54 protein-coding genes and 2 pseudogenes (1 of these 56 running past the window's edge) are annotated in these 55652 nt (G+C 70.5%); 25 read left to right on the top strand and 31 right to left on the bottom strand.

Going from position 1 to position 55652, the window contains the following annotated elements; translation table 11 throughout:
* The 3 genes in view from ACIRA5_RS32200 to ACIRA5_RS32190 are tightly spaced (at most 35 nt apart) and all read left to right on the top strand, a layout consistent with a single transcriptional unit that may run on beyond the window.
* On the top strand, positions 1 to 1319 hold the 3' end of the coding sequence (locus tag ACIRA5_RS32200; RefSeq protein ID WP_403696688.1) for a hypothetical protein. Its footprint begins 1882 nt before the window's first position; only the last 1319 of its 3201 coding nucleotides appear in the window; the start codon falls outside the window, past its left edge; it ends in the stop codon at positions 1317 to 1319.
* A gap of 35 nt (positions 1320 to 1354) precedes the next feature.
* Entirely contained in the window at positions 1355 to 3241 is a 1887-nt protein-coding gene (locus ACIRA5_RS32195) for a tetratricopeptide repeat protein (RefSeq protein ID WP_403696686.1), read from the top strand.
* Between the two features lie 5 nt (positions 3242 to 3246).
* Entirely contained in the window at positions 3247 to 4557 is a 1311-nt protein-coding gene (locus ACIRA5_RS32190) for a hypothetical protein (protein WP_403696685.1), read from the top strand.
* 148 nt (positions 4558 to 4705) lie between these two features.
* Here ACIRA5_RS32190 and ACIRA5_RS32185 read toward each other — a convergent pair whose 3' ends face one another.
* Together ACIRA5_RS32185 and mca are read right to left on the bottom strand one after the other, a co-directional pair.
* Positions 4706 to 4981 carry a hypothetical protein gene (locus ACIRA5_RS32185; protein ID WP_403696683.1) on the bottom strand — a complete coding sequence of 92 codons (276 nt, stop codon included), beginning with the start codon at positions 4979 to 4981 and terminating at the stop codon, positions 4706 to 4708.
* Positions 4974 to 5834 (bottom strand): mycothiol conjugate amidase Mca, encoded by an 861-nt coding sequence (mca, locus tag ACIRA5_RS32180; protein WP_403697218.1) that lies wholly within the window; start codon positions 5832 to 5834, stop codon positions 4974 to 4976. Before mca ends, ACIRA5_RS32185 begins: the two co-directional genes overlap by 8 nt.
* A gap of 159 nt (positions 5835 to 5993) precedes the next feature.
* Here mca and ACIRA5_RS32175 point away from each other — a divergent pair, with 159 nt between their 5' ends.
* From ACIRA5_RS32175 to ACIRA5_RS32165, 3 genes are all read left to right on the top strand, one after another.
* Positions 5994 to 6395: a DUF4307 domain-containing protein gene (locus tag ACIRA5_RS32175; RefSeq protein WP_382122294.1), complete on the top strand. Its 402-nt coding sequence runs from the start codon at positions 5994 to 5996 to the stop codon at positions 6393 to 6395.
* Positions 6396 to 6605: 210 nt separating this feature from the next.
* Positions 6606 to 7103, top strand: coding sequence for a transcription elongation factor GreA (gene greA / locus ACIRA5_RS32170; RefSeq protein ID WP_054234773.1), 498 nt, complete (start codon positions 6606 to 6608; stop codon positions 7101 to 7103).
* Positions 7104 to 7536: 433 nt separating this feature from the next.
* Positions 7537 to 8214 carry a GAP family protein gene (locus ACIRA5_RS32165; protein ID WP_403696678.1) on the top strand — a complete coding sequence of 226 codons (678 nt, stop codon included), beginning with the start codon at positions 7537 to 7539 and terminating at the stop codon, positions 8212 to 8214.
* A 109-nt stretch (positions 8215 to 8323) separates the two neighbouring features.
* Here the strand turns inward: ACIRA5_RS32165 and ACIRA5_RS32160 are convergent, their stop codons facing one another.
* From ACIRA5_RS32160 to ilvA, 3 genes and pseudogenes are all read right to left on the bottom strand, one after another.
* Entirely contained in the window at positions 8324 to 9178 is an 855-nt protein-coding gene (locus ACIRA5_RS32160) for an ABC transporter permease (RefSeq protein WP_352049817.1), read from the bottom strand.
* A gap of 86 nt (positions 9179 to 9264) precedes the next feature.
* Positions 9265 to 10272, bottom strand: a pseudogene (locus tag ACIRA5_RS32155) (ATP-binding cassette domain-containing protein); the annotation flags it as partial.
* Between the two features lie 207 nt (positions 10273 to 10479).
* Positions 10480 to 11709: a threonine ammonia-lyase gene (ilvA, locus tag ACIRA5_RS32150; RefSeq protein ID WP_403696676.1), complete on the bottom strand. Its 1230-nt coding sequence runs from the start codon at positions 11707 to 11709 to the stop codon at positions 10480 to 10482.
* 165 nt (positions 11710 to 11874) lie between these two features.
* Between ilvA and ACIRA5_RS32145 the strand changes: the two genes are divergently transcribed.
* The 3 genes from ACIRA5_RS32145 (at position 11875) to ACIRA5_RS32135 (ending at position 13424) form a co-directional block, all read left to right on the top strand.
* Entirely contained in the window at positions 11875 to 12378 is a 504-nt protein-coding gene (locus ACIRA5_RS32145) for a MarR family winged helix-turn-helix transcriptional regulator (protein WP_403697215.1), read from the top strand.
* 187 nt (positions 12379 to 12565) lie between these two features.
* A complete protein-coding gene (locus tag ACIRA5_RS32140; protein ID WP_403696673.1) occupies positions 12566 to 13096 on the top strand; it encodes a sigma factor-like helix-turn-helix DNA-binding protein in 531 nt (176 codons plus the stop codon).
* Between the two features lie 79 nt (positions 13097 to 13175).
* Positions 13176 to 13424, top strand: a complete 249-nt coding sequence (locus tag ACIRA5_RS32135) for a hypothetical protein (protein ID WP_067368077.1) — start codon at positions 13176 to 13178, stop codon at positions 13422 to 13424.
* A 22-nt stretch (positions 13425 to 13446) separates the two neighbouring features.
* On the opposite strand, the gene ACIRA5_RS32130 is transcribed toward ACIRA5_RS32135, so the two are convergent.
* The gene (locus tag ACIRA5_RS32130; protein ID WP_403696669.1) at positions 13447 to 14601 is read right to left on the bottom strand and encodes a cystathionine gamma-synthase; all 1155 of its coding nucleotides are present in this window, start codon (positions 14599 to 14601) and stop codon (positions 13447 to 13449) included.
* Positions 14602 to 14733: 132 nt separating this feature from the next.
* On the opposite strand from ACIRA5_RS32130, the gene ACIRA5_RS32125 reads away from it, so the two are divergent.
* From ACIRA5_RS32125 to ACIRA5_RS32115, 3 genes are all read left to right on the top strand, one after another.
* Positions 14734 to 15852 (top strand): hypothetical protein, encoded by a 1119-nt coding sequence (locus tag ACIRA5_RS32125; RefSeq protein ID WP_352049813.1) that lies wholly within the window; start codon positions 14734 to 14736, stop codon positions 15850 to 15852.
* Positions 15853 to 15943: 91 nt separating this feature from the next.
* Positions 15944 to 16660 (top strand): peptide-methionine (S)-S-oxide reductase MsrA, encoded by a 717-nt coding sequence (msrA, locus tag ACIRA5_RS32120; protein WP_403696665.1) that lies wholly within the window; start codon positions 15944 to 15946, stop codon positions 16658 to 16660.
* 104 nt (positions 16661 to 16764) lie between these two features.
* Positions 16765 to 19212: a SpoIIE family protein phosphatase gene (locus ACIRA5_RS32115; RefSeq protein ID WP_403696664.1), complete on the top strand. Its 2448-nt coding sequence runs from the start codon at positions 16765 to 16767 to the stop codon at positions 19210 to 19212.
* A 12-nt stretch (positions 19213 to 19224) separates the two neighbouring features.
* Here the strand turns inward: ACIRA5_RS32115 and ACIRA5_RS32110 are convergent, their stop codons facing one another.
* Positions 19225 to 19389: a hypothetical protein gene (locus ACIRA5_RS32110; protein WP_403696662.1), complete on the bottom strand. Its 165-nt coding sequence runs from the start codon at positions 19387 to 19389 to the stop codon at positions 19225 to 19227.
* A gap of 450 nt (positions 19390 to 19839) precedes the next feature.
* Here ACIRA5_RS32110 and ACIRA5_RS32105 point away from each other — a divergent pair, with 450 nt between their 5' ends.
* Both ACIRA5_RS32105 and ACIRA5_RS32100 read left to right on the top strand, forming a co-directional pair.
* A complete protein-coding gene (locus tag ACIRA5_RS32105) occupies positions 19840 to 20124 on the top strand; it encodes a hypothetical protein (protein WP_403696659.1) in 285 nt (94 codons plus the stop codon).
* Positions 20125 to 20442: 318 nt separating this feature from the next.
* Positions 20443 to 20907, top strand: a complete 465-nt coding sequence (locus tag ACIRA5_RS32100; RefSeq protein WP_403696656.1) for a GNAT family N-acetyltransferase — start codon at positions 20443 to 20445, stop codon at positions 20905 to 20907.
* A gap of 63 nt (positions 20908 to 20970) precedes the next feature.
* On the opposite strand, the pseudogene ACIRA5_RS32095 reads toward ACIRA5_RS32100, so the two are convergent.
* From ACIRA5_RS32095 to ACIRA5_RS32070, 6 genes and pseudogenes are all read right to left on the bottom strand, one after another.
* Positions 20971 to 21108, bottom strand: a pseudogene (locus ACIRA5_RS32095) (2Fe-2S iron-sulfur cluster-binding protein); the annotation flags it as partial.
* 163 nt (positions 21109 to 21271) lie between these two features.
* Positions 21272 to 22114 carry a YhjD/YihY/BrkB family envelope integrity protein gene (locus ACIRA5_RS32090; protein ID WP_403696654.1) on the bottom strand — a complete coding sequence of 281 codons (843 nt, stop codon included), beginning with the start codon at positions 22112 to 22114 and terminating at the stop codon, positions 21272 to 21274.
* A 224-nt stretch (positions 22115 to 22338) separates the two neighbouring features.
* Entirely contained in the window at positions 22339 to 23553 is a 1215-nt protein-coding gene (locus tag ACIRA5_RS32085; RefSeq protein ID WP_403696651.1) for a cytochrome P450, read from the bottom strand.
* A gap of 46 nt (positions 23554 to 23599) precedes the next feature.
* On the bottom strand, positions 23600 to 24991 hold the full coding sequence (locus ACIRA5_RS32080) for an NAD(P)/FAD-dependent oxidoreductase (protein ID WP_403696649.1): 1392 nt from the start codon (positions 24989 to 24991) through the stop codon (positions 23600 to 23602).
* Complete coding sequence (locus ACIRA5_RS32075) at positions 24988 to 25215, bottom strand: ferredoxin (RefSeq protein WP_403696646.1); 228 nt, start codon at positions 25213 to 25215, stop codon at positions 24988 to 24990. The genes ACIRA5_RS32080 and ACIRA5_RS32075 overlap by 4 nt, the downstream gene beginning before the upstream one ends.
* A 262-nt stretch (positions 25216 to 25477) precedes the next feature.
* Positions 25478 to 26008: a hypothetical protein gene (locus tag ACIRA5_RS32070; protein ID WP_403696643.1), complete on the bottom strand. Its 531-nt coding sequence runs from the start codon at positions 26006 to 26008 to the stop codon at positions 25478 to 25480.
* A 194-nt stretch (positions 26009 to 26202) separates the two neighbouring features.
* On the opposite strand from ACIRA5_RS32070, the gene ACIRA5_RS32065 reads away from it, so the two are divergent.
* Positions 26203 to 26337 (top strand): hypothetical protein, encoded by a 135-nt coding sequence (locus ACIRA5_RS32065; protein ID WP_403696640.1) that lies wholly within the window; start codon positions 26203 to 26205, stop codon positions 26335 to 26337.
* A 45-nt stretch (positions 26338 to 26382) separates the two neighbouring features.
* Here the strand turns inward: ACIRA5_RS32065 and ACIRA5_RS32060 are convergent, their stop codons facing one another.
* On the bottom strand, positions 26383 to 28020 hold the full coding sequence (locus ACIRA5_RS32060) for a multicopper oxidase family protein (protein ID WP_403696637.1): 1638 nt from the start codon (positions 28018 to 28020) through the stop codon (positions 26383 to 26385).
* A 28-nt stretch (positions 28021 to 28048) separates the two neighbouring features.
* Between ACIRA5_RS32060 and ACIRA5_RS32055 the strand changes: the two genes are divergently transcribed.
* On the top strand, positions 28049 to 28579 hold the full coding sequence (locus ACIRA5_RS32055) for an iron chelate uptake ABC transporter family permease subunit (protein WP_403696634.1): 531 nt from the start codon (positions 28049 to 28051) through the stop codon (positions 28577 to 28579).
* Here ACIRA5_RS32055 and ACIRA5_RS32050 read toward each other — a convergent pair.
* The gene (locus ACIRA5_RS32050; RefSeq protein ID WP_403696631.1) at positions 28506 to 29546 is read right to left on the bottom strand and encodes an NAD(P)-dependent alcohol dehydrogenase; all 1041 of its coding nucleotides are present in this window, start codon (positions 29544 to 29546) and stop codon (positions 28506 to 28508) included. The two genes, ACIRA5_RS32055 and ACIRA5_RS32050, sit on opposite strands and share 74 nt — an antisense overlap.
* A gap of 175 nt (positions 29547 to 29721) precedes the next feature.
* Between ACIRA5_RS32050 and ACIRA5_RS32045 the strand changes: the two genes are divergently transcribed.
* On the top strand, positions 29722 to 30612 hold the full coding sequence (locus tag ACIRA5_RS32045) for a helix-turn-helix domain-containing protein (protein ID WP_403696629.1): 891 nt from the start codon (positions 29722 to 29724) through the stop codon (positions 30610 to 30612).
* A gap of 135 nt (positions 30613 to 30747) precedes the next feature.
* Here ACIRA5_RS32045 and ACIRA5_RS32040 read toward each other — a convergent pair whose 3' ends face one another.
* The 7 genes from ACIRA5_RS32040 to ACIRA5_RS32010 form a co-directional block, all read right to left on the bottom strand.
* Positions 30748 to 31518, bottom strand: coding sequence for a group II truncated hemoglobin (locus ACIRA5_RS32040; RefSeq protein WP_403696627.1), 771 nt, complete (start codon positions 31516 to 31518; stop codon positions 30748 to 30750).
* A gap of 50 nt (positions 31519 to 31568) precedes the next feature.
* Positions 31569 to 31811 carry a DUF397 domain-containing protein gene (locus ACIRA5_RS32035; RefSeq protein ID WP_403696624.1) on the bottom strand — a complete coding sequence of 81 codons (243 nt, stop codon included), beginning with the start codon at positions 31809 to 31811 and terminating at the stop codon, positions 31569 to 31571.
* 162 nt (positions 31812 to 31973) lie between these two features.
* Positions 31974 to 35276, bottom strand: coding sequence for a S8 family peptidase (locus ACIRA5_RS32030; RefSeq protein ID WP_403696621.1), 3303 nt, complete (start codon positions 35274 to 35276; stop codon positions 31974 to 31976).
* Between the two features lie 203 nt (positions 35277 to 35479).
* Positions 35480 to 36163: an ABC transporter ATP-binding protein gene (locus ACIRA5_RS32025; protein ID WP_075032373.1), complete on the bottom strand. Its 684-nt coding sequence runs from the start codon at positions 36161 to 36163 to the stop codon at positions 35480 to 35482.
* A gap of 29 nt (positions 36164 to 36192) precedes the next feature.
* Positions 36193 to 37662, bottom strand: a complete 1470-nt coding sequence (locus tag ACIRA5_RS32020; protein ID WP_403696618.1) for an ABC transporter permease — start codon at positions 37660 to 37662, stop codon at positions 36193 to 36195.
* Between the two features lie 308 nt (positions 37663 to 37970).
* A complete protein-coding gene (locus ACIRA5_RS32015; protein ID WP_403696615.1) occupies positions 37971 to 39236 on the bottom strand; it encodes an Ig-like domain-containing protein in 1266 nt (421 codons plus the stop codon).
* A gap of 265 nt (positions 39237 to 39501) precedes the next feature.
* Positions 39502 to 39849 (bottom strand): hypothetical protein, encoded by a 348-nt coding sequence (locus tag ACIRA5_RS32010; protein ID WP_054234746.1) that lies wholly within the window; start codon positions 39847 to 39849, stop codon positions 39502 to 39504.
* A 110-nt stretch (positions 39850 to 39959) separates the two neighbouring features.
* Here ACIRA5_RS32010 and ACIRA5_RS32005 point away from each other — a divergent pair, with 110 nt between their 5' ends.
* Positions 39960 to 40340: a cell wall protein gene (locus tag ACIRA5_RS32005; RefSeq protein WP_403696612.1), complete on the top strand. Its 381-nt coding sequence runs from the start codon at positions 39960 to 39962 to the stop codon at positions 40338 to 40340.
* A gap of 35 nt (positions 40341 to 40375) precedes the next feature.
* Positions 40376 to 41113 (top strand): DUF2625 family protein, encoded by a 738-nt coding sequence (locus ACIRA5_RS32000; RefSeq protein ID WP_403696609.1) that lies wholly within the window; start codon positions 40376 to 40378, stop codon positions 41111 to 41113.
* A 102-nt stretch (positions 41114 to 41215) separates the two neighbouring features.
* On the opposite strand, the gene ACIRA5_RS31995 is transcribed toward ACIRA5_RS32000, so the two are convergent.
* The 5 genes from ACIRA5_RS31995 to ACIRA5_RS31975 form a co-directional block, all read right to left on the bottom strand.
* On the bottom strand, positions 41216 to 42853 hold the full coding sequence (locus tag ACIRA5_RS31995) for a DEAD/DEAH box helicase (RefSeq protein ID WP_403696606.1): 1638 nt from the start codon (positions 42851 to 42853) through the stop codon (positions 41216 to 41218).
* A gap of 135 nt (positions 42854 to 42988) precedes the next feature.
* Positions 42989 to 43192, bottom strand: a complete 204-nt coding sequence (locus ACIRA5_RS31990; RefSeq protein ID WP_028803001.1) for a cold-shock protein — start codon at positions 43190 to 43192, stop codon at positions 42989 to 42991.
* 193 nt (positions 43193 to 43385) lie between these two features.
* A complete protein-coding gene (gene hutH, locus ACIRA5_RS31985; protein WP_403697212.1) occupies positions 43386 to 44924 on the bottom strand; it encodes a histidine ammonia-lyase in 1539 nt (512 codons plus the stop codon).
* Between the two features lie 99 nt (positions 44925 to 45023).
* On the bottom strand, positions 45024 to 46178 hold the full coding sequence (locus ACIRA5_RS31980) for a diguanylate cyclase domain-containing protein (RefSeq protein ID WP_403696603.1): 1155 nt from the start codon (positions 46176 to 46178) through the stop codon (positions 45024 to 45026).
* Positions 46179 to 46277: 99 nt separating this feature from the next.
* Positions 46278 to 47084 (bottom strand): enoyl-CoA hydratase/isomerase family protein, encoded by an 807-nt coding sequence (locus tag ACIRA5_RS31975; protein WP_097286015.1) that lies wholly within the window; start codon positions 47082 to 47084, stop codon positions 46278 to 46280.
* Positions 47085 to 47303: 219 nt separating this feature from the next.
* Here ACIRA5_RS31975 and ACIRA5_RS31970 point away from each other — a divergent pair, with 219 nt between their 5' ends.
* Positions 47304 to 48140, top strand: a complete 837-nt coding sequence (locus ACIRA5_RS31970) for a hypothetical protein (protein ID WP_403696599.1) — start codon at positions 47304 to 47306, stop codon at positions 48138 to 48140.
* Between the two features lie 12 nt (positions 48141 to 48152).
* On the opposite strand, the gene ACIRA5_RS31965 is transcribed toward ACIRA5_RS31970, so the two are convergent.
* Both ACIRA5_RS31965 and ACIRA5_RS31960 read right to left on the bottom strand, forming a co-directional pair.
* A complete protein-coding gene (locus tag ACIRA5_RS31965; protein ID WP_403696596.1) occupies positions 48153 to 49469 on the bottom strand; it encodes an adenylate/guanylate cyclase domain-containing protein in 1317 nt (438 codons plus the stop codon).
* 160 nt (positions 49470 to 49629) lie between these two features.
* On the bottom strand, positions 49630 to 50496 hold the full coding sequence (locus ACIRA5_RS31960; protein ID WP_403696593.1) for a biotin--[acetyl-CoA-carboxylase] ligase: 867 nt from the start codon (positions 50494 to 50496) through the stop codon (positions 49630 to 49632).
* 131 nt (positions 50497 to 50627) lie between these two features.
* Here ACIRA5_RS31960 and ACIRA5_RS31955 point away from each other — a divergent pair, with 131 nt between their 5' ends.
* Both ACIRA5_RS31955 and ACIRA5_RS31950 read left to right on the top strand, forming a co-directional pair.
* Positions 50628 to 52220 carry an acyl-CoA carboxylase subunit beta gene (locus ACIRA5_RS31955; RefSeq protein WP_352049762.1) on the top strand — a complete coding sequence of 531 codons (1593 nt, stop codon included), beginning with the start codon at positions 50628 to 50630 and terminating at the stop codon, positions 52218 to 52220.
* Between the two features lie 24 nt (positions 52221 to 52244).
* Entirely contained in the window at positions 52245 to 52451 is a 207-nt protein-coding gene (locus ACIRA5_RS31950) for an acyl-CoA carboxylase subunit epsilon (RefSeq protein ID WP_403696590.1), read from the top strand.
* Here the strand turns inward: ACIRA5_RS31950 and ACIRA5_RS31945 are convergent.
* Entirely contained in the window at positions 52448 to 53578 is a 1131-nt protein-coding gene (locus tag ACIRA5_RS31945; protein ID WP_403696587.1) for an SGNH/GDSL hydrolase family protein, read from the bottom strand. The two genes, ACIRA5_RS31950 and ACIRA5_RS31945, sit on opposite strands and share 4 nt — an antisense overlap.
* 164 nt (positions 53579 to 53742) lie before the next feature.
* Here ACIRA5_RS31945 and mmpB point away from each other — a divergent pair, with 164 nt between their 5' ends.
* Together mmpB and ACIRA5_RS31935 are read left to right on the top strand one after the other, a co-directional pair.
* Entirely contained in the window at positions 53743 to 53871 is a 129-nt protein-coding gene (mmpB, locus tag ACIRA5_RS31940) for a morphogenic membrane protein MmpB (protein WP_096239832.1), read from the top strand.
* A 60-nt stretch (positions 53872 to 53931) separates the two neighbouring features.
* Positions 53932 to 54552 carry a Maf family protein gene (locus ACIRA5_RS31935; RefSeq protein ID WP_403696584.1) on the top strand — a complete coding sequence of 207 codons (621 nt, stop codon included), beginning with the start codon at positions 53932 to 53934 and terminating at the stop codon, positions 54550 to 54552.
* On the opposite strand, the gene ACIRA5_RS31930 is transcribed toward ACIRA5_RS31935, so the two are convergent.
* Positions 54553 to 55086, bottom strand: a complete 534-nt coding sequence (locus ACIRA5_RS31930; protein ID WP_403696581.1) for a hypothetical protein — start codon at positions 55084 to 55086, stop codon at positions 54553 to 54555.
* Between the two features lie 355 nt (positions 55087 to 55441).
* On the opposite strand from ACIRA5_RS31930, the gene ACIRA5_RS31925 reads away from it, so the two are divergent.
* The coding region (locus ACIRA5_RS31925) for a biotin carboxylase N-terminal domain-containing protein (protein ID WP_351655348.1) at positions 55442 to 55652 on the top strand (211 nt) is incomplete at its 3' end.

Below are 55652 nucleotides of genomic sequence, written 5' to 3'. Positions count from 1 at the left end.
TCTACCGCCTGGGCGAGATCAGCGAGTTGACGCAGGCCGTCGACCAGGGCCTGCTGGTGCGCTCGGTGCAGTGGCGCACCGGTATCGCGGCCCGCCAGCTCGGCGAGCTGGACAAGGCCCACACCACCCTGTCGTCCGTGGTGAACCTCTACTTCGAGGCGCACCACGACGCGGGCGCGGCCCGGGCCCTGGGCTCCCTCGGCATCACCCTCCACCACCAGGGCAACCTCACCGAGGCGGCCGCCAAGCTCCAGGAGGCCATGGACCTACAGGCCTCCCCCGAGCTGGCGACGGACCGCGCGTGGACGATGCACGCGCTGGCCGCCGTGGAGCGCGACCGGGGCCATCTCGCCCTCGCCCTGAACCTGCTCACCGAGGCCCTTGTCCTGCACCGCGCGGGCGAGTCCGTGCACGGCGAGGCGTGGGCCCACTTCCAGCTCGGCCAGCTGGGCCTGCGGATGGGCGACGTTCCCCGCGCCGAACGGGAGTTGCGTGACGCCCTCGACCTGTACGGCCGTACGCGCGACGCCCGCGGCGAGGCCTGGGCCCTGACCCAGCTGGCCCGCGCCCGCCTCGTCGACGGCGACCCGTCGACCGCGGCCGAGGGACTGCGCCAGGCGGCCTCCCGGCACCGGGAGAACGAGGACGCGCGCGGCGAGGCATGGACGATCTACTACCTGGGCCAGTCCCTGGAGGAGACCGGCAACCTGGACCAGGCGGTCCGTGAACTGGAACGCTCCCGCACGATGTTCTCGCGGATACGGGACGTGTACGGGCTCGCCTGCGCCCGCCACCACTCGGCGCGCGTCACCCGCGACCAACGGGCCGCCCAGACCGGCTCCCTGCGCAACTCGGGCTTCGCCCGCCAACTCCTGGTGGACGCGCGCGCCGACTTCCAGCGCATCGGCGTGGCCCACGGCGAGGCGTGGACCTGCCTGGAGCTGGCGGTGGTCGACGCCGGGAACGCCCGTACGCCGGGGGCCCTCGCCCTGTGCGACGAGGCGGCCGGCCTGTTCGCCTCGTACGGGGACCGGCGCGGGGAGGACTGGGCCAGGTTCCTGAGGTGCACCCTTCTGCCGTACGGCTCCCCGGGCGGCCTCGAAGTGGGCAGCGCCGTCGCCCAGGAGGAACTGGCGCAGCTCTCCCGCACCGGCCACCCACTGCGCGACGGAAAGCTCGACGACTACGTGGAGGCCTACCAACTCTTGCTGGAACGGGGGGTCGACCTGGACGCGGGATGGCAGGCTTGGCGCCTGGGAATGGTGCCGAGCCGGCACGCCCGGGAGGTCATGGGGGTGGCGGTGACCACGGCGCGCTAGCTCGGTGGGGATGTTCGGGTACGAGGGGGACTTCCGTGTCGTTCGTCGGGCACACACGCGACCTCGCCGCGGCACGGCGGGAGTTGAAGAGCAGACGGCTCCTGGTGGTGAGCGGCGCACCCGACCCGGACCGGTCCGCGTTTCTCGACGCGGTGGCACGAGAGGTCGCGGACGAGGCGGAACTTCCGGTGTACTGCTTACGGGTGGCGGACGCCGGGGAGCGGTCGGGGCAGGCCGGGCGGACGCCGGGCGAGGCGGCGGACGCGGTCGTCGAGGCCTGCCGGGGCGGGTTCGTCGTACATCCCTGCGTCGTGGTGGTGGACGGGGTCCCCGCGGGAGCGGCGGACGGGTCCCTTCTCGCCGATCTGGTCAGTGCCTTCGCCGGGTCGGGGTCCTTCCTTCTGGTGGGCTCGACCCTTCTGGTGGGCTCGGCGGACGCCCGGGACGACGCCGCTCCACCGACGCCCCGCGCCCCCGACGACCACACGGTCCTCCTCGAACGGGCTGTCACCGCTCACCGCAGGGGCCACCTCGGCGAGGCCGAGCAGCACCTCTCCGCCCTCCCCTCCGACCGGCGCGCCGACGGCTGGGCGCTGCTCACCCGGGCGGCCGTCCACTGCGACCGGGGTGATCCGCGAGCGGCCGGACCGCTGCTGAGGCGGGCCGTGGAGGCCCACCAGGTCGCGGGCGACCGGCGCGGCGAGGCGTGGGCGGTCTTCCTGTACGGGCGGATGTGCCGATTACGCGGCCGGGCCGAGGACGCGCGGACGCTGCTGCATGCCGCGCGGGAGACGTTCCGGGCGGTCGGTGAGACGCCGGGCGAGGCGTGGGCGGGCGGCGAACTCGCGCGGCTGGCCACTCGGTCGGGCGCCCCGGACCCGGACGCCCTCGCCGAGGCGCGTCGGCTGCACGAGCGCGCGGGCGACCGGCGCGGCGCCGCGTGGGCACACCTGTGGTGGACCGTGGCACGGGCGGACGAGCCCGGCTTTCCCTGGCAGAAGGAGTTCACGGACGTCCAGGGCAGCTTCCATGAGGTCTCCGACCGGCTCGGGACGGCATGGACACTGCACCACCACGCGTTGACCCTGGCCCGCACGGACGGGACGGACGGCGTGGACGGGACGGGCGGGACGGGCGGGACTGGCAGGACGGACGAGCGTCGGCGCGAGGCTGACCGGTTGTTCGAGGGGGCCTTGGCGCTCTTCGAGGAGGCGGACTGCCCGCACGGGCGGGCCTGGACCATGCTCGAGTACGCGCTCCGCTCGCCCGCCCACCGCTTCCTGAACGGCGAGTGGGCGGCCGAGATCCGCCATGTGTTCCATGGGATCGGCGACGAGGCGGGCGAGGCCTGGGTGGACCTCGCCGAAGCCGGACCGCCCCCGGACGGCGAGCCGCCGTACGAACTGGCCTGCCGCTACCCCACCGCCCTGCTGGACACGCTCGGGTGGACCGAGGCCGGCGAACCGCTGATCCCGCGCGCCGCCCGCGACACCCAGCCCGAACCGCGTCCCGGCTTCCCACGCCCGGGTGACCGCGACCGCCCCGACGAGTCCACGGCCCACGTCCGGCTGACGCTTCTCGACGACATACCCGTCCCGGACGTGCCCGCCCGTATCGCCCTCGAAGTCGTACCCGGGCCCGGGCACCCGTGGTCCACCGCCCCGCTCCCCCCGCTCACGGCCCGCGCGACCTCCCTCGGCCACGCGGAGATCGACCCCGCGCACGGCGTCCCCGCCGACGGGGCGGAGTTCCGCTTCACCCCGCACCGCCCCGGCTCGCACCGGCTGCGTTTCACCGTCGAGGACCCCGCCACCGGGACGGTCCTCCAGCAGGTCGAGGCCGAGATCGATGTCGTCCCGTCCGATCCGGGGCCGCACCGGCCCACCGCGCCCGCGCCCCGCCCGTCCGCGCGGAGGGCCTGAGCCCGATGGCCCGCGAACTTCTCAGCCAGGTCGTCCAGGACCCCAGCCGCGGCTTCACCCGCCGCCCGGCCCCCACCGTCCGTCACCCGGACCTGGTCCTCGCCCTCGACGCCCACGCCGACGACCACATCCGGGCCCGGATGTACGGCCCGGCCGCGCCCCCGTCCGCGACCGAGCACGCGCTGCGGCTGAATGTGAAGCCGGCCGCCGTCACCGCCGCCGCGGCGCAGCTGCGAGCGCTGTGGAAACGAGAGCTGGTCGACTTCCAGCCCGTCGACGCGGGCGGGATCCCGGTCGGGGGCCGCCCCCACTTCCCGTACGCCACCTGCCCGGATCTCACCGCCGAGCCCCGGCAGGAACTGTGCGGGATCCTCGACGAGCTCGCCCGCCAGGGCTCCCATCTGCTGTACGGGGAGCTGCTCGGCGACGGCGGCCGGGGCACCCGGCGCTTCGGCGAGATCCTGACCGACGCGCTGAGCCGCGAGGAGCCGTTGCGCATCCGCGTCGACTCCGACCTGTTCCTGCCCTGGCCGATGCTCGCGCTGCCCGAGGACACCGCGAACGGGCCCGGCGGCCCCAGCGGCGACGCCTTCCGGCGTTTCCTCGGCTACCGGCACCAGATCGAGCAGACCGGCGGCCACCACCCGCGCTTCCCGGTCCCCGCCGGTGACGAGCACGACGCCCCGCTGCCGCCCTTGTTACCGGTGGTGAGCCTGAATCACGACAAGGGCATCGACCCGCAGGGCGTCACCCGGGCCGCCGAGGTCCACAGCGCCCTCGCCACCGGCACCGTCCGCGTCGAACGCGCCCTGCGCGACGAACTGGTGCGCGCCCTGCGCTCCGGCGGGCTCGACGAGCAGCTCATGTATTTCTGGTGCCACGGGCACTTCAGACCCGTCGCCGACGACAGCGCCCCGCTTTTCGTCCTTCGGCTGAGCGACGGCAAGGACATCGATGTCCGTACGGTCCTCACCGAGCGCGACTGCGCCGGCCCCCTGTTCACGCAGCGCCCCTTGGTGTTCCTCAACGCCGGTTACGCCGGGCTGCCCGCCACCGCCGAGCCGGCACGCCTGGGCGGATCGCTCATCGAGGCGGGCGCGGGCGGGGTGCTGGGGCCGCAGATCGAGATGCCGCAGCTGTTCGCCGCCGAGTACGCCCACGCGTACGTCACCCGCTATCTCGGCGGCCGGGAGACCGCGGGCGAGATCGTCCACGGACTCGCCCGTCACTTCGCCGACGCGTGGAGCAACCCGCTCGGCTTCGCGTACGCCCTGCAGTGCGGCATGGACAACAGGCGGGAGCGGGTCACGCTGTGACCGCGGCGAGTCACGGTACGACCACGCCGACGGCCGCCCCCGCGCACACAGGCCCCTTCGTACGGAGGGACCCCTTCGTACGAGAGGACGGTGCCGAGGGTGAGGATGCGCACTCCGGCCACCCGCGGCCGGAGTGCGCACACCAGGCTCAGCCCTTCGCGGGCGAGGCCTTCCCGCCGGGACCGGCACCGGAGCCGCTCCCCTTGCCGGAGGCCACGGCGCCCTTCTCGGACTTCTCCGGGTCCTCCTCGAAGGTGACCTTCCCCATGTGCCGGTTCATGGACTTCATCAGGCCCCACACCGCCAGGGCCAACGCCGCGAAGACGATGAAACCGAGGACGCCGGGGGTGACCTTGTTCTCGTCGACCTCCTTGGCGAGGGGAACGAGGTGCGTCAGTGCCAGGCTTGCGCTCATATCAGGCATTGTCGCGGATGCCCGCGAAGAGGTCGTCCTCGGGGAGGGATGTGTCGACCAAAGAGGTGGCGAGCTCGTACTCCTCGGTCGGCCAGACCTCCTTCTGGATCTCCATCGGGACCTTGAACCAGCCGCCGTCGGGGTCGATCTGCGTGGCGTGCGCGATCAGCGCCTTGTCACGGATCTCGAAGAAGTCCGCGCACGGAACGTGCGTGGTCAGCGTGCGCTCGGCCCGCTCGAACTCGCTCCACCGCTTCAGCCAGTCCCCGTACGGCGACTCCAGACCGCGCTCAAGGAGGGCGTGGTGCAGCGCCTCGGTGCGCGGGCGGTTGAAGCCCTGGTTGTAGTAGAGCTTCTGCGGCTGGAACGCCGGGCCGTACTCGGACTCCGGGTACTTCTCGGTGTCCGTCGCCCCCTCGAACGCCACCATCGAGATCTTGTGGGTCATGATGTGGTCGGGGTGCGGATAACCACCGTTCTCGTCGTACGTGGTGATCACCTGCGGGCGGAACGAGCGGATCTGCCGGACCAGCTCCCCGGCCGCCTTGTCCACGTCCTCGAGCGCGAAGCAGCCCTCGGGGAGCGGCGGCAGCGGGTCACCCTCCGGAAGGCCGGAGTCCACGAATCCGAGCCACTCCTGCTTGATGCCGAGGATCTCGCGGGCCTCGTCCATCTCCTTCTTGCGTACCTCGTGGATGTGCTCCTCGATGTACCGGTCGCCCTGGAGCTTCGGGTTGAGGATGGAGCCGCGCTCCCCGCCCGTGCAGGTCACGACCAGCACGTCCACCCCCTCGGACACGTACTTCGCCATGGTGGCCGCGCCCTTGCTCGACTCGTCGTCGGGGTGGGCGTGCACGGCCATCAGTCGCAGCTGGTCAGTCAAGACTCGATCCTCAGTAAGTCGGCCGGTGAGGCCAGTCGGCAAGTCGGCGCCCGGCGTGTTTCGGCGTCATGGGCGGCTTCTATAGTGACGGAATCGGGGGACGAATAATTCCGGGACCCCGTCCCCGAGAGGACGATCATGAGCACGGCGAGCACACAGCTGCCCGAGGGCCGGTACGGCCGCTCCGAGGACGAGCGCGCGGACCGGAAACTCAAGGTCATCGGCAGTGTGCTGGGCGTGGCCCTGCTCGCCCTGATGGGCTGGTTCGCGTACTACTACGTCTTCTCGAACAAGATCAGCGCCGAGGTGATCACCTTCAAGGCCGTCTCGGACAACGCGGTCGAGGTGCACCTGGAGGTGCGCAAGGACGCGGGCGCCCACGGCTACTGCACGCTGCGCTCGCAGGCCGACGACGGCAGCGAGGTGGGCCGCGCGGACTTCCGTTTCGACCAGGACTCCTCCCGTGTCGACAAGGTCGTCACGCTCCGTACCACCTCCCGCGGCGGCACGGCGGAGCTGCTCGGCTGCCACGCCGACTGACACCACCCGCCGTCGCCCCCTCACACCGCCTGCCCCCTCCGGCATCACCCGTGGCACCTACGCGCTGACCTGCGTTGACGTAATTCTGATGTCTTATGTCCTCCCCCTTCTGCCCGGGAATTGTTAGGCTCGTGGTTTCGCCCACCCGTGAAAGCACATTCTTCTGGGTAGGGCGATGCTTTGTATTCCCAGTACCTACGAGGAGCACCTGTGACCCAGACCAGCGAGAACGTCACCTGGCTGACCCAGGAGGCGTACAACCAGCTCAGGGCCGAGCTGGACTACCTGTCTGGTCCTGCGCGCACGGAGATCGCCGCCAAGATCGCGGCCGCGCGCGAGGAGGGCGACCTGCGCGAGAACGGCGGGTACCACGCGGCCAAGGAAGAGCAGGGCAAGCAGGAGCTCCGTGTGCGCCAGCTGACCCAGCTCCTGGAGAACGCCAAGGTGGGCGAGGCCCCCGCGGCGGACGGCATGGTCGCCCCCGGCATGGTCGTCACCATCGCCTTCGACGGCGACGAGGACGACACACTGGACTTCCTGCTCGCCTCGCGCGAGTACGCCAGCGCCGACATCGAGACCTACTCGCCCCAGTCCCCCCTGGGCTCCGGCGTGAACGGCAAGAAGATCGGCGAGGACGCCCAGTACGAGCTGCCCAACGGCAAGCTCGCCTCGGTGAAGATCCTCAAGGCCGAGCCCTACAAGGGCTGAGCCGGGACCGACCTCTACGACGATGCCCCCGGCCACGCCGGGGGCATCGCTGCGTCTCGTCGCAGGTGACCTCACCTGCAAGCCTGGATCCGTACGCACCGCCCCGCACCGCCGGTCGAGGCCACGGTCCCCGCGTTCCGAGGAGCTCCCGAGGACAGATCCCGAACGGCGCAGGAAGATGGAACGGGAACTTGCCGGGTCGGTCGTCGCTCCGTTCTCGGGCAGCCGCTTTCCCGGGGCCGTGCCGAGGAGTTCGACGTTTCACAGGGACCACTTCCCGGACGGCTGCGCCCCCGGCCCAGGGCTCCCGGCAGTTCCGGCGTGTGCCCACGACAGCCCCCCAGCCACGGCCGCACAGACAGTCGGGCCACCCACTCTCACCAGGCCTTGCTCAACTCGATCGCCGCCCTGATCCACCCACCAGGAGGTAATCATGGGCAAAGTTCTCGGTGACGTGCTGGGGCTTGCGGCCGGCGTCGCGATCAGCCCGCTCCCGATCATCGCCATCATCCTCATACTCGCCACGCCTCGGGGACGTCTCAACGGCCCCCTCTTCACCGTCGGCTGGATCCTGGGGCTCTCGGCACTGGGCGCGGTGATGCTGGCGATCGCTTCCCCCGCAGGTGCCTCCGCCCACCATCAACCGGCCACCTGGGTGGGAGCCCTCAAGCTCGCTCTGGGCGTGTTCCTCGTCCTCTTCGGCGCCCGGCAATGGCACCGGCGCCCGAAGGATCCGTCGCAAGCCCAGCTGCCGAAGTGGATGGGCGCGATCGACCGCCTCACGCCGGTCAAGATCTTCGGACTCGGACTGGCCCTGGCCGCGCTCAACGCCAAGAACGCCCCGCTGACCATCGCCGCGGCCGCCGCGATCGGCTCGGCCGGACTGCCGGTCGGGCAGCAGATCGCATCGCTGGCGATCTTCGTCCTGATCGCCACCCTCGGCCTGCTGGCCCCACTGGGGGTCTTCCTCCTCGGAGGAGAGCGCGCCAGAACGACGCTCGGCAACTGGAAGGACTGGGCAGCCGAGCACAATGTCGCCGTGATGGCGGTCCTGTTCTTCGTTCTCGGGCTGAAGCTGCTCGGAGACGGCATCTCCGTCCTCACCTCCTGACAGGCAACGACAGAGGCCCCGGCGTCTGCCGGGGCCTCTGGTCGATCCCTGCTCGGTCAGGCTGCGCCTGGTCGGCGGCCGTACAGGGGGGTGCAGCGAAGAAGCGTGATCAAGCGTCTGCCCGGCGGTACTTGCGCACCGCGAGCGTTCGGAACACCACGACGATCACCACGGACCACAGCAACGACGCCAACGCCGGGTGCTGCATGGGCCAGGCGTCCGGCACCGGATAGCCCGCCGGGAGGTTGCCGAAGAGCTGGCGGCAGGCCTGCACGGTGGCGCTGAAGGGGTTCCAGTTCGCGATGGTCCGCAAGAACGCGGGCATGTTCTCCGACGGCACGAACGCGTTCGAGATGAACGTCAGCGGGAACAGCCAGATCAGGCCGCCGGAGGTGGCCGCCTCGGGGGTGCGCACGGACAGGCCGATCAGCGCGCCGATCCACGAGAACGCGTAGCCGAGCAGGAGCAGGAGGCCGAATCCGGCCAGCACCTTGCCGAAGTTCTCGTGCGTGCGCCAGCCGACCAGGACGGCGACGATCGCGAGGACCACCAGGGTGAGGGCCGTCTGCACCAGGTCGGCGAGGGTCCGGCCGGTCAGGACCGCGCCGCGCGCCATGGGCAGCGAGCGGAACCGGTCGATGAGGCCCTTGTGCATGTCGTCGGCGATGCCCGCTCCGGCGCCCGCGGTGGCGAACGTGACGGTCTGCGCGAAGATGCCGGCCATCAGGAACTCGCGGTATCCGGAGGGGCTGAGGCCCGCACCCGGGACGTTGATCGATCCGCCGAACACATAACTGAACAGCACGACGAACATAATGGGCTGAATCAGCCCAAAAATGACCATCTCGGGAATCCTGGTCATGCGGATCACGTTCCGCCGGGCGATGACCAGGGAGTCGCGCACGGACTGCACGATGGCGCCCTGGGGGGCCGCCGCGGGGACGGCGTCTGTCACGGCACTCACTTCGTGGCCTCCGTCTGCGCGGTTTCCGTCTGCGCGGTTTCCGTGGGCGCGGTCTCGTTCTTCGCCGGGTCCTTCGCGGGGTCCTTCTTCGCCGGGTCCTTCTTCGTCTTGCGGCCCCTCGCGTCCCCGGCCACCCCGTTCTCCTCGTCCTTGATCTCGGCGACATGCCCGGTCAGGGAGAGGAAGACGTCGTCGAGTGTGGGCCTGCGCAGCCCGATGTCGTCGATCTCGATGCCGCGGCTGTCCAGCTCGCGGATGACCTCCGCGAGGAGCTTCGCGCCGCCGGTGACGGGCACGGTGAGCTTGCGGGTGTGCTCCTCGACGGTCGTCTCGCCCTTGCCGAAGCCGCGGAGCACCTCCGAGGCCGTCGCTATGTGCTCACGCTCGTGCACGACGACCTCGACGCGCTCACCACCGGTCTGCGCCTTGAGCTGGTCGGCGGTACCGCGGGCGATCACACGGCCGTGGTCGACCACACAGATGTCGTGCGCGAGGTGGTCGGCCTCCTCCAGGTACTGCGTGGTCAGGAGCAGGGTCGTACCGCCGGAGACCAGCTGCTTGATGACCTCCCACAGCTGCTGCCGGTTGCGCGGGTCGAGGCCGGTCGTCGGCTCGTCCATGAACATGACCGGCGGTGAGACGACCAGCGCGGCGGCCAGGTCGAGCCGGCGGCGCATACCGCCCGAGTACGTCTTCGCGGGGCGGTCGGCGGCCTCCGTCAGGTTGAACTGCTCGAGGAGCTCGGTCGCGCGGATCTTCGCGGCCTTCGCCCTCATCTGGTAGAGCTGGCCGACCATCTGGAGGTTCTCGCGGCCGGTCAGGTACTCGTCGACGGCCGCGAACTGTCCGGAGAGGCCGACCCTGCGCCGTACCGCGTCGGGGTGCTTGAGCACGTCGACGCCCGCGACGACGGCCTTGCCGCTGTCGGGGCGCAGGAGGGTCGTCAGACAGCGGACGGCAGTCGTCTTGCCCGCGCCGTTCGGTCCCAGCAGGCCCAGGACGGTGCCTTCCGGGACATCGAGATCGACGCCGTCCAGAGCCCTTACGTCACCGAAGGTCTTCACCAGGCCTTCGGCATAGATGGCGCCTGGCATGTGAGTTCTCCACGTCGTTGGGGAATTTTCACGGTAACTTCTTACCTTTGCCCGTCTCGTCCCGCCTCACAGGCTGCGACGAGCGCAGCGAGAGGCCGGGCGGGGACTGGGCACGCCACACCGTAACGCGATGTATCGCGTTACTCAACAGATTTTTCCAAGGTTCAAGGACAGAGGCCCTGACCTCGGACGATGGATGTCAGTCGATCAGTCGATGACCGTGTAGCCGGCCTCACGCAGGGCGCGGCCGACCTCGGCGCAGTGCTCCGGACCCTTCGTCTCCAGGTGCAGCTCGACCTCCACCTCCGTGAGCCCGAGCCGGGGATCGGTCCGTACGTGGCTCACATCGAGGACGTTAGCGTCCGCCACTGACAACACCCCCAGAAGTGTGGCCAGAGCACCGGGACGGTCCGTCAGCCGTAGCGTGACCGCGAGGTAGCGGCCGCTCGCGGCCATGCCGTGGCGCAGGATGCGCTGCATCAGCAGCGGGTCCACATTGCCGCCCGACAGCAGCGCGACGACCGGGCCCTCGAAGGTCCCGGGCTCGCTCAGCAACGCCGCGACCGGGCTCGCGCCCGCCGGTTCGACGACCAGTTTGGCCCGCTCCAGACAGAGCAGCAGCGCGCTCGACAGATGGCTCTCCGACACCGTGCGGACCTCGTCCACCAGCTCCTGGACGATCCCGAACGGCACATCGCCGGGCCGTCCGACCTTGATGCCGTCGGCCATCGTCGCCGGGTTGTCGATCGACACCGGGCGCCCCGCCGCCAGCGAGAGCGGATACGCCGCCGCGCCCGCCGCCTGCACTCCGATGATCCGTACATCGGGGCGCAGCGCCTTCACCGCGACCGCGACGCCCGCGGCCAGCCCCCCGCCGCCGATCCCGACGACGATCGTGCGCACCTCGGGGCACTGCTCCAGGATCTCCAGGCCGACCGTGCCCTGACCCGCGATGATGTCGGGGTGGTCGAAGGGGTGGATGAACACCGCGCCCGTCTCGGCCGCGTACTCCTGCGCCGCGGCCAGCGTCTCGTCGACCACTTGACCGTGCAGCCTCACCTCGGCGCCGTAGTCGCGGGTGGCCGCGACCTTCGGCAGCGGGGCGCCGGTCGGCATGAAGACCGTGGAGCGCACGCCGAGCAGCGAGGAGGCGAGGGCGACGCCCTGTGCGTGGTTGCCCGCGCTGGCCGCGACCACACCCGCGGCGCGCTCCTCCGGAAGCAGCCCGGCGATTCGCACATACGCGCCACGCAGCTTGAACGAGCCGGTGCGCTGGAGGTTCTCGCACTTGAAGTGCACCGGGGCGCCCACCAGCTGGGACAGGTACCTGCTGCCCTCCATCGCGGTCGTCCGCGCCACGCCCGTGAGCATCTTCTGGGCGCCTCGTACGTCGTCCAGAGTCACCCTGGGCAAGGAGTCGGCCGTGCTGTAGCTCATGACCACCAGTCTCCCAGTTCACACCCGCGGACTCCTGGTGTGACCACGGGCCGAGACCGGTTTTACTCAGCGTCGGTACGACCCGCGTCCGGGCCGCGTACCCTTTCCCCCAACCCAGCTCCCCACGCATGAATTGAGCCCCCGGCCATGCCCACAACACCAGAAATGTCGATGGACATGACGACCGTCGGTGACACCGGTCTCCTCGACACGCTTCAGCACGAGGTCGCCTTGTTCGCGCGCCGTGCCGAACAGACCCGGCTCGGCGGAGTGGGGCAGGTCCGCAACTCCATGGACCGCGCCGCATACCTGCTGCTCAACCGCCTCGACAAGGAAGGCCCGATGGGCGTCAAGGCGCTCGCCGCGAGCATGGGCATCGACTCCTCGACGGTCACCCGGCAGGTGGCCCCGCTGGTCGACACCGGTCTCGTCAAGCGGACCTCGCACCCCGAGGACGGACGCGCCGTGGTGCTCCAGCTGTCGCCGCGCGGACAGTCCCGCCTCGACGAAGTGCGCTCCTCAAGGCGCCAGTTGATGGCCGAGCTGACCCACGACTGGGCGCCGGAGGAGCGCGAGGCCTTCTGCTCACTCCTCACGCGCTTCAACAGCGCGCTCTCGTCCCGGATGGCCCCGACAGGAGGCGCGGCGGGGGAGCAGCCGGCTTCCTGACCCTCACGCCGGCTTCCTGACCGCCCCGCCCCTTCCTGAGCCTTCGCACGTGTGTGCCTGCCGGACTCTTGACCGCGGGGCCGCGTCTGGCCTCATATGAGACCGGGTCCTTGTCGCACACGGTGCGGCCCGTCGTACACGGCCGGACCCTTGGTTCCGTCAGGGTCGCCCTCGGGCGGGAGGCGTGGTGCGAGAACGGCGCGCGTTCCAAAACGCCCGCCGGGCCCGGGAGTTCGAGGCGTTCGTCGCGGGCGCGGCAGGGCGGCTGCTGCATGCCGCCACACTGCTCACCGCGGAGCCGCCGAACGCCAACCCGCGCGCGCGGCGCCTGCTGACGCTGGCACTGGCCCACACGTACGCCTCCTGGGACCGGCTGCGCGGTGAGGACCCGTACGACCGGGCCCGCCAGCAGCTGGCCGTCCGCTTCGCGCGCGGGGCGTGGCACCAGTACGGCGCCCTGGGACGCTTCCGCCCATCCCCGTCCCCCTCCCCCTCCCCCTCCGGCTCCGGTTCCGTGGCCGTCCTGGCCCGGCTGACGCCCCAGGAGCGGCTGGTCCTGGTCCTGAGGATGTACGAGGGGGTCGCCGAGGAACAGACGGCGGCCCTGCTCGGGCTCCCCGTGGAACGGGTCAGGGCGATCTGCGCCCGGGCGATGACGACACTGCTGCACCCGCCGCGCGGACCGGCACCGACCATGGCAAAGGTGGTGCCGTCATGAAGCACGGTGGTGCGGTCGTGAAGCAGGGTGGTGCGGTCGTGAAACACGGTGGTGCGGTCGTGAGGTCGGTGGTGCGGTCGTGAACCTGCCCGAGCGCGAGGCGAACGTACGACGGCTGCTGGAGCAGAAGCAGCCCACCGTGCCGCCCGACCTGTACGCGGACGTCGTGCGCCGCGGGAGCCGGATGCTGCGCCGCAGGACGCTGGCCCGGCGGGTGATGTGGCTGCTGCTGTTCGCCGCGGCCGTCGCCTTCGTGGTGTGGGCGTCCATGGCCCGTCCCTGGGTGGAGCCGCCTTCGCAGACGACCCCACCCCTGACGGGCTGGTGACCCCGAGGGGCCGAGGCTGGGTTCAGCCGAGGGCCTGCTGCAGGTCCTGGAGCAGGTCGTCGACGTTCTCGATGCCCACGGAGAGGCGGACGAGGTCGGCGGGGACCTCCAGGGCCGAGCCGGCGGCGGACGCATGCGTCATGCGCCCGGGGTGCTCGATCAGGGACTCCACGCCGCCCAGGGACTCACCGAGGGTGAAGACCTTGGCGCGGTTGCAGACCTCGACGGCCGCTTCCTCGCCGCCCTCGACCTGGAAGGAGATCATGCCGCCGAACGCCTTCATCTGCTTGGCGGCGATCTCGTGACCGGGGTGCTCCGGGAGGCCCGGGTAGAGAACGCGGGTCACGCGCGCGTGCCGGGTGAGCATGTCGGCGATCTTGGTGGCGTTCTCGCTGTGCCGGTCCATGCGCACCGAGAGCGTCTTGGTGCCGCGCAGCACCAGCCAGGAGTCGAAGGGCCCGGCGACCGCACCCATCGCGTTCTGGTGGTACGCCAGCTCCTCGCCGAGCGCCTGGTCGCCGACGATCAGCGCGCCGCCGACGACGTCCGAGTGCCCGCCCATGTACTTGGTCAGCGAGTGCACGACGACGTCCGCGCCGAGCGCGAGCGGCTGCTGCAGGTAGGGGGTGGCGAAGGTGTTGTCGACGACGAGCCGGGCGCCCGCCTCGCGCGCGATCTGCGCGACGGCGGCGATGTCGGTGATGCCGAGAAGCGGGTTGGAGGGGGTCTCCACCCACACGACCTTGGTCTTCGGCGTGAGGGCGGCGCGTACGGAGGCCGGGTCGCTGGTGTCGGCCACGGACCACTCGACGCCCCACCGCGAGACGACCTTCGCGAAGAGGCGGAACGTGCCGCCGTACGCGTCGTTCGGGATGACCACGTGGTCGCCGGGGCTGAGCAGCGTACGCAACAGGCAGTCCTCGGCCGCCAGTCCGGACGCGAACGCGAGGCCGCGACGACCGCCCTCCAGGGCGGCGAGGTTCTCTTCGAGGGCGGTCCTGGTCGGGTTGGCGCTGCGGCTGTACTCGTAGCCGCCGCGCAGCCCTCCGACGCCGTCCTGCTTGTAGGTCGAGACCTGGTAGATCGGCGGGACGACCGCACCGGTGAGGGGATCGGCGGTGTTGCCCGCGTGGATCGCGAGGGTCTCGAAGTGCTGACTGATGTGCCTGTCGCTCATGGGTCCCGAGCGTAGTGCGCCCGCGGGCCTGATGGCGGCTCACGGCTTGTGCGGGGCGCCTGATGGTGCGCGGTCCGGACCGGAACCGGACCGGGTTGGCCAATTGTCGGACCCGTCTGGTTCGCTTGAGGCATGGAGATTCTCTGGGTCCTGATGGCGCTGGCCATGTTCAGCCTGGTCCTGCTGCCGGTCCTCAGGCGCAGGCGCACCGGCATTCAGCTGGTCTCGCCCGGCGACCCGGACGCGGCGGACCCGGCGAACTACGGATTCCTGCGTCAGGAAGAGCTGGACATCCGTATGCCCGGACCGGACGGGGACCTCCTGGACGTCCTGGACCTGGTGCAGCGCACGCAGGAGTACCAAGCGGCCTCGCAGCTCCTGGCGGGCACGGAGATCTCGGGCGAGACGCGCTGGCAGCGGGTGCAGGCCTTCGCCGGCGCCGCGTCCCTGGAGCTGCAGCAGCGTCCGGGCGGGGTCAGCGAGACGCCGGGCGGGCAGTGGCTGCGGGTGTGGCGGGCCGAGAAGCCCAAGGACGCGGGCGGCGCGGCGGTGCACGCGGAGTTCCTGGTCCAGCAGGCGTGGCGGACCTCGACGCCGGGGACGGACGAGTTCCGGATCATCATGGAGGAGGCGAGGACGGCATGTGGCGAGGCGGCCCTGCTCTCCCCCGGTGACCCGATCCCGTACATCATCGAACTGTCGGTGGCCCGCGGACTCGCCTACTCCCGGCCGGAGTTCGAGGCGCTCTGGCTGAAGATCCTGGACCGCGCGCCGGCCCACATGGGCGCGCATCTGGCGGCCCTGCACTACTGGTGCGAGAAGTGGCACGGCTCGCGCGAGGTGGCGTACTCCTTCGCGGAGGCCGCGGCGGCCCGCGCCCCTCAGGGCTCCCTGCTCGCCGCCATGCCCCTCTTCGCGGTCTTCGAGCACCTCCCCGAGGTGAACCTCGTCCGCGGCTTCTACCAGAGCGAGGTCGTCACCAAGGCGGTCCACGGCGCGCTCTACGCGGTGCACGCGGCCCGCCCCGACGACCCGATGCTGGCTCACGTACGCCACCTCCTGGTGCTCTTCCTGGTCCGCGGCGAGCGCTGGGCCGAGGCCATGAACCAGCTGGTGCACGTGGACGGCCACGTGGGCGCTCTCCCCTGGACGCTCACACCCGACCCGGCGGCGGACTACGCGCTCTACCGCGCCCTGGCGGTGGCGGGCTACGAGGCGAACGGCGGAACGCCGGCGTCACTGCCCCGCTGAGGGCGCACGAGCCCCGGAATCCCGACCGGGGCTCACCCGTTGAGCACCACGGCGCCCCGGCCCCATGCTCCTGTGACCCCGTGGAGACCTCATGTTCCTGCACAGCCGTACCCCTCAGCTCCCGACCGCCGAACAGGCACTGACCGGCCGCCCGGAGCCGATCTTCACGGTCCCCGACCGGCACACCGTCCTCGGCAACCCCCTCCTCGGCCCCTACCCCGAGGGCCTGGAGATCGCCGACTTCGGCATGGGCTGCTTCTGGGGCGCCGAGCGCACGTTCTGGCAGCTCCCTACGGGCGTGTACACGACCCTGGTCGGCTACCAGGGCGGCTTCACCGAGCACCCCGCGTACGAGGAGGTCTGCTCGGGCCTGACCGGCCACACGGAGGTCGTCCGCGTGGTCCACGACCCCGGCCTGATCTCCTACGAGCGCCTCCTCCAGGTCTTCTGGGAGTCCCACAACCCGACCCAGGGCTTCCGCCAGGGCAACGACGTCGGCACCCAGTACCGCTCCGCCATCCACACCCACACCCCCGCCCAGGCAGCCACCGCGGCCGCCTCCCGCGCCGTCTACCAGAAGGTCCTGACCTCTTCCGGCTACGGCACCATCACCACCGAACTCCTCCCCGCGAAGGGCCGCCCCTTCTACCCGGCCGAGGCCTATCACCAGCAGTACCTAGACAAGAACCCGGCGGGCTACTGCGGCGCAGGAGGGACGGGGGTCAAGGTGAGTACCGCGGCCGAAGGCGACTGGGGGGTGTCCTGCCCGACGGGCGTCGCGTCGGCTCCGGAGGTGTCGGAGAAGTAGCCGGAGGTATCGGAGACGCGGCCGGGCCGGCCTGAGTCAACGGGAAGGTCGCGAACGGAGAGCGCGGGGAGGAACATCGGAGTCACGTAGGCAAGGTGGTGGCTATGGGGATGCCGTCGATGCATTTCAGCGAGAGTCCTGAGGATCCGTTCGCCCTCGGGCGCGGCGCCTCGGCCGTGCTCGACGATCGAGGCGCCGTGGTCGGCTGGAGCACACGTGCGCAGGAGCTGCTGGGCTATCCGGCCAAGGAAGTGATCGGACGGGCGTGGCAGGACCTCCTGGTGGACGCTCGTGACCTGCCTGTCGTGCGGTCCGTCGTCGTGGACGCCATGAGGACGGGGGGCTGGTTCGGGGTCCTGCCCGTCCGACACCGCGACGGACGGCGTATGGAAATGGGTTTCCGGGCCCGCGCGATCACTCGGGACGCGGACGGTCAGGAGTGGGTCCTGGTCGGAGCTCCCGCCGCGGAGGTCATTGCCTGGCAGCGGGACCGTGCGCTGCTGGACGGCCTGTACCGCCGGTCCCCGATCGGTCTGGTCACTTACGGCCCGGACAGCAGGGTGCTCCGGGTCAACCGTGCGGTCGAAAAGGCAAGCGGTGTCCCGGCCGAGGCGCCGGTGGGCCGTCGCCCTCGCGAATTCATGGTCGACGAGGACGCGGGTCCGACCGAAGAGCGGGTACGGCACGTCCTGGAGACCGGCGAGCCGTTGATCTTCACGGAGCAGTCGGCCCGGGCACGCCATGATCCGGGCCGGGAGCGGATCGTGTCCGTCTCGGCGTTCCGGATGGAAGACCCCGCGGGCCGGGTCCTCGGCGTGGCCGAGACGATCGAGGACGTGACCGACCGTCATCGGGCCCAACGCAGACTCGCCCTGCTGAACGAGGCAAGCGCCCGGATCGGAACCTCACTGGACGTGGCACAGACGGCCCGGGAACTGGCCGAAGTGGCCGCACACGGCCTCGCCGACTACTGCTCGGTGGACCTTCTGAAGCCGGTGACACTTGGTGACGAACCACCCCCCAGTGTGAGAGGTCTGCTGCTCCGAGTAGCCCTCTCACCCCCGGAACGCCGGGTCCCGTACCAGGAGGGCGAGGTGGTCCCGCTCCTTCCGGATTCCCCGCAGGCGCGGTGCCTGGCCGAGCGCCGCCCGATTCTCGACCGGCTGCTGTCCCTGCGCCCCGAGTGGTACGCCATGGACCGGCGGCGGATCGAGATAGCCATGGGTCTCGGCGTTCATTCGCTGATCGTGGTGCCCTTGGTGGCGCGCGGCCTGGTACTGGGCGTAGTGAGCCTGTGGCGCGTGCGCCACTCGGAGCCTTTCGAGGACGACGATGCCGCGGTGGCCCATGAGTTTTCCTCGCGTGCGGCCGTCTGCATCGACAACGCGCGCCGCTTCACCCAGCAGCAGAGCGCCGCCCTGACTCTGCAGCGCAGCCTGCTGCCGCGCGCGGTGTCCGACCTGCCGGCGGTCGAGGTGGCCTGCCGCTACCTCCCGGCGAGCGGTGAACCGGGCATCGGCGGTGACTGGTTCGACGTGATCCCGTTGTCAGGGGCCCGGGTCGCACTCGTCGTGGGAGACGTGGTCGGCCACGGGCTCCATGCCGCGGCCTCCATGGGCCGCCTGCGCGCCGCCGTGCGCACGCTGGCCAGCCTCGACCTGGAACCGGACGAGGTGGTGGCACGGCTGGACGACCTGGTCAGCCTGCTGGCCGCCGAGCTGGAGGCGAACGCCGACGGCAGCGGGGGGTCCACAGTGGACCAGATGCTCGGGGCCACCTGCGTGTACGCGGTCTACGATCCGGTCTCCCGGCGCTGCTCCCTGGCACGCGCCGGTCACCCGGCACCGATGCTGTCCCTCCCGGACGGCGAGGTGACCGTGCTCGACCTGCCCGCGGGTCCACCGCTGGGTCTGGGCGGGCTGCCCTTCGAGACGTACGACCTCGACCTCCCCGAGGGCAGCCTGCTCACGCTCTACACCAACGGTCTTCTGGAGGCGCGCAACGGCGACATCGACGCCGCGCTGGAGCACCTGCACGCATGCCTCACCCACGTTGCCGATCCTCTGGAAAGCACCTGCCACGCCGTGGTCGAAGCGCTGCTGCCGAAGGAGCACCTCCCCACCGACGACGTCGCACTGCTCGTCGCCCGTACCCAGGTGCTCCCGCCACAGGATGTCGCCATCTGGCAGCTGCCCCTGGAAGCGACCGCCGCTGCCCGTGCCAGGGAGCTGGCCACGGCGCAACTGACCGAATGGGGCCTGATGGAACTGGCCTTCACCACCGAGCTGGTCGCCAGCGAGCTCGTCACCAACGCCTACCGGTACGCGGCCGGCCCCGTCACCCTGCGCCTCATCCGTACGCACTGCCTGATCTGTGAGGTGTCGGACGCCAGCCACACGTCCCCTCACCTCCGACGGGCCCTCAGCACGGACGAGGGCGGACGCGGGCTCTTCCTGGTCGCGCAGCTCACGGAGCGGTGGGGCACCCGCTACAGCCACGACGGCAAGACCGTCTGGACAGAACAGCCTCTGCCGCACGCGTCACCCGCGTGACCAACTGCCCGCTCAGCGGGTTGGCATGCCTCCGTGCGGGCTGTCGACCACCAGGGGCAGTGACCCTTCGGCCAGGTAGAAGTGCCCGGGGAAGTAGTCGGTGTGGAGGTGACCGCCGTCCTCGTCCGTGGCCAGGGCCCGCAGATTCGGCGAGCACCGGCCTGCCGGCGGAGTCACCGCTGATCACAAGGATCTGCCGCTCGGCGTCCCGGCGGATGAGAACGCCGGGGCCGGAACTCTTCAGGACCTCGACCCCGGCCAGGGCGTCGCCGCCGGCCGAGTGGACGCTTCCTGCCGCCTCCCCGCTCTCGGGCAGCCAGGAGCCCTTCCACGGAAATCCTGCACTGCGACGAGTCCATGAGTCCGCGGTGTGGTACTCACCTGGCCCGGGGCATCACCCGAGAGCGGAGCGACCGACTGGCCCACGCACTCGGCACCTGGCCCGCCACATGAACGGCCCACCGGCTGCGGCGGTCCGAGTTCGACGCGAGGTCGGGACTACCGCCGTTCGGATCGCCCGAGGCGGCCCTTCAGGTGATTGCTGGACCCCTCATGAGCCGGGCGGCCATCACCGGGGTACGACGTCTCAGCAGAGGACGAACCCAGCACGCCGTGAGGAGCTTGGCGATGTACGCAGCAATCCGGCGGTACGAAGGAGTGACCGATTCGGCCGAGGCCGCACGTCTCGTGAACGAGGGGTTCGTGGCGCTCATGCGTCAGGTCCCCGGCTTCGTGGCCTACTACTGGATCGATACCGGGGACGGAGCAATGGTCTCGACGAGCGTCTTCCAGGACCGGGCCGGTGCCGACGAATCGATCGCGAGGGCCGCGGACTTCGTGCGGGACAACCTCGCGTCACTGCTCCCCAACGCTCCCCAGGTCATGGCCGGCGAGGTGGTGGCTTCCGCATGACAGCGTTCCGACCAGCCACCTGAGCTGGCCCAGCCGTGGATCCATGGCCATGGGGGATGGGCAGCTCGCCGCCTGGTGATCGCGTCGGCGGCGTGGTCGCTCGACGGCATTGCACGCGGCACTGCCGAAGACGCCCGGCTGGGCAGTGGCCGGGTGGTGGCCGATGGGCCGCTGCACCGGACGTCGCCCGATGAACTCGGCCAACAGTGTGGGGTCGCTCGCGGCACGATCTGGATCCGGCGACGCGCCCGGCGACGGAGGCGTACGACTCGCGCAAGGTGACACTGATCGGTCCCGGGCGATGGATAGGCTCACGGCATGGACGTCCGTGTGGAGATCGCCCGGGAAGCGAGTCAGGAACTCGTGGATGCCTTCGGCCGGCTGCTACCGCAATTGTCTTCGACGGCGGACCCGCTCGGTTACGAAGCAATCGACCGGATGGTGACGTGTGATGCCACCACGGTGCTCGTCGCCCGGACATCCGATGAGATCGTCGGCACCCTGACGCTGGTGCTCCTGCCCTTGCCGTCCGGCTTGCGAGCCCGTGTCGAAGACGTGGTCGTGGACAGCGTTGCGCGGGGCCGGGGAGTCGCAGGCCTCCTCACCCAGGAGGCCTTGCGGATTGCCCGGGAGGCGGGCGCCCGGACGGTCGATCTCACCTCCCGGCCGGATCGCGCGGCAGCGAACCGGCTTTACGAGCGTCTGGGCTTCCAGGCCCGGCAGTCGACGGTCTACCGCTTCCCGATCGACCGGGATGACTCCGGACCGGACGGGCGTAGCTGAGGACACCGGCTCCGGCGCGCGCGAAAATCGATGGCCGACGGGAAACGCCCGTGCCCACCCTGAGGCACCACAGGTGCCCTGGTCGCAGCCCTTCTTCGAGCCCGTGAGATCGAGATGCTCGCGCAGCGCGTCCAGCAGGCTCACGCGCGGCGCCGGCGCCACCACGTGGCCCTTTGCGTTCACCGAGAGGTTCACCCGCACCGCGTCCGGGCCGCGTGTCCCCACGGTGGGAGCCTCCGGCTACGGATGACAGCCCATGTCGATCGGGCACCGTCTTCTCCTCGCACCAGAAGTCCTTGGTCCGAGCCCTGTCCGCCCGTCGGGCCCCCGCAGCCGGAGGTGTCGGCCGCAAGGTCCCGCCCACTCAGTGGTTCGGGTCTTTGTTCTGATGGTGGGAAACCTGTTCGCGTGCCGTCCGCCACCGTGACCGGGTCTGCTCGACCACGCTGTCCCACTGTCGGTGGACCTCGTGGTCGGAAGGGCGGTGGCCCTGGCGGATCCGGCTGAGCTCGTCTTGTACTTCTCGTCCCAGTGCCGCCGACGCGACCAGGACGAGCATGGCTGCGAAGAGGGCGGAGAGCATCGCGAAGACGGCGCCGACCACCCCGTAGCGTGCGGCGGAGGAGTTGAAGAGGCGCGGCATGTAGAGGGTCGCGCCCACCGAATAGGCCACCGTCAGAACGGCGGCGGTGACGCCGAAGGGGAGCAGGTCCGGCCGGCTGATCCGCTTCGCCGACAGGATCCGGCCGCTCCAGACGAGGAACGCGGCGGTCACCGGTACCTGGCACACGGCGGCGGCCAGACCCAGCGCGCCCCCGCCAAGGAGCGCGGAGAGTGCCGCGGTGAGCACCCCGTAGCCGCCGAGAGTGAGGATCCACCACAGGCCGTTGCGTGTGTTGCGCACGCTGAGAGGTTTGAGTTCCCATGCCTGTTCGAAGAGCCGCTGCACGGCGCGCGCGAAACTCAGCACCGAGATCGTCAGAAACACGACCCCGAAGATGCCCACGCTCGCACTGGTGCCTTCGGCGGGAGAGAAGAGGGAGTTGACTGCCGTGGCGCCCGCTCCGGTGAGGCTGTAGCGCTTGATGATCCGCTCGGCGGCGTCGTAGTGCACGAGGTTGCCGAGGACGGCGCCGAGGAGGATGGAGAGCGGGATCAATGCCGTCAAGGCGCTGGACGCCAGGGCCATCGAGCGGTCGAAACCCACGATCTTCTGAAACCGGTTGATGACCCGCAAGGCGAAGGCGGGACGCAGCCAGAACGTCAGCGTTCTGACGAGGCGCTCTCGATTGATCCCCGCCGTGCTGCCCTCCGTGAAGATCGGGACCTGTGGGACGACGCGAGCCTAACGGACGGTTGCGGGACCGATGAGGGGCGACACGAGCGGCCACCTGCCGGGCTCGGGCGCGGTGCCGGTGCTCGAACGCGGTGTCATTTCTGGTCGACGAGCAGGTGGATGGGGCCTCGCAGGACGGGGCTGGGGCGGTACGGGGGTGGGTCGGTCACCAGGGTGGGGCCGGCCAGGCGGCGTACCAGTGCGGTCAGGGCGATCTGGGTTTCCAGTCGGGCCATCGGGCCGCCGAAGCACAGGTGGATGCCGCTGCCGAAACCCAGGTGCTGGTTGTCCTGGCGATCGGGGTCGAAGCGGTCGGGATCGTGGAAGCGGTCGGGGTCGCGGCTGCCCGAGGCGAGCATGAGCATGACCTTCGAGCCCTTGGGGATGACGGTGCCGCCGACGGAGATGTCGCTGTACGCCGCCCGCCACGGAATGATGTGCACGGGGGGCTCGTAGCGCAGCAGTTCCTCGACCAGCGGTACGACCAGGTCCGGTTCGGCGCGCAGCCGTTGCAGCACGTCAGGGCGGCGCAGCAGCGTCAGCATGCCGTTGGTGATGAGGTTGACGGTGGTCTCGTGGCCCGCGATGAGCAGCAGGTTGGCGGTGCTGACGATCTCGGCGTCGGTCATCCGCCCGTCGGGCCCGTCGTCGTTGGCCAGCCGTGTCAGAAGGTCGTCGCCGGGGTGGCCGTGGCGTTGTTCCAGCAGTCCGCCGAGGTAGTGGCGCAGGTCTTTGGTGGCCTGTATGCCGTTGTCCAGTTTCTCCTGCGGGTCGGTCTTGGGGTTGTAGTCGATCGAGTCGATGATGGCGTTCACCCACACGTGGAATCGCGGTTCGTCCTCGCGCGGCACACCGAGCAGGTGGCAGATCACGGTGACGGGGAACGGGTAGGCGAAGTCGTCGACGATGTCGATCCGCTGCTTGCCCGCGAAGTCGTCGATCAGACCGGCGACGATGGCCGTCAGGTCCGGTTCCATGCCGGTCACGAGGCCCGGGGTGTGCGGGGGGCCGAAGTGACGCATCGCCAGGCGCCGCAGACGGTCGTGCTCGGGCGGGTCGAGGTTGATGAACGCCGGCGTGGCACGTTCCTGCATCGCGGGCATCGGATGCGCCAGGTTGCGGACGTCGGAGCTCAGGTGCGGGTCGTGCAGGATGCCGCTGAGTTCGCGGTAGGTGCTGATGACGTAACTGCCGTCCTCCTGCAGGGCCACCGGCGTCCTGCGCAGCTCGGCGTAGAGCGGGTACGGGTCCGCCCGGTTCGCGTAGTCGAGGATCCGGGGCAGGATGTCGGGCGTCTCGGTCGTGGTCATGTCGCTTTCCCTCCTGGTCCCTCCCAGCGGTGCTGTCGCTTCCCTCCTAGCGGTGCTGCCGCATGGCAGTGACGCGCCGCTCGCCCGGGTCATGGCCGGTGACGACCACGGTGGCGCCCTGACCGAGCAGAGTGGGGCCCGGGAAGTCGACGGGCACCGGCTTCGCGTCGACGGGCTGGTCGGGCGTGGGGCAGGGGGGCGGGAAGGGCGCGGCCGTCTCGATCAGCCGCCGGTAGTGGTCCAGCCACTTCGCGTTGTTGAAGCTGACGGCCGCCGTGACGCGGCCCTGGTACCCGTAGGTGGCGACGAAGCGGTGGTCGGGCACGGATCCCTGGGTGACGACGACCTCGTCGGCGTAGGTCGGCACACCGACGGACTTGATGTTGACGCCGAACTGGATGGACCAGAACGTCGGGATGGTCAGGTGCGGCCAGCGGTCCGCCTGGGCGCTGACCATGTTGTGCGCGGCGATCTCCGCCTGCTCCACGGCGTTGGCCCAGTGTTCGAGCGAGATGAACCGGTACTCGTAGACCGGGTTCGGGCTGCGTGCCACGTCTCCGGCGACGAAGATGTCGTCGGTGACCAGGCCGTTGAGGTCGAAGGCGCGGCAGCCCGCGTCACAGGCGACTCCCCATATGCCCACCGCCAGTCCCGAGTCCCGCAGCCACTCGGTGTTGCGGATGCCCCCGAGCGCCACCACCGCCACGTCGGCGTCGACCGTGCTGCCGTCGTCGAAGTGGGCGCGGCGCAACCGCCCCTGCGCGTCGCCCTCCAGCTGGGTGACTCGGACACCGCAGCGCAGGTCGACGCCGTGCGCGCGCTGCATCTCCGCGGCGACCTCGCCGATCATCGCGCCGAGTCCCCCGACCAGCGGGGCCGGCGCGAGCTCGGCGACGGTCACCGGGATGTCGCGCTCGCGGCAGACAGAGGCGATCTCGGAGCCGGTGAAGCCCGCGCCGATGATCAGTACGCGGGAGGGCCCGGCGGCGACCGCCCGCTGCAGGCCCGCGGCGTCCTCGCGCGTGCGGACCACGAAGACACCGTCCAGCGCCGCCTCGGCCTCGACGGGCCAGGGCCGGGCCCGTACGCCGGTGGAGATCAGCATGCGGTCGAAGGGGACCGTGCGGCCGTCGGCGAGCCGTACGTGGTTGTTGGCCAGGTCCAGTCCGTCGGCGGGGACGCCCAGGAGCCACTCGGCGTCGATGTCACGACGCCGTGGCAGGGTGGTGCCGTCGGCCGGCACCCATCCGGTCAGTACCTGCTTGGACAGCGGGGGGCGGTCGTAGGGCTCCCCCAACTCGTCACCGATCATGGTCAGCTTCCCGGTGAACCCCTCGTCGCGCAGGGCCTCCGCGGCGCGCAGTCCCGCCAGTGACGCCCCGACGATCACGACGCGGCCGTCGCGCTTGAACCCCTGCAGGGTGTCGGCGGTGCTCATGACGGCGACGTCCCCACCGGCGCGTCCCGGCCCTCCAGCCGGTCGACCAGAATGGCCTGGACGGGGCAGGCCGCCGCGGCGCGCAACACCTGTTCGCGCTGGGCGTCGTCGGGGTTCGAGGCGTACATCAACGCTTCCTCGCCGTGCATCCGAAACGCGTCCGGTGCCAGGAACGCGCACTGCGCGTATCCCTGGCACCGGGAAAGATCAACGACAACTCTCATCCCGACCTCCTTGCGGGGACCGCGAAGCCGCGGGTCCTGAGGCAGCACTCCTACGGCGCCCGAAGCGCGAGGCACGCCTTCTTCGAAGACGCGGGGCACGCCTTCTTCGAAGAAAGGAGTCGGCAGGTCTCCGCAGGAAGAGTCGATCATCGCGAATGAGGCCTCGGCGTCTGCAAAACCGCCCGGAGAACCTGACCTTGCGGTCAAAAGCCTATCCCCGGCGCACGTCGTCCGCACGCCCGCCGCACGAGGGGGGCGGGCCTCAGAACACCCCGGTCATCCCCGCCACTCCGCCGATGAACGCGCTGAGCAGCATCAAGGCGCCCAGCGCACCGAGCAGCACCAGCAGCCCGCGCGGTACTCGACGCGCACCGCCCTTGCCGCAGACGACCAGGATCCCCAGCAGCAGCACCATGAGGCCGAGCAGGGAGATCGCCAGCCACCCGAACGAGGACGCGGTGCCCGTCTGCTCGTATCCGCCGGAGGCCACCCGCTGCAACGCGACCGTGTCGCCGACGGGCAGGTTCTTGCCGATCGAGGCGTTCGGGTCGACGACGGTGCCGTCGGAGGAGCGGAAGATGCCACTGCAGTGCGGATACCGGTGGCCCCCGACGTGTTCCCAGGCGCATGCTTCGATCCTGAGATGCCCCGGGGTGCCGGCCAGGCCCGTGGCGTAGGCGAAATGCGTTCCGGCGAACCAGGTCAGTCCGATGCCCGCGGCCACGAGAATGACGACCATGACCGCCGGACGGCCTGCCCGGACTCTTTCCCAGCGCCGGCCCCAGCCGTTCATCCGCTCTCCCCCGGAGTGTCAGCCCGGAACAACGCCCCGGTCGTCCCGGCCGCCCCAAGCTACGCTCCCGAGCGCGAGGTGCCGCCGTCGCCCCGGACACCGCGACAGCCCATGAGTCGGCCGAACCGCTTCCTCCGACACCCGGACCGAAGCGCCGCTGGTGGCAGCGCCGCGGCTGATGCCCGGAGGATGCGGTGGGCGGGCCCGCCCGCGGCTCGGGGCGGGGGAGCCACCTGCCGCACGGGCACCTGGCCCTGGTCCTCGCCGAACGCTTCGACGCGCCGACCGACTTCGGCGGCCTGTTCGGCCACCGCGTCTCCTTCCCCTAGCGGGGTTTCGCATGATCAGGTGACAACGCGTCGGTGGCTGGTGCCTCACTTCCGATAGCCGAGGATCGTCATCATGCCGGACTCCGAGTGGTACTGGTTGTGGCAGTGGAGCATCCACAGGCCCGGGTTGTCGGCGTAGAAGTCGACGACGAGTTTGTGGTGTGGCACCACGTGGGCGGTGTCCTTGCGGGCGCCGACCACGCCGAAGCCGGTGAGGGCGAAGGTGTGGCCGTGCAGATGCATGGGGTGCCACATGTTGGTGGCGTTGATGAGGGTCAGGCGGATCCGTTCGCCGTAGCTGACCGGGTGGCGTTGCTCGACGGAGTACGGCTTGTGGTCGAAGGCCCAGTCGAACTTCTTCATCCCGCCGGTCAGCCTGATGCGCAGCTCGCGGTCCGGTTCGTCGTCGCTGAGGGCCACGGAGTCGTCCGGCACCAGGCGTCTGGCCGGGACGAGCTTGCCGTCGAGTTCGTCCGGGTGCACGGAGGGGCGGGGATTGTCCCCACTGCCGGTGCGCAGGACGGCCAGGGCCCTGGCGTTCTTGCCCTCGGCGAGCGCGACCAGCGGGAACACCCCGTCCTTGGCGGTGATCAGCACGTCGTAGCGTTCGGCCATGCCGAGCAGCAGCGCGTCCGTCCTCGTGTGCTCGACGGGGTATCCGTCCGTGTGCGTGATCGTCATCTCGTGGCCGCCCAGCGCCACCCGGAAGGCGGTTTCGGCGCCGGCGTTGATGATCCGCAGCCGGATGCGGTCCCCCTTGCGGGCCCGGAAGACCGAAGGAGCCTTCGCGAGACGGCCGTTGACCAGGTAGAACGGGTAGTCGACGCTGCCTCCCTCGCTGTGCAGGATGCGGCTGTGGGAGTTCCGCAGGACGCGGGAGGGGCCATGGGGCTTCTCGTGGGCGGCCTTGTCATGAGCCTTGCCCCCGGGTTCGTCGTCCTCACCCATGCCCATGCCCGTCGCCATGCCCTTGCCGTCGAGCAGCTGTGCGAGCACACCGTCGGGGGTGGAGCCGGCCACACCGTCCACCCAGTCGTCCAGGACTACGACCCACTCCTTGTCGTAGGACAACGGCTCCCTGGGGTCCTCGACGATCAGCGGGGCGTACAGGCCGCGGTCGAGCTGCAGCCCCGAGTGCGAGTGCAGCCAGTACGTGCCCGGGTGCGTCACGGCGAAGCGGTAGTTGAAGTCGTCGCCGGACCTGATGGGGTGCTGGGTCAGGCCGGGCACTCCGTCCATGTCGCAGCGCATACGGACACCGTGCGAGTGCAGCGTCGTGGACACGGGCAGATGGTTGGCCAGGTTGAGATCGAGGATGTCGCCCGACTTGATCCGCACCTCCCTGCCGGGCAGCGAGTCGCCGTACGCCCATGACCTGACGGTCCGTCCGCCCAGGTCGAGGGTGGTCTCGGCGGCCGTGAGGTTGAACGAGCGGACGGGGCCGGAACCACGTTTCCTCTCGACGGCGAGGACCTCGGGATCGGACGGATTCACGTACCCCTTGGGTCCCCTGGGAATGAAAGGCCTGCCGCCGTGACCGACTCCGCTCCCCTGGTGCTCGCCCGGCCCGGGGTGCGAGCCGGGTCCGGAGGAGGAGTCGGACCCGGAGCAGCCGGCCAGGAGTCCCGAGCCGGCGGCCGCGATCGAGGCACCGAGCACGGTGCGCCGCGTAGGTGTGTGCATGAATGAATAACACACGTTTTACGCTGATATGTCCTCGAACCCGGCGCGGCGTGTCCCCCATCGGAGCAGACCTCGTCACCCCGAAGGCACCCCGAAAGGCACCGCGAAAGGCCTGACCGTGCTCGGGGCGGTGCTCGCCGCGGTCGCGACCGGCGCGGCGGGCGCGGCGGGCCCGGTCGGCTTCGTCGCCCTCACCGGGCCCCGACTGGCCCGCCGCCTCACCCGCACCCCGCAACTCCCCCTCGCCGCCTCCGCCCTGACGGGCGCGCTGATCGTGGTGGGCGCCGACCTGGTGGCCCGCACGCTGGTGCCGCCGCTGGAGATCCCGGTCGGGGCCGCTCACGTCCCTGGTGGGCGGTCCCTGTCTGCTGTGGCTGCTGGGCAGGTCGGGCCGCCGCTGACGGGATCGCCGTACCTACGGTGGAAACACCGAGGGCGCCTACCGGTCGTACGACCGGTAGGCGCCCTGCGAACTCCGTCCGCGACTAGATGGTGGCGGTGTCGATCACGAAGCGGTAGCGGACGTCACTCGTCAGCACCCGCTCGTAGGCGTCGTTGATCTCGGATGCGCTGATCAGCTCGATCTCGGCGCCGAAGCCGTGCTCGGCGCAGAAGTCCAGCATCTCCTGGGTCTCCTGGATGCCGCCGATACCGGAACCGGCGAGGGTCTTGCGGCCGCCGATCACGGAGAAGAGGTTGAGCTTGACGGGCTCCTCCGGGGCGCCCACGTTCACGAAGGCGCCGTCCGTCCTCAGCAGGGACAGGTAGGCGTCCAGGTCCAGCGGGGCGGACACGGTCGACAGGATCAGGTCGAAGGTGCCGCGCAGTTCCTCGAAGGTCTTCGGGTCGCTGGTGGCGTAGTAGTGGTCGGCGCCCAGCTTCAGCCCGTCGTCCTTCTTGCGCAGCGACTGCGACAGGACGGTCACCTCGGCACCGAGCGCGTCCGCGATCTTGACGCCCATGTGGCCGAGGCCGCCCATGCCGAGGATCGCGACCTTCTTGCCGGGGCCGGCGTTCCAGTGCTTGAGCGGGGAGTACGTGGTGATGCCGGCGCAGAGCAGCGGCGCGGCCACGTCGAGGGAGATGCCGTCGGGGATACGGACGGTGTAGTTCTCGTCGACGACGATCTTCTCGGAGTAGCCGCCGTAGGTCGGCTCGCCGTTCTTGTCGAGGGCGTTGTACGTGCCGACGCCGCCTCCGGTGCAGTACTGCTCCAGGCCGGCCTTGCAGTTGTCGCACTCGCGGCAGGAGTCGACGAGACAGCCGACGCCCACGCGGTCGCCGACCTTGAACTTGGTGACGCCGGAGCCGACCTCGGAGACGATGCCGGCGATCTCGTGACCCGGCACCATCGGGAAGATCGCCTCACCCCAGCCCTCCCGGGCCTGGTGGATGTCCGAGTGGCAGATACCGGCGAACTTGATGTCGATCAGGACGTCGAACTCACCGACCGGGCGGCGCTCGATGGTGGTGCGCTCCAGCGGAGCCTTGGCGGCGGGAGCGGCGTACGCAGCAACAGTGGTCATGCCGGGGGTTCTCCTAAGGAGTGATATGTCCTGTGCCCGGCTGCCTTCGGTCGGGCACGCTGTACAGCTTGCCCGAGCGGAGAGCCTTCACCCAGGTCACGGCTTTGCGTACGTCCGCTGGTCCTACTACTGGCGGGGTCAGGTTCACCGGCGTACGACCATGAATACTGGACGTATGGACGAACAGCCCTCCCCGCCCCTGGACCGGCGTGCCGAGCTCAGCGAGTTTCTGCGCACCCGCCGGGCCCGGCTGAAGCCGGAGGACGTGGGGCTTCCCGACTTCGGCCGGCACCGCCGGGTGCCCGGACTGCGGCGCGAGGAGCTGGCGCAGCTGGCCGGGGTGTCCGTGGCGTACTACACGCGCCTGGAACAGGGCAACGGACGGAACGTGTCGGCGGAGGTGCTCGACGCGATCGCCCGCGCCCTGCGGCTGACGGACGCCGAGCACGCGCATCTCACGCACCTCGCGAAGCCCAAGGCGCACAAGAAGAAGCAGCCGGCACGGCCGCAGCAGGTACGGGGGGCGCTGCGGCAGCTGCTGGACGCGTTGGACGGCGTTCCCGCATACGTGACCGGGCGGCGCTCCGACATCCTCGTCTGGAACCGGATGGCGGCGGCCGTGTTCGGTGACTGGTCGGAGCTGGCGCCGCAGGAGCGGAACTGGGCGCGGATGGTGTTCCTGAAGCCCGAGTACCGCGACCTGTACGTGGAATGGGAGCAGAAGGCGATCGACATCGTCTGCCTGCTACGCATGGACGCGGGCTGTCACCCGGACGACCCCCAGCTGTCGACGCTGGTCGGCGAGCTCTCCGTGAAGAGCGAGGACTTCCGTCGGCTGTGGGCCACACACGACGTGAAGGAGAAGAGTCACGGCGTGAAGCGGCTGCGGCATCCGCTGGTGGGTGACCTCGCGCTGCACTTCGAGTCCTTCCGGCTGGCCGACGACAGCGAGCAGTCACTGGTCACCTACCACGCGGAGCCGGGGTCCGCCTCGGCGGAGGCCCTGCGCCTGCTGGCCAGCTGGGGCACGGACGCGACCCGCGCGGGCGCGAGCACGCCCACGTAGCGCCGGCCCGCTTCCCGGGGCTGCGCCCCGGACCCGGGTGCGTTCTTCGACTGTGGGCCCGTGGGGGCTGGTCGCGCAGTTCCCCGCGCCCCTGAAAGCCTCCGGGCGGCGCGGGTGGCCAAGGAAACCCGGTCGTCAGGGCTGGTACGGCGGGGCCGCTCCCCACGTCCACCTCGGTACCGGCTGGTCTCCCGGAGGGGTCGCGTCGGGGCCGGAGAAGTGGACGGCCAGGCGCGTGCCCCATTCCGCGTAGGCGAGGAAGGCGGAGCGGAACTCGGCGTCCGTGGGCAGGCCCGCGTCGTCCGCCGCGTCCTGGAGCAGGTTGACCCACCGGCGGCGCTGCACCTCGGTGATGTTCTTGCCGAAGTGTTTGGCGACCATGTGGTCATGGCCGCCCTGGGTCTCGGAGTAGGCGGGCGGCCCGCCGAAGACCTCGCCGAGCCAGAGGGCGACATGCATCGCGTGTTCGGGGGCCAGGCCCTCGAACACCGGTGCGAGGACATCGTCCTTGACGACCTTGGCGTAGAACGCCTCGGAAAGGCGGGCGAAGGCCTCGGCGCCCCCGGCCCAGGCGTAGAGAGTGGGGACCGCCGCGCCCGGGCCCCGTACCGTCGTCGGCGCGTAGTGGCGCATCTCCTCGATGTAGGGGATGTAGGGCTGGATCTCGGCGTAGAAGGCGGGGAACAGCTCCGACTTCCGGAATCCCTCGACGTGGTCCTCGGTCGAGGTCCAGGTGATCCGCAGGACGAAGTGCTCGAAGTCCTCCTCGCAGCGCGCCAGCTCGTAGTCCACGCAATGCGGCGACGCGGCGAGCTGGGCCGCGGCCCGCGTGTAGGCGGCCAGGAACTCCGCGGACTTCTCCTCGGGAATGCGGTAGCGGATGTACTCGACAGTCGATTCGGTCATACCTCCCACACAAACACGGAGGGCCCGCCGGACGCTCTCCTTCCGGCCCCTCAGCAGGTCGGCCCGTCGCCCTCGAGCGCCACGACGAAGGGGGCCCAGGCGTACGCGGGGAGGATGAGGGCCGGGCCCTCGGGGACCTTGGAGTCACGGACGGGGACGAGGCCCGGGAGTCCGTCGGCGCATGACCTTCGCGGTCCCCGCCAGGGGGCAAGGGCTTGGGGGTCACTGCGGTCCGCGCGGGCGCGGCGGGGCGGTGGTCTCGCGCAGGACGAGGCGGATGGGCATCTGCACATGCCTCATCGTCACCGAGAACGGTATCGCCACCGACAACGACACCCGCCGCATCGACTGCACCATCGGAGCACACCAGAAACGGGCCCTTCGAGAGTGACTCCTCGAAGGGCCCGCCCTTGCCGCTGTGCGCCGGTACTCCGGCCTCGGCTACGTACTGGCGGTCACTTTCCGTAGTACGCGTTGTAGATCGAGACCGTCGACTTGTTGCCCTGCTTGTCGGTGATCTTCGCGTGGAAGGAGATGCCCTTCCCCTTCGCCGGGTTCTTGACGGTGATCTTGCCGTTCTTGACCTTGAGCATCTTCCAGGTCTGGCCGTAGTCGTACGAGACGTAGACGTACAGCGACTTGAGGTTCTTGCCCGCGGCCGAGCCCTGCACGGAGACCGGGATCGTGACCGTCTTGCCGGCCGCGACACGGCTGTCGAGGCCGGTGGCGGCGTTGAAGCGGACCGTGGAGGTGGGCAGCTTCGCGAAGTCGGCCTTCTTGGACTTGAAGGTCCAGCTGGCGTCGATCCGCGTGGAGGCCGCGGCGACCTTCACCGTGCGCTTGACCGAGGTCGTGAGCTTGTAGGTGGCCTCGGCGGCCGGGACCTTGAACTCCTTCATCCCCACGAGCGGGTCGTCGTTCGAGCCGACCTTCGCGCCGTTGCGGTACAGCGTCGTCGTCACGGAGGTGTACAGCGAGGAGCCGGGGTGACCGCTCCCGTCGGCGAACAGCGGCAGGTAGCCCGAGATGCTGTTGCCGTCCCGGAAGACGCCGTAGTCCGCGTTGATCTTCGGACCGAAGACGGCCGTGTTGTACGTCCTCGTGTAGCTCTTGCCCGCCTTGAAGGTCTGCGGGTAGTCGTCCGTGTAGTAGGCGTCGATGATCGGGGTCCCGGTGGCGTCGACGCCCGCGTCCTGCTCCAGGTCGAACGCCCACTGGACCTTCTCACCGGTCGACACGTACAGCGTGCGCGAGGCCGGCAGCGTCTGGGGGACCCCGACGCTCATGCTGTCGTCGTCGGGCAGGAAGCCGTACGCGGTGACCGCGCCCGTCTTGCCGGAGGCCGCGGCCCCGAGGTTGGCCTTCACCTTGGCCAGCTCGCTCGCCTTGTAGTGCTTGACGTGCGCGCCCTGGAGCTTGGTGGTCCTGGTGCCGGTGAAGGTGTCGTACTCGGTGCCCGCACCCTTGGTCCACTGTCCGGACCAGCTCTGGAAGAGGCCGGAGGAGACCGCCGGGCCGACGTGCGCCACGCGCACGTCCTGGAAGGAGGCAAGGCCGATGCCGGTGCCGAGGCCGGTGGCGTCGTCGAAGTAGTTGACGACTGCCGACAGCGGCTTCGCCCCCGCGTCCGGCACCGTGATGTCGGCGCCCTTGGCGGTACGGGCGTCGAGGGTCACCGTGGTGTTCTTGGTGACGCTCAGCCGGGGCTGGATCAGCCAGTCGACCCCGCCCTTCGCCTCGACCAGGTCCTTCACGAAGAGGGAGTTGAGCACGTACTTGCCCTTGGGAACACGCAGGGTCGCGGTGTCGGCCGTGCTCTGCGACGTGTAGTCCCGGGCCTCGCCGACGCCGGAGTAGCCCTCCAGGTCGGTGAGGTGCGTGGGCGTCTCACCGGCGCGGTTGACGTACTTGAGGGTGACGTCGTACGACTCCACCTCGCGCTCGACCGCGACGGCCGTGCGCACGGCCTGGCCGCCGCCGCTCGCCGTCACATACGCCGAGTACGCGCCGTCGAGGGTGCCCCCGAGCTTCGTGTTCGTGGTGACGTCGACAGCGGCCTTGCCGCCCGCCGGGACGGTGAGCGTCTTGGCGCCGAGCGCGAAGAAGCCCGCCGGAGCCGCCTGGCCCTTGGGGTTGGTCGCGGAGATCGCCAGGGTCAGGGTGACGTCCTTCGTACCGAGGTTGCGGTACGTCAGCTGCTTGGTCGTCGCCGTGTCGTCGGTGTGCGGCCACTGCGCGACACCGAAACTCACCGACGACGGGTCGGCGAGCACGGTCTGCTTGATCGCCTTGTCGACGGCGATCCGGCCCGAACCCTGCTGGAACGGCGTGTACGTGCCGCCCTTCGCGGAGCCCGTCAGCGCGCTCTTGAGCTCGGTGTACGTCCAGTCCGGGTGTTCCTGCTTGAGGATGGCCGCAGCGCCCGCGACATGCGGGGTCGCCATCGACGTACCGGAAATGGTCAGGTAGCCCGCGGGCTTCTCGCCGACCTCCTGGTCGATGAGGCTGCCCGGGGCCGCCGCCGCCGTGATGTCCACGCCGGGCGCGGTGACGTCCGGCTTGATGGCGCTGTCGCCGACGCGCGGGCCGGTGCTGGAGAAGTCCGCCAGCTTGTCGTGGTCGTCGACGGCGCCGACGGTGAGCGCGGCGTCCGCGCTGCCGGGGGAGCCGATCGACTCGGGGCCCTCGTTGCCCGCCGCGATCGCGAAGAGGATGCCCTTCTCGGCCGAGAGCTTGTTGACCTCGGCCTCCAACGGGTCGATGTCGGGGGTGTCCTGGCCGCCCAGGCTCAGGTTCACGATGTCGGCGCCCTGCTCGGCCGCCCACTCCATGCCCGCGAGGATGTTGGAGTCGTCGCCACTGCCGGTGTCGTCGAGGACCTTGCCGTTGAGGATCTTCGCGCCGGGCGCGACACCCTTGTACTTGCCGCCCGACTTGGCGCCGGTGCCCGCCGCGATGGACGCGACGTGGGTGCCGTGGCCGAAGTGGTCGGTGGCGTCGGCGGCGGTGGAGAAGTTCTTGGACTCGATCACCTGGGTCTTGAGGTCCGGGTGGCTCGCGTCGACGCCGGTGTCCAGGACGGCGATCTTGACGCCCTTGCCGTCGTATCCGGCCGCCCATGCCGTGGGGGCGCCGATCTGCGGCACGGACTTGTCGAGGCTCGCCTTGCGGACGCCGTCCAGCCAGACGTGCGCGATGCCGGAGGCCGTCTTCCCGTCGTCGGTGACCGCGGACCACAGCTCGGCCGCGTCCCGCTGCGGCGTCTGCACCGCGTCCGCGTTCAGGGCCTTCAGGCTCCTGCGGAGCGTGCCGGCGTCGCGCACGTCGGCCTTGGCGGCCGCCGCGGCTCCTCGGTAGCCGACGATCACCTTCAGGCCCCGCTGCTGGGACTTGCGGACCGCCGCCTTGTTGAGCTCGGTGACATCGAAGAGCCGCCGGTCGAGCTTGCCGCCGGCTATGAGCGCCTGGGCGTCGGCCGGCACCACCAGGGTGTGGCCGTCGGCCTTGCGGATCTGCACGGGCACGTGCTCGCGGCCCTTGGCCCGCTCGAAGCCGACGACGCGCCCCTTGGCGTCGACGACCACCCGGTCACCGGTGATGAGGGTGATGCGGTGCTTGGCCGTGATCCCGGCCGCTTTCCCGGCCGCGGACACGCCCGCCGTGCGCTGCTCCGCCCGCGCGGACGCCGGGCTGGTCATACCCGCCGCCAGTGCCACGGACGCCGCCATCGCGATGGTCGCCGCGCACGCTCTTTTCACTTGTCTGCGCAAGTCTCCCCCTGGAGATCAGGTCCGGACGAATCCCCGTTCATCCGGTCGGGGGAAGCCTCGTACGCATGCACGTACACCCCCCGGAATACGCAAGTATGCCCGGGGGGTGATAGCCCCCTCAATAGCGGGGCGAGGGTGAAGAGTTGACGGAGTTGTTCCGCTAAGCCCCCGCACGCTCCTTTTGCGCTTCTTTAAGCACCCGCGTTTTCCTTGACGGAGATCTTCCCCTTGCGAATCGTCGCGAGGCGCGGGGCCTTCTTCGCGATCGAGGAATCGTGCGTGACCATGATGAAAGTGAGCCCGTGCTCCTTCCACATGGCCTCGAGCACCTCCATGATCTCGTCACGCATGGACTCGTCGAGGTTGCCGGTGGGCTCGTCGGCGAGCAGCACCTTCGGCTGCTTGACCAGGGCACGAGCGATCGCGACACGCTGCTGCTGGCCACCGGAGAGCTCGGCGGGCAGATGCCCGAGCCGCTCGGCGAGTCCCACCGACTCCAGTGCGTCGGCGGCCCGTTGCCGCCGTTCCTTCACCTTCACACCGAGGGGCACGAGGGCGGTCTCCACGTTTTCCTGGGCGGTGAGCGTGGGAATCAGGTTGAAGCTCTGAAAGACGAATCCGATGTTCTCGCTGCGCACTTTGGTGAGCTTCGCCTCGGACAGTTTGGCCATGTCCGTGCCGTCGAGTTCGACACTGCCCGCGGTGGGCCGGTCAAGACCGCCGAGCATCTGGAGAAGGGTGGATTTCCCGCCACCGGTGGGGCCCTGGATGACGAGCCGGTCGCCGTCCGCGATGGTCAGGTCGACCCCGGCGAGCGCGTCGACCGTCTCCTTGCCCCGGGTGTAGCGCTTGGTGACGCCTCTGAGTTCGTACATGGTGCAACTCCTGGATGAGGTGGCTGGGCCTATTCGACGCGGCGCAGGGCGTCCGCGGGGCGGAGTCGGGAGGCGCGCCAGCCGCCGAAGGCGCCGGCGATCAGACCACCGGTGATGGCGAGGGCCACCGCGCCGACGATGGTGCCGAGGCTGACGGGCGCGGTGAGCCCGACGTCGAGGGCCTTGGCCGCGGCCTGTCGGCCGGGACCGCCGAAGCCGCCACCGCCGCCACCGGGGCCGCCCTGGCCTCCGCCGCCGCCCGAACCGCCCACCTGCGCCTGCAGGGTGGGGCTGATCTCGGTGACGACGTAGGCGCCCGCGAGGCCGATCGCGATACCGAGGGCGCCGCCGACCAGACCGTTGACCATGGCCTCGCCGACGACCTGCCGGGTCACCCGGCCCGACTTCCAGCCGAGCGCCTTGAGGGTGCCGAACTCGCGCACGCGCCGGGAGACGGCCGAGGAGGTGAGCAGGCCGGCGACCAGGAACGCGGCCACGAGCACCGCGATGGACAGCCACTTGCCGACGTTCGACGCGAGGCTGGAGGCGGTGGAGAGGGAGCCGGAGACGGTGGACGCGAGGTCCGCGGAGGTGGTGACCGTGGTCCCCGAGATGTTCTTCTGGATGGTGCTCTTCACGCTGGAGATCTGCTGCGAGTCCGACGCCTTGACGTAGATCGTGGTGACCTTGTCCTTGGAGCCGCTGAGCGTCTGCGCCTGCTTGAGCGGGATGTAGAGGTTGGCCGCCGCGTCACCGCTGTCGGGCGTGGCGATGCCGATGACCTTGTACTTGACGCTCTTGATGGTGACGGTGGAACCGACCTTGAGCTTCTTCTCCTTGGCGTACGAGACGTCGGCGACGACCACCTTGGCATCGGTCTCGGACGTCTGGAACGTACGACCGCTGGTGATCTTCGAGGAGGTCAGCGGGCCGAGGGCGGGCTTGGTGACGTCGGTGCCGTACACCGAGTAGTTGTTGACGTCGAAGTTGGCGCCGCCGCCCTCGACACGGCCCTGCGGGGACTGCTGGGCGTTCGGGCGCCCACCCCCCTGGCCGGTGCCGCCGTTCTGGTTCTGCTGGAACTGACCCCGCGTGAACTGGCCGTTGATCCTGATGACCTGGAGGCTCAGTCCGCCGACGGAGTCCGCGACGCCCTTCTGGGAGTCGACCTTGGTGACCGTGGACGCGGCCAGGGTCTGGAAGCCCTGCACCATGACGCGGTCGCTGCTCTGCTCCTTGGTGGAGCCGTTGTCGTTCGCGTCGAAGTTGAAGCGCGGGCGCTGGCTGGTGCTCGTCGCCGGCGCCGCCGCCTTGGTGACGGTCATGTCCGTACCCAGTCCGTACAGCGACTGGAGGACCTTGCCCTGCGCCTTCTCCATGCCGGACGACACGGAGCTGACCACGATGACCAGGGCGATGCCCAGGGCGAGTCCGGAGGCGACGACGAGCGCCGCCTTCCTGCGGCGGCGCAGTTCGCGCCTCAGGTAGGTGAAGAACATGGCGGAAAGCTAGGTACGGCGCGTGATGGCGCGATAAGCCCCGCATAAGAGAAGGATGAGAAGGCTGTGGCAGACCGGAAGTTCACCTGTGGGCGGTCCCTGAAGGCTGTGAGAACGCCGATGGCGGCGGCGCCCCATGAGGGTCACCGCCGCCATCGGCGAACGAGGGTGGTACGGCCGGACTAAGCGGGTCGGGCGAAGTCCGCTGCGGTTCGGCAGCGCCCTGAAGGGGCGCGGGGAACTGCGCGACCAGCCACGAGGGCGCCGCAGACGATCGACGGCACATCCCGGTACTTCCAGCGGAGCGCTTAGGCGGCCGAACCGGCCTTCCAGGCCGCCCAGTCCAGGTTCCAGCCGTTGAGGCCGTTGTCCGGGGCGATGGTCTTGTCGCCGGTGTTCTTGACGACCACGACGTCACCGATCAGCGAGTGGTTGTAGAACCAGGCAGCCGACGTGCTCGGGTCGCCTGCGCCCTTGGTGTCGGACAGACCGACACAGCCGTGGCTGGTGTTCACCGCGCCGAAGATGGACTTGGCACCCCAGTAGTTGCCGTGGATGAAGGTGCCGGAGTTCGACAGACGCATGGCGTGCGGGACGTCCTTGATGTCGTACTCGCCCTTGCCGTCGTTCTTCGTGAAGCCGACCGTCGAGCCGTCCATCCGGGTCTCCTTGAACTTCTCGGAGATCACCATCTGACCCTGGTACGTCGTGTGGTCCGGCGCACCCGCGGAGATCGGGATGGTCTTGATCGTCTTGCCGTCCTGCGTGACCTTCATCGTCTTGGTCTTGGCGTCGACGATGGAGACCTGGTTGCGGCCGATCTTGAAGGTGACCGTCTTCTGCTGCACGCCGTAGACACCGCTCGCGCCCTGGACGCCGTCCAGGTTGAGCTTGAGGGTGACGGTGGAGCCGCCGGTCCAGTAGTCCTCGGGCCGGAAGTCGAGGCGGTTGGCATTGAACCAGTGGCCGACGACCTCCTGGCCGCTGCTGGAGGAGACGGTGATCCCCTTCTGCACGGCGGCCTTGTTCGTGATCGCCTTGTTGAAGTTGATCGAGACCGGCATGCCGACACCGACGGTGGAACCGTCCTCCGGCGTGAAGTTTCCTATGAAGCTGTTGGCCGCGGAGACCGTGGTGAACGAGGCGTTCTCGTGGGCCACGAGGCCCGCGGAGTCGGTGGCTTCGGCGGCCACCTTGTACGTGGTGGCCCGCTCGAGCTGGGAGGCGGGCTTCCAGCTCTTCTTGTCGGCGGATATCTGACCGGACACCGGCGTGCCCGACTCGGTCGTCATGGTGACGGCCTTGAGCGTGCCCTTGCTCACGGTGACCGCCGCGGCGTTGTTGATGGAGGCGTTGTCGGAACCGTCCGCGGGCGTGATCTTGATCTGGGCCTGGGAGCTCTTCTTGGCCGCCGCCGCATCGGCCTGGGCCTGCGAGGTCTCGCCGTCCGAGGCACTGGCCTTGCTGCCGTTCCCGCTGCTGCACGCAGAGAGCACCAGCACTCCGCCGAGCAGAGCGGACGCGGCCGTCAGACCCTTGCGCCGCTTACTGTCCGTCATCACACGCTTCTCCATCGTTGCCGAATCACCTGGAACCACATGAGCCCCGTTCGAACATCAACGCTACGACCGGTTCATCCCATTCCGCATACGTCCGAGGCGTGGGTAACACCACGCCGGTCCACGGCGTCAACCGACTCGCCCCGAGCCGACGGACCCCGATCGAGTGGTTACCGACTGCCGGACCGAATTCTGGTGCGGAGGTGGCCGGTGCGCCGTCGGAGACGACAGAACCCCGGGCAGCGGTTGCCACCCGGGGTCACGTTTTCCCCAAGAGGCGTCAGCCGACTCCGACTTCCTCGTCGTCATCCTCGTCGCCATCATCCTCGTCGAGGTCCCATTCCGGCGAATCGGGGTCGTAGTCGATCGGCTCGCTGCTCCAGGAAGCCTGGGCGAGATCGACCCCGGGCACCTCGCTGACCAGGTCGAACGGGTCTACGAGATAGGCCAGGGCCTCGGCAGTGTCTTCCGTCACTGCATTCTCGGCGTGCGTCCGCTCGTCGGCCGGCATGCCGGAGTCGTCCGCGATGCGACGCAACGCGGCCTTGGTGACGGCGTCCGCGTCGTCGACTTCCAACACCAGCTCCACGCGAAGCCGGACAAATCGTGATGTCTCAGGAGTACTCATGAGACGGAGCGTACGGCCCGTGGCTCCCGCGACTTTCCCACGACCCGCGCCTTTCATTAGCATCGGCCCACACGGCCAATTCGCCAGCGCCACAAGGGGATCGATATTACGTGTCCGCCGCTCGTCGCTCGTTGCTGACCGCCACCGCAGCGGGAACCCTTCTGGGGGCCCTGTGGTTCGTCCCGTCCGCCAACGCGACCCCGGAAAAGCCTGCTCAGCACAGCAACATGTCGACGAACACCGCGTCGAGAACCGCGGTGCAGGTCTCCACGGAGTCGGGCGACACCCAGTCGGGCGCCGCCGATGCGAGCGACGCCGGAGCGAACGACACAGGCTCCGACACCACCGGGTCGCAGGACAGCGGGACCCGGCTCGCCGATACCGGAAGCGTCAACACGACGCCGTACGTCGTCGGCGGAACCCTTTTCCTGGGCCTCGGCGCCGGCTTTGTGACCTACTCGGTGCGCCGGGAGCGCACGGCGGCCTTCTGAGCGCGACGCTCCGGCCCGGAACCCACGGGATACCCATGCGAGACCTGACCGAGCTGACTGATGTCGAGGAGCCCGCGTGGGCGCTCCTCTCCGAGGCGATCTCCCACAGCAGGGTGTCCATGGATGTGCTGCCGGCAGACCCGGCGCAGGCCCGTGGATCCCTGCTGCAACTGCAACTCACCGCGCGCTCCTGGCTCGGCTCCTTCGTGCTCAACTGCGGCGGGGTGCTGCTGGACAGCGGCTGGCTGCGCATCTACGGCAGCCCCGACGACGACGCGCCCGCGGGAACGCCGAGCTTCGCCGAGGTCAACGACCTCCCCGAGCGGTTCGATCCGGCGTGGCGGCCGGAGGGCGGACTCGTCATCGCCCATGACGTCCTCGGCGGCGTCTTCGTGGTCAACGGACCCGACCCCGCGCAGGCGGGCCGCCCCGGCGGTCCCGGCGAGGTGCTGTACTTCGCGCCGGACTCGCTGCGCTGGGACGCGCTCGGCGTGGGCCACGCGGACTGGCTCAACTGGCTCCTGGACGAAGACGGCATCGAGCAGTTCTACGACACCCTGCGCTGGCCCGGCTGGCGCGCCGAGACGGGGCCCATGCCGGGGTCCCACGGGATCACCTTCGACCCGGTCCTGTGGACGGCCGCCAACCGCCGCGACCTTCCCGCGGCCCGCCGTCGCGCCATCCACATGTCGGATCTCATGGACCTCCACCGAGGCACCGGCCTGGAACTCGACAAGATCGACCCGGGCTTCCTGGGCAACTTCGACTACTGAGAAGTTCCGGCGCCCCTGGCCGGCGCGCCCCTGGGAGCGTGCTCCCAGGGGCGCGGGGAACTGCGCGACCAGCCCCCACCGAACCGGCAGATACTCACCTGGCTACGCCGCGCGACGCCCGCCGCCCTGCCCGCCACGCTCCGTACGCCGCTGCTGTTGCGGGGCACGCCCACGGCCACCGGAGCGACCCGCACCCCCCGTACCGCCGCCACCCGTGCCGCCACCGGCCGTACCGCCGGCGGTACGCCGCGGCTGACGGCCCTGCGACTCCGAACCCGCGCCCGCACCCGAACCCGCTCCGGCCGGACGCCTCGCCCCGCCCCCGACCCGCGGCCGTGACCGCTTCTTCGGCTGCTCGGCCGGCTGCGGCACCTCGATGACGACCGGGACGCCGGAGGGCTCACGGGCGCCGGTGAGGCGGGCGAGCTCCTCGTCGCTGGACGCGATCCGCGCCGTGCGCGGGGTGATGCCGGCGTCGGCCATCAGCCGCGTCATCTCCCGCCGCTGCTCGGGCAGTACGAGGGTGACGACGCTGCCGGACTCACCGGCCCGTGCGGTGCGTCCGCCGCGGTGCAGGTAGTCCTTGTGGTCGGTCGGCGGGTCGACGTTGACCACGAGGTCGAGGTCGTCGATGTGGATGCCGCGCGCCGCGACGTTGGTGGCGACGAGCGCGGTGACCTGACCGTTCTTGAACTGGTCCAGGGTGCGGTTGCGCTGCGGCTGGCTGCGCCCGCCGTGCAGCGCGGACGCCCGGACGCCGCTCGCGAGCAGCCGCTTGGTGAACCGGTCGGCGCCGCGCTTGGTGTCGACGAAGAGGATCACCCGGCCGTCGCGCGCCGCGATCCGCAGGGCGACGGCCTTCTTGTCGGTCTCGTCGGCGACGTGGAGCACGTGGTGCTCCATGGTGGTCACCGCACCCGCCGAGGGGTCGACGGAGTGCACCACGGGGTCCGTGAGGAACATCTTCACGAGCCGGTCGATGTTCTTGTCGAGCGTGGCCGAGAAGAGCAGTCGCTGACCGCCCGGCTCGACCTGCTTGAGCAGCGCGGTGACCTGCGGCATGAAGCCCATGTCGGCCATCTGGTCGGCCTCGTCGAGAACCGTGATCGCGACCTGGTCGAGGACGCAGTCACCGCGCTCGATGAGGTCCTTGAGCCGCCCGGGGGTGGCCACGAGCACCTCGGCGCCGCGCCGCAGCGTGCCGGCCTGCCGGCCGATCGACATCCCGCCGACGGCCGTGGCCACGCGCAGGTTGACCGCGGTGGCGTACGGCGTGAGCGCGTCGTCGACCTGCTGGGCGAGTTCGCGCGTGGGGACGAGGACGAGTGCGAGCGGCGCCTTCGACTCCGCCCGGCGACCCGCCGTACGGGCCAGCAGGGCGAGTCCGAAGGCGAGCGTCTTGCCGGATCCGGTGCGGCCACGGCCGAGGACGTCGCGTCCGGCGAGGGAGTTGGGCAGCGTCGCGCCCTGGATCGGGAAGGGCTCGGTGACGCCCTGCGCGGCGAGGGTCTTGGTGAGGGCCGCCGGCATGTCGAGCGCGTCGAAGGAGTCGACGGCGGGCAGCGCCGGGGTGATGGTCTCGGGCAGGGAGAACTCCTGCGGCGCCACGGCCTTGCGGGCCGGACCCTTGCCGGTGCCACGGCCGCCGCCGCGGCCCGCGCCCTTCGCGAAGCCGCCGGTCTGGGCGCCACCTCGTGCGTTTGCCGGCCGCTTACGGACGGGACGTTCGGATCGAGTCATGCTGGATCTGGATTTCCTTCCTGGGCCCCACGGACTGCACGCACAGCGCTCGCAACTGACAAGCACTCACAGCACGAGCCGGGACCCGCACCCCGAAGGTGCGGGCCCCGGCTCTGGAAAAGCGCGTCCCCGAAATCAGGCGGGGATGATGTTCTCCGCCTGCAGGCCCTTCTGGCCCTGCGCGACGTCGAACGAGACCTTCTGGCCCTCCAGCAGCTCACGGAAGCCGGAGCTGGCAATGTTGGAGTAGTGGGCGAAGACGTCGGGGCCGCCGCCGTCCTGCTCGATGAAGCCGAAGCCCTTTTCCGAGTTGAACCACTTCACGGTGCCAGTTGCCATGTTTTTCTCCTGAATAGGTAGGGCCCCAATCCGGAGATGCACCGGGAAAAGCCGGAGATGCCGGTAAAACAAAACGCGCCTGCGGAGGATTCCGATCAGGCGCACAAAGTAAATGGGTACCAAAAACGTATCAATGAGACAGTAGCACACTTCGGGCCGCCCCTGTGACAGCGGCGGCCCGAAGGCGCTCCGGTCAGGCCAGCGGTCCGGTCATCGGCTCCACCGCCGCCACCACCCGGCCGCCGCGCACGAACGCGTCCGCCGCCTCCAGGTCCGGGGCGAGGAAGCGGTCGGGGCCCGGCCCCTGGACGCCGGCCGCGCGGACGGCCTCGATGACGGCCTGCGAGGCGGGGGCGGGGGTCAGGCCCTCGCGCAGTTCGATCGCACGGGTGGCCGCGTACAGCTCGATCGCGAGGATACGGGTGAGGTTGTCCACGGCGGTGCGCAGCTTGCGCGCGGCCGACCAGCCCATGGAGACGTGGTCCTCCTGCATGGCGGAGGAGGGGATGGAGTCCGCGGACGCCGGTACGGCGAGGCGCTTCATCTCGCTCACCAGCGCCGCCTGGGTGTACTGGGCGATCATCAGACCCGAGTCGACGCCCGCGTCGTCCGCGAGGAACGGCGGCAGACCGTGCGAGCGGTTCTTGTCGAGCAGCCGGTCGGTACGGCGCTCGGCGATCGAGCCGAGGTCGGCGGCGGCGATGGCGAGGAAGTCGAGGACGTAGGCGACCGGGGCGCCGTGGAAGTTGCCGTTCGACTCGACGCGGCCGTCGGGCAGCACGACCGGGTTGTCCACGGCGGAGGCGAGCTCGCGCTCGGCGACGAGCCGGGCGTGCGCGAGGGTGTCGCGTCCGGCGCCCGCGACCTGCGGGGCGCAGCGCACGGAGTAGGCGTCCTGGACCCGCGGGGCGTCGCCCTGGTGGTGGCCGGTGAGCTCCGAGCCCTTCAGCACGGCGAGCATGTTGGCGGCGCTGGCGCTCTGTCCCGGGTGCGGGCGGATGGCGTGCAGCTCGGGGGCGAGCACCTTGTCCGTGCCGAGGAGGGCTTCGAGGGAGAGCGCGGCGGTGACGTCGGCCGACTTGTAGAGCGTCTCCAGGTCGGCGAGGGCCATGACCAGCATGCCGAGCATGCCGTCGGTGCCGTTGAGGAGGGCGAGGCCCTCCTTCTCGCGCAGTTCGACGGGGGTGATGCCGGCCTCGGCGAGCAGCTCGCCCGCGGGCCGTACGACACCGTCGGGTCCCTCGGCGTCACCCTCGCCCATCAGTGTCAGCGCGCAGTGGGAGAGCGGGGCCAGGTCGCCGGAGCAGCCGAGCGAGCCGTACTCGTGGACGACCGGGGTGATCCGGGCGTTGAGGATGTCGGCCATGGTCTGGGCGACCTCGGGCCGCACACCGGTGTGCCCGGAGCAGACGGTCTTGAGACGCAGGAACATCAGCGCGCGGACGACCTCGCGCTCCACGCGCGGGCCCATGCCGGCGGCGTGCGAGCGGACGATGTTGCGCTGCAGCTGGGCGCGCAGCTCCGGGCTGATGTGCCGGGTCGCGAGGGCGCCGAACCCGGTGGAGACGCCGTAGACCGGCTCCGGCTTGGCAGCCAGCGCGTCCACGATCTCGCGGGCCGCGGCGAGGGCCGCCACCGCCTCTTCGGAGAGCTCGATCCGGGCGCCGCCGCGCGCCACGGCGAGTACGTCGGACGCGGTCACTCCGGACGTCCCCACCACCACAGTGTGCATATCCATATTCAGGAGCGTACGCAGTGAATTCGATGATGTCACTAGTGGGTGGGCGGTTGACCCCTTACTTCGACGTACGTCACACACGCCCGCGCGGACTCAGGGACGAGGGTGCTCGTGGCGCCCTCGGAAGCGGCGGCGTTCGCCCCGCGCCGGGGAGGGCGCGTCGGCGAGACGCACGACCGGGTCGTCGGGGCCCTCGCGCCCGGCGACGACGGGCTTCGCGGCCCGCACGGCCTTCGCGCGGTACTGGGCGGCGTCGGCCAGCCGGAAGAGCCGCCGCGCCGAGCGCACCGGACCGATCGGGTCCGCGGTCGAGGCGACCCCGCACGCCACCCCCTCCCCCAGCTCCAACTCGGCGGCGCGGCGGCACAGTTCGTCGGCGATGCGGACGACCTCGTCGGCCGGCGGGCCGACCGCGAGCAGGCAGAACTCGTCACCGCCGAGGCGGGCGGCGAGCGTGCCCGGGAGCATCGCCCCGCACAGCGACAGCACCGATCCGAACCGCTCCAGGAGCCGGTCGCCGACGGCGTGCCCGCGGGTGTCGTTGACGTTCTTGAGTCCGTTGAGGTCACAGACGACGAGACTGACCGCGGCCCCTTCCTGCCGGTGCAGCTCGATGGCCTCGTCCAGGCGTACGTCGACCGCGCGGCGGTTGGCGAGTCCGGTGAGGGCGTCCGTGAACGCGAGGCGCCGGGCCTCCTCCAGGCGCTCGGTCTGGGCGAGTCCGGCGGCGACGACGGAGGCCAGCACGGTCGCGAAGTCCGCGTCGGCCCGGTCGAAGACGGGTGCCGTGACCGGGCGGGCCACATACAGCTCGCCCCACGCCCGTCCGTGCAGCACGATCGGGGCGACGACGCAGCAGCCGCGGCGGCGCCGGCGCAGGGCGGCGACTCTCTGGTGGCAGTAGCCGACGGGGCCGGCCGCCGGCCCGGCGGCGGTCTCCACCCAGGCGTTCGGGCCACCGCCCCCGGCCCAGCGCTCGTGCAGGAACTCGGTGATCTCCGGGAACTGGTGCACGGGGTAGGCCTCGCCGTCCGGGAACTCCTCCTCGTCCGGCGCGCGTTCGCCCACGTTCGCCAGGACCCGCAGCCGGCCGAGCTCGCGCTCCCACACGGAGAGCGCGGCGAAGCTCCCGGCGAGCGCGTGGCAGGCGCCGAGCGCCGCGGCCCGCCAGGACTCGCGCGGGGTGCGTGCCGCCGCCATCCCCTGCGCCAGCTCCACCACAGCCCTCAGCCGTCTGTCCTCACCCATCACTCCAGGCTAGGGATATTCACGACGATTCGGGATATTGGTGAGGCGAACAGGGGTCCGAGCGGCCGTACCGGCCGGAGGGTGCCGGGAAGCGTGGGGCTACTCCCCCGGCCACTGCGGCGGGCGCTTCTCGTTGAACGCGGCGACTCCCTCCGCGCGGTCCCCCGAGAAGGCGACGGACCGCCAGGCCGCGTCCTCCACCTCCAGGCCCGCGCGCAGGTCGAGCCCGTGCCCGAGCCGCAGCGCGCGCTTGGCGGCGCGCAGGCCGACGGGGGAGTTGGCGGCGATGCGGGCGGCGAGCGCGAGGGCTTCGCCGCGGTCCTGGCCCGCGTCCACGAGTTCGTCGACGAGGCCCAGCTCCCTCGCCTCGCCCGCCTCCAGCCGCCGCGCCGAGAAGATCAGCTCGGCCGCGCGGGCCGCCCCCACCCGCCGCGGCAGCAACTGCGTGCCGCCGCCTCCGGGAATCACCCCGACCGACACCTCGGGCAGCCCGAGCACCGCCGTACGGTCGGCCACGATCAGGTCGCAGGACAGGGCGAGCTCGAACCCGCCGCCGAGCGCGAACCCGTGCACGGCGGCGATCGTCGGCATGGGCAGCTCCAGGACGCCGGTGTACGCGGCCCGTGCGACGGGGCGCTGACGGACCAGGTCGGCATCGCTGAAGGAGTTGCGCTCCTTCAGGTCGGCGCCGACGCAGAAGGCGCGCTCGGCGGTGGAGGTCAGCACGACCACCCGTACGTCGCGCTCGCCGCCGAGTGCCTCGCAGGCGGCCGCGATGGAGCGGGCCATGTCCGTGGACACGGCGTTCATGGCCTTCGGCCGGTCGAGGGCGAGTTCCGCGACGTACGCGTGCCGCCGTACGACGACGAACTCCCCGAACCGCCGCTCGTCCCCTTGCTCCGCCATGACACCCTCCCGGTGAACGGTTAACGCGGGTTAACTCCCGATGCCTCCGATCATCGCAGCCACCTCCGCCCGGCGAAACCCGCCACCTCCCTTCCCCGCGCCCGCACTCCCCGTTCGAGTGACATCCCGCCCAACTCCCGCCCCACGCCCCCAAAACGCGCATAACCTGCGCACCGCCCGGTGCTTCGGGGGGCGCGGGCACATCGGGGAGGGATGACCATGACGAACGGCACGACGACAGACATGACGAGGCCGTCGAGAACACCGACGGACACGCCACGCACCCCGTACTCCCTGCCCCCGGCCTGGCGCGCACCGGTCCCCGCGGCGACGCGTGAACCCGGCGCCGCGGCAACCCGCGGTGTGTCGCGCCCCGCGGGGGCCGGTCGCGTGTCGGCCGGTCGCCCGGGGGCAGACCCCGCAGCCGCCGATGGCGCCTCCACGGGCCTCGTGGAGGACGAGGCGGTCGGTCCGCTCCCGGAGCGGGGCGGCCGGGGGCGGCACCGTAAACCGCGGCCCCGGCGGGCGCTGTTCGCCGTGGGTGGGCTCGCGCTGGCCGCGGGGGCGTTGAGTCTGGCGCGGATGGCACCGGAGTCGGTGGTCGGCGGCGGGAGCGGGAGCGGGAACACGGAGGCAGAGCCGAGGCCCGGGGTCGCCACGGGCGAGGCTCTCGACGCCGCGCCGACCGTCTGGGCCGTGCCCTCCGCGCATCCGGCGCCCCCGGGCCCGACCGGCGCGCAGGGCGGGGCGAGCGCGACCTCGGCCTCGGCCGTGAGCCCGGCGCCCACGGCACCGTCGACGGCCGCCTCACCCTCGGCGACGGCGACGATCCCGTCCGCCCGGGCGAGCGCCCCCGTGGCGAGCGTGCCGGACACGACCGGCATCCCGACCGCGCCCATCGTCGTACCGTCGCAGCCACACACGCAGCGTCCGCCGGACCCGAGTCCCACCACCCACGCCCCGGCCCCGGCGCCCACCCAGAACCCGCCGGGTCTGTGCGTGCCGATCGTCGGCATCTGTGTGAACGATCTGGCGGGCCCCGCCGGAGGCCATTGAGGGAAACAGGGCCTACGGCTGGTCGCCGTTCCGACGGGCCAGCAGCCACGGTTCGACCACGCCGAGGCCGCGGACGGGGCGCTGCCACATCGGCTGGAGGGCGAAGCGGTAGACGGGCGGCTCCTCGCCCTCCTTCTCCGCGGCGGCCGCGGCCTCGGCGGCCTCCGCCTCGGAGGCGGGCGCGTCCCCGGTGCGGATCAGTTCCTCCGCCAAGGCGCCGTCCACCAGGACGGCATCCCGTGGCGCTATCGACGTGAGCCGCGAGGCGAGGTTCACCGTCGTACCGAAGACGTCGCCCATGCGGGTCGTCACGGTGCCGAAGGCGATGCCGACGCGCAGCTCCGGCATCGTCTCGTCGTTGGCCATCGTCTCGATGAGGCGCAGAGCGATCTCCGCGGCGATCCCGGCGTCGTCCGCGGAGTACAGCACCTCGTCCCCGAGGGTCTTGATGAGGCGCCCCCCGTGCGCGGCCACCAGGTCGGCGGAGGTGGTCTCGAAGGCCTCGACGAGCTCGCCGAGTTCCTCCTCCTCCATCCGGCGCGTCAGCCGCGTGAAGCCGACGAGGTCCGCGAAGCCGACGGCGAGGCGGCGGTCGACCATCTCCTCGTCGTCGCCGGCCTGGACGACGCGGCCGGTCGCGGCGGCGAGCTGGCGCCGCCAGACGTAGACGATGAACTCCTCCAGCTCGGGCAGGAGCAGCTCGATCAGGGGGTACGTGACCTCGGTGCGCGTCATGCCCGGCTCGGGGGGCTCGGTCAGGCCCTCCAGGAAGGAGTCGATCTGCCATTCGGCCAGGCGGGCCGTGGTCTGCCCGGTGGAGCGGGCGACCTGGACAGCCATCGCCTCGCTCAGCAGGCCCGCCTCGACGAGACCGGCGAGGCGCCGCAGCGCCAGTACGTCGGCCTCGGTCAGCGCCTTGGCCTGGCCGATGTCGGCGAAGCCCATGGCCCGCCAGAAACGCGAGGCCAGTTCCATGGAGACGCCTGCGCTGCGCGCGGCCTGGAAGGGGGTGTAGCGGCGCTCGGCGCCGAGGATGAGCGTTTCGAGGCGCAGCGCGAGGGGGTCCTCGCCGGAGTCGACGGACTCCTCGTCCATCCGGTTCTGCGCGTCCAAGCGGCTCTGTCCGTCCATCCGCCCGGTCGTCTCACCGCTCGGCCCGGTCGGCCCGGTCGTCTCACCGCTCGGCCCGGCGGTCTTCTCGCCGGCCATGTCACCGTTCGTGTCGACGCGTGCGGGCGCCGGGTCGGCGACCGGCCCGGCGGTACGCCCCGGCTCACCGTCGGGGGCGGGGTATGCACCCGTGCCGGAGCCCGTGTCGTCGACGGTCACGCCTGCTGCCCTTCCGATCTGCCGTGGTCAGGTATCGACCGCGCTCAACTCTACGGCAGGTGTGCGCTGGCTCACTCCTGACTCGTACGCCCGGCCGGAGCTCGGCACCGCGATCGGTTCCGGGCCCCACCGCTGAGTACGGTCCGCCGGCCTCCTCGGCTCACGCCGGCCGCAGATGGACGATGTCTCCCGCTCCCACCGGCTGCTGTACGCCCTCCTCCGTGGCCAGGACCAGACGCCCGTCCCCGTCGACCGCCACCGCTTCCCCGGTGATCGACGTGTCGCCGGGCAGTTCGGCACGCACCACCCTTCCGAGGGTCGCGCATCCCGCGGCATACGTCTCCTGGAGACCGGAGGCGGCGGGGTCGCCACCCACGTCCCGCCACTTCCCGTACCACTGCTCCAGGGAGCGCAGGACGGCCCGCAGCACGGTGTCACGGTCCGTGGTCGTGGCGCCCGCGAGGGCGAGGGAGCCCGCGCCGGGCACGGGGAGTTCGTCCTCGCGCAGGGTGACGTTGATTCCGATGCCGACGACGACCGCGTCGTTCCCGGCGCGCTCGGCGAGGATGCCGCCCGTCTTGCGTTCCTCGCCGCCCACGGTGACCAGCAGGTCGTTGGGCCACTTGAGCGCCGTGTCGACCCCCGCCACCCGGGACAGGGCCGTGGCCACCGCGACCCCGGTGAGCAGCGGGAGCCAGCCCCAGCGCTCGACGGGTACCCCGGTGGGCCTCAGCAGCACGGAGAAGAACAGGCCCGAGCGGGCCGGTGCCGTCCACTGGCGGTCCAGACGGCCCCGCCCGGCGTTCTGCTCCTCCGCGACGAGGACGACGCCCTCGTCGGCCTTCTCGTCCGTGGCGAGGGCCACGAGGTCGGAATTGGTGGACCCGGTGCGCGGCACGATCCGGACATCGCCCCAGAGCCCGCCCTCGCGGACGAGAGCCCGGCGCAGGGCGGCCCCGTTCAGCGGTGGACGGTCCAGGTCGGACCACCGGTTGTCGTTCGCGTCTGAAGCATCTCGCGGCGTCATGCAACCCACCCTAGGTGTGGTAAACGCCGCACTGCCGAACGGTATCGGCACCACTACCCTACGAGTCAGTAGCAACCCCCTGAGCACATCACCCTCATATTCGCACTGAGCAGGCAGGGAGCCGCATCCCGATGTCCGAGCCGGAAGAGCTGCACCACCCCGACATCCACACGACCGCGGGCAAACTCGCGGACCTGCGGCGCCGCGTCCAGGAAGCGACGCACGCCGGCTCGGCACGCGCTGTCGAAAAGCAGCACGCCAAGGGCAAGTTGACGGCCCGTGAGCGGATCGAGCTGCTGATCGACGAGGGCTCGTTCGTCGAGCTGGACGAGTTCGCACAGCACCGTTCGACCGACTTCGGCATGGAGAACAACCGGCCCTACGGCGACGGTGTCGTCACCGGCTACGGCATGGTCGACGGCCGTCCCGTCGCCGTCTTCTCCCAGGACTTCACCGTCTTCGGCGGTGCCCTGGGCGAGGTCTTCGGCCAGAAGATCATGAAGGTGATGGACTTCGCGCTGAAGACCGGCTGTCCGGTCATCGGCATCAACGACTCCGGTGGCGCCCGCATCCAGGAGGGCGTCAGCGCGCTCGGCATGTACGGCGAGATCTTCCGCCGCAACACGCACGCCTCCGGTGTCATCCCGCAGATCTCGCTCGTCGTCGGCCCCTGCGCGGGCGGCGCGGTGTACTCCCCCGCGATCACCGACTTCACGGTCATGGTCGACCAGACCTCGCACATGTTCATCACGGGGCCGGACGTCATCAAGACGGTGACGGGCGAGGACGTCGGCTTCGAGGAGCTCGGCGGCGCGCGCACCCACAACGCGGTGTCGGGCGTGGCCCACCACATGGCGGGCGACGAGAAGGACGCCATCGAGTACGTCAAGCAGCTGCTGTCGTACCTGCCGTCCAACAACCTCAGTGAGCCCCCGGTCTTCCCCGAGGAGGCAGACCTCGCCCTCACGGACGAGGACCGCGAGCTGGACGTGATCGTGCCGGACAGCGCGAACCAGCCGTACGACATGCACGCGGTGATCGAGCACGTCCTGGACGACGCCGAGTTCTTCGAGACCCAGGCGCTGTTCGCGCCGAACATCCTCACCGGCTTCGGACGGGTCGAGGGCCGCCCGGTGGGCATCGTCGCCAACCAGCCGATGCAGTTCGCCGGCTGTCTGGACATCGACGCGTCCGAGAAGGCGGCCCGCTTCGTGCGCACCTGCGACGCCTTCAACGTCCCCGTCATCACCTTCGTGGACGTCCCCGGCTTCCTCCCGGGCGTCGACCAGGAGCACACGGGCATCATCCGCCGCGGCGCCAAGCTGATCTACGCCTACGCCGAGGCGACCGTCCCGCTCATCACGGTCATCACCCGCAAGGCCTTCGGCGGCGCCTACGACGTCATGGGCTCCAAGCACCTGGGCGCGGACCTCAACCTCGCCTGGCCGACCGCCCAGATCGCGGTGATGGGCGCGCAGGGCGCGGTCAACATCCTGCACCGCCGCACCATCGCCACCGCCGACGACCAGGACGCCACCCGGGCCCGCCTGATCCAGGAGTACGAGGACACCCTCCTCAACCCCTACACGGCGGCCGAGCGCGGCTACATCGACGCGGTGATCATGCCCTCCGACACCCGCTCCCACGTCGTACGGGGCCTGCGTCAGCTGCGTACGAAGCGGGAATCACTCCCTCCGAAGAAGCACGGCAACATCCCGCTCTAGAACCCCGGACCCTTGGGAGCAGACATGACGATCAAGGTCGTACGGGGCAATCCGACCCCGGAGGAGCTGGCCGCCGCTCTGGCGGTGGTCCGAGCGCGCGCCGCGGCGGCCACCACGCCACCCGGCGCGCCCCGCAGCCGGGACTCCTGGTCGGACCCGTCCCGCATAGCCGCCCAGCACCTGCCCCAGCCGGGACCCACGGCATGGACGCGCACGTACTGGCCCGCCTAGAAGCACCCCGACACCTCCTCGGCCATCACCTCGTACCCGGCGTCATTGGGGTGCAGGTGATCGCCGAAGTCGTACACACCCCGTAGCCGATCCGGATCCCCCGGATCGGCCAGCACCTCGTTGAGGTCCACCACCGCGTCCCACTCCCCCGCCCCGAGAATCCACTCGTTCACCTCACGGCTCACCTTCGCCGCCCGCTCCCCCCAGTGATCGGACCCCCCGAAGGGGAGCAGCGTCGCCCCGATCGCCCGCAGCCCCCGCCCGCGAGCCTGCCGTATCAACTCCCGGTACCCGTCGATGAGTTCATCGGCCTCCACCACCGGCGCGGGCTTGTACGTCGGCTGTTCGTCCGTCTCGCTGAACCCGATGTCGTTGAGCCCCAGCAGCACGACGACCGCCTCGACCCCGGCCTGGTCGAGAACGTCCCGCCCGAACCGCCGGACGCCCTTCTCCCCGTACCAGGCGGAGTCGTTCAGCAGCAGGTTCCCGCCGATGCCCGCGCCCAGAACGGGCCGCCCCGTGCGCTCGGCGAGCGCGTCCGACCAGCGGCGGTTCGCGCCCGGCGTCGAGCCGAACCCGTCCACGATGGAGTCCCCGAAGAGCACGACACCGTCCCTACGGTCCGCGTCGACCTCGACGGCCGACAGGAAGTACCAGGACTCGCTCGTCTCGCCGAATCCGTCGCCGCCGAGGTCGTCGAGGCGGTCGCCCTCACCCCGGTGGCTCGTCGCGAAGGCCTGGGCGTGGAAGGTCGCGGGCCCGGTGACGGCGTCGAGGTGCAGGGTGACGGTCACGGACTCCAGGGCCTGAACCGCGAGTTCGGCGGGGTCGCTGGCGACCTGTCCGCGCGCCGGGATCTCGACGCCTCCGGCCCCCTCGAAGGTGAGCCGCCGCAGCGAGCCGGGCTCGACACCGGCCCCCTCGCCCGCACGGGCCACGGTGGCTCCCGCGATCCGCAGCGGCGAGCTGCCGTACGCGTTCGACAGCCGTATACGAACCCGGCCGCCGCCCGCCCCGATGCGGACGACCTGGCGCAGGGACTGGTGCCAGAAGCCCTCCTGGGACCAGTTGGGGGTGAAGCCCACGGCGGGGAGCTGGGGCGATGCGGTCCAGACGGTGGTGAACACGGCAGCTGCCTCCCTAAAAGGGACCAGAGTTCCTTTAGTAGCTGACATGACCGTAGCAGGCGAGGGCGCATTAAAGGAACCCTGGACCCGTTTAATCGGGTCGCGGGCAAGTTGAGTACGCGTACTCAGGCGGTCGGCGTCCTCGCCGCCGCACGATCGAAGGCATGCTGTGGTCCGACCCGGAGAACGAGCCGCCCAAGGAACTTCGCGACATGCAGGAGATGTTGCGGCGACTCGGCCTTCTCATGGCGTTGGCCATGCTGCTCGCGATGATCGTCCTCGGAGTGATGTGATCGGCGCGAGATGAGTCAGGGCGACGGGGGACGACACGCCCACGCCGATACCCTGACCGCATGACTGATCAGCCGCGCCGCCGCCTCGTGCTCGCCTCGCAGTCCCCCGCCCGGCTCGGCCTGCTGCGCCAGGCCGGACTCGACCCCGAGGTCATCGTGAGCGGCGTCGACGAGGACGCCGTCTCCGCCCCGACCCCCGCCGAACTCGCGCTCGCCCTGGCCGAGGCCAAGGCCTCCGTCGTGGCCGCCCGGACCGAGGTCCAGGGCGCCCTGGTGATCGGCTGCGACTCGGTCCTCGACCTGGACGGCGAGGCACTGGGCAAGCCCGCGGACGCCGAGGAGGCCACCGCGCGCTGGAAGGCGATGCGCGGCCGGGCCGGCACCCTCCAGACGGGGCACTGCGTCTACGACACGGCCGCCAAGCGCTACGCGTCGGCGACCGCGTCCACGGTGGTCCGCTTCGGCGACCCGACCGACGCCGAGATCGCCGCGTACGTCGCCTCGGGCGAGCCGCTCCACGTCGCCGGGGCCTTCACGCTCGACGGCCTCTCGGCCCCCTTCATCGAGGGCATCGACGGCGACCACGGCAACGTCATCGGCATCTCCCTGCCGCTGGTGCGCCGCCTGCTGGCCGAACTGGGCGTGAGCATCACGGAGTTGTGGACCCCGCGCGAGAAGTGATCAGGACGCGCTCGGTGCCGGGGGCGCCGTGACCGGGGATCCCCCGGTACCGCCGCTCATACCGCCGTTCGGGTCCCCGTTCGTGCCCCCGTTGCCGTCCTTGCCGCCCGCGCCGTCGCCCGGCGCGGCGTCGGCGGGACCCGCGCCGTGGTCGAAGGCCAACAGAGTGAACACGATCAGCCCGAGCGCCACCATCATGAACACGAACGCGCCCCAGCCCACCAGACCCACCGTGAACGCGCCGAGCAGACCGTGCACCACGGCGGCGCTGATCAGCAGGATGCGGCCGAAGAGGCCCGGGGCGCGGTCGCGCACCGCGACGAGCAGCGCGGCGACGCCGCACAGCGCGAAGTAGAGGCCGAAGACCAGCCCCCCGACCTTGGACGAGACGGACATCATGTCCGAGTCGAGACCCGCCAGAGACATGTCCTGGCGGTCGACGACCACGCCGAGGAACCAGTTCAGCAGCGCGATGCCGATCGCCTCCACGAAGAGCACGATCGCCGCCACCCACGCCACCGGTCTGCGCACCACCGGTCCCCACCCACTTCCGAGTGCTGTTACCCCAAGTATGTTCGAGACCTCCCGAACGCTACTAACGGGTAAACGCCGGGACAAGGGTTCGGCCGCGGGCAAAGAATCGTTGGGCCATTCGTAGGGACTCCACAAAGAAACGCTGTGTGTCGCAGCACGGCCTCACAGAGACCTTGGCCACACAGGAGGGCTAGGGTTCAGCCAAGGATTCCTGCGTACCGCGGTGTGACAAGGGATCTCGCGGGTCGAGCGAGCCTCGAATCACGCTCCGTGTGGGCAAGCTCACCATTGGGGACGGGTCGAAAGGTCGTGTCGGCAGTCCCTAAACTCGGCTTGTTTCAAGGAGGGAGCCATCGTGCGCAAGGTGCTCATCGCCAACCGTGGCGAAATCGCTGTCCGCGTGGCCCGGGCGTGCCGGGATGCCGGGATCGCGAGCGTTGCCGTGTATGCGGAACCAGACAGGGACGCTCTGCATGTCCGGGCGGCGGACGAGGCGTTCGCCCTGGGCGGTGACACCCCCGCCACCAGCTACCTGGACATCGCCAAGGTCCTCCAGGCCGCCAAGG

Source organism: Streptomyces sp. NPDC096311, assembly GCF_044763085.1.
In the GTDB taxonomy this organism is placed as follows: Bacteria; Actinomycetota; Actinomycetes; order Streptomycetales; family Streptomycetaceae; genus Streptomyces.
The sequence above is the reverse complement of the archived record's forward strand: the minus strand, read 5'-3'. Positions and strand labels throughout refer to the sequence as shown.

Bases quoted from the DNA above. Each gene is read 5' to 3' on its own strand.
- ACIRA5_RS32190 (WP_403696685.1), top strand. From the start codon at position 3,247: ATGGCCCGCGAACTTCTCAGCCAGGTCGTCCAGGACCCCAGCCGCGGC.
- ACIRA5_RS32185 (WP_403696683.1), bottom strand. From the start codon at position 4,981: ATGCCTGATATGAGCGCAAGCCTGGCACTGACGCACCTCGTTCCCCTC.
- mca (WP_403697218.1), bottom strand. From the start codon at position 5,834: ATGGCCGTGCACGCCCACCCCGACGACGAGTCGAGCAAGGGCGCGGCC.
- ACIRA5_RS32175 (WP_382122294.1), top strand. From the start codon at position 5,994: ATGAGCACGGCGAGCACACAGCTGCCCGAGGGCCGGTACGGCCGCTCC.
- ACIRA5_RS32165 (WP_403696678.1), top strand. From the start codon at position 7,537: ATGGGCAAAGTTCTCGGTGACGTGCTGGGGCTTGCGGCCGGCGTCGCG.
- ilvA (WP_403696676.1), bottom strand. From the start codon at position 11,709: ATGAGCTACAGCACGGCCGACTCCTTGCCCAGGGTGACTCTGGACGAC.
- ACIRA5_RS32145 (WP_403697215.1), top strand. From the start codon at position 11,875: ATGTCGATGGACATGACGACCGTCGGTGACACCGGTCTCCTCGACACG.
- ACIRA5_RS32130 (WP_403696669.1), bottom strand. From the start codon at position 14,601: ATGAGCGACAGGCACATCAGTCAGCACTTCGAGACCCTCGCGATCCAC.
- ACIRA5_RS32125 (WP_352049813.1), top strand. From the start codon at position 14,734: ATGGAGATTCTCTGGGTCCTGATGGCGCTGGCCATGTTCAGCCTGGTC.
- msrA (WP_403696665.1), top strand. From the start codon at position 15,944: ATGTTCCTGCACAGCCGTACCCCTCAGCTCCCGACCGCCGAACAGGCA.
- ACIRA5_RS32115 (WP_403696664.1), top strand. From the start codon at position 16,765: ATGGGGATGCCGTCGATGCATTTCAGCGAGAGTCCTGAGGATCCGTTC.
- ACIRA5_RS32105 (WP_403696659.1), top strand. From the start codon at position 19,840: ATGTACGCAGCAATCCGGCGGTACGAAGGAGTGACCGATTCGGCCGAG.
- ACIRA5_RS32100 (WP_403696656.1), top strand. From the start codon at position 20,443: ATGGACGTCCGTGTGGAGATCGCCCGGGAAGCGAGTCAGGAACTCGTG.
- ACIRA5_RS32085 (WP_403696651.1), bottom strand. From the start codon at position 23,553: ATGACCACGACCGAGACGCCCGACATCCTGCCCCGGATCCTCGACTAC.
- ACIRA5_RS32080 (WP_403696649.1), bottom strand. From the start codon at position 24,991: ATGAGCACCGCCGACACCCTGCAGGGGTTCAAGCGCGACGGCCGCGTC.
- ACIRA5_RS32075 (WP_403696646.1), bottom strand. From the start codon at position 25,215: ATGAGAGTTGTCGTTGATCTTTCCCGGTGCCAGGGATACGCGCAGTGC.
- ACIRA5_RS32070 (WP_403696643.1), bottom strand. From the start codon at position 26,008: ATGAACGGCTGGGGCCGGCGCTGGGAAAGAGTCCGGGCAGGCCGTCCG.
- ACIRA5_RS32060 (WP_403696637.1), bottom strand. From the start codon at position 28,020: ATGCACACACCTACGCGGCGCACCGTGCTCGGTGCCTCGATCGCGGCC.
- ACIRA5_RS32055 (WP_403696634.1), top strand. From the start codon at position 28,049: ATGTCCTCGAACCCGGCGCGGCGTGTCCCCCATCGGAGCAGACCTCGT.
- ACIRA5_RS32050 (WP_403696631.1), bottom strand. From the start codon at position 29,546: ATGACCACTGTTGCTGCGTACGCCGCTCCCGCCGCCAAGGCTCCGCTG.
- ACIRA5_RS32045 (WP_403696629.1), top strand. From the start codon at position 29,722: ATGGACGAACAGCCCTCCCCGCCCCTGGACCGGCGTGCCGAGCTCAGC.
- ACIRA5_RS32040 (WP_403696627.1), bottom strand. From the start codon at position 31,518: ATGACCGAATCGACTGTCGAGTACATCCGCTACCGCATTCCCGAGGAG.
- ACIRA5_RS32035 (WP_403696624.1), bottom strand. From the start codon at position 31,811: ATGTGCAGATGCCCATCCGCCTCGTCCTGCGCGAGACCACCGCCCCGC.
- ACIRA5_RS32025 (WP_075032373.1), bottom strand. From the start codon at position 36,163: ATGTACGAACTCAGAGGCGTCACCAAGCGCTACACCCGGGGCAAGGAG.
- ACIRA5_RS32020 (WP_403696618.1), bottom strand. From the start codon at position 37,662: ATGTTCTTCACCTACCTGAGGCGCGAACTGCGCCGCCGCAGGAAGGCG.
- ACIRA5_RS32015 (WP_403696615.1), bottom strand. From the start codon at position 39,236: ATGGAGAAGCGTGTGATGACGGACAGTAAGCGGCGCAAGGGTCTGACG.
- ACIRA5_RS32010 (WP_054234746.1), bottom strand. From the start codon at position 39,849: ATGAGTACTCCTGAGACATCACGATTTGTCCGGCTTCGCGTGGAGCTG.
- ACIRA5_RS32000 (WP_403696609.1), top strand. From the start codon at position 40,376: ATGCGAGACCTGACCGAGCTGACTGATGTCGAGGAGCCCGCGTGGGCG.
- ACIRA5_RS31995 (WP_403696606.1), bottom strand. From the start codon at position 42,853: ATGACTCGATCCGAACGTCCCGTCCGTAAGCGGCCGGCAAACGCACGA.
- ACIRA5_RS31990 (WP_028803001.1), bottom strand. From the start codon at position 43,192: ATGGCAACTGGCACCGTGAAGTGGTTCAACTCGGAAAAGGGCTTCGGC.
- hutH (WP_403697212.1), bottom strand. From the start codon at position 44,924: ATGCACACTGTGGTGGTGGGGACGTCCGGAGTGACCGCGTCCGACGTA.
- ACIRA5_RS31980 (WP_403696603.1), bottom strand. From the start codon at position 46,178: ATGGGTGAGGACAGACGGCTGAGGGCTGTGGTGGAGCTGGCGCAGGGG.
- ACIRA5_RS31975 (WP_097286015.1), bottom strand. From the start codon at position 47,084: ATGGCGGAGCAAGGGGACGAGCGGCGGTTCGGGGAGTTCGTCGTCGTA.
- ACIRA5_RS31970 (WP_403696599.1), top strand. From the start codon at position 47,304: ATGACGAACGGCACGACGACAGACATGACGAGGCCGTCGAGAACACCG.
- ACIRA5_RS31960 (WP_403696593.1), bottom strand. From the start codon at position 50,496: ATGACGCCGCGAGATGCTTCAGACGCGAACGACAACCGGTGGTCCGAC.
- ACIRA5_RS31955 (WP_352049762.1), top strand. From the start codon at position 50,628: ATGTCCGAGCCGGAAGAGCTGCACCACCCCGACATCCACACGACCGCG.
- ACIRA5_RS31950 (WP_403696590.1), top strand. From the start codon at position 52,245: ATGACGATCAAGGTCGTACGGGGCAATCCGACCCCGGAGGAGCTGGCC.
- mmpB (WP_096239832.1), top strand. From the start codon at position 53,743: ATGCTGTGGTCCGACCCGGAGAACGAGCCGCCCAAGGAACTTCGCGAC.
- ACIRA5_RS31935 (WP_403696584.1), top strand. From the start codon at position 53,932: ATGACTGATCAGCCGCGCCGCCGCCTCGTGCTCGCCTCGCAGTCCCCC.